Source organism: Streptomyces sp. NBC_01515, assembly GCF_045040345.1.
Classification (GTDB): Bacteria; Actinomycetota; Actinomycetes; order Streptomycetales; family Streptomycetaceae; genus Streptomyces.
The window spans coordinates 1,313,179-1,369,981 of the sequence record NZ_CP109416.1; the positions used below are offsets into that span (position 1 = coordinate 1,313,179).

Annotated in this window: 53 protein-coding genes and 1 pseudogene (2 of these 54 running past the window's edge); 29 read left to right on the plus strand and 25 right to left on the minus strand. The window is 69.9% G+C overall.

What is annotated here, in order from left to right; genetic code table 11:
- The 3 genes in view from OG407_RS05515 to OG407_RS05525 are tightly spaced (at most 58 nt apart) and all read left to right on the plus strand, a layout consistent with a single transcriptional unit that may run on beyond the window.
- Positions 1-306, plus strand: the final stretch of a protein-coding gene (locus OG407_RS05515; protein WP_405855530.1) for an MFS transporter. The gene continues 918 nt to the left of window position 1, outside the view; only the last 306 of its 1,224 coding nucleotides appear in the window; its start codon lies off the left edge, out of view; it ends in the stop codon at positions 304-306.
- A 32-nt stretch (positions 307-338) separates the two neighbouring features.
- Complete coding sequence (locus OG407_RS05520) at positions 339-983, plus strand: HAD family hydrolase (protein ID WP_405855532.1); 645 nt, start codon at positions 339-341, stop codon at positions 981-983.
- A gap of 58 nt (positions 984-1,041) precedes the next feature.
- Positions 1,042-1,698: a DUF6461 domain-containing protein gene (locus OG407_RS05525; protein ID WP_405855533.1), complete on the plus strand. Its 657-nt coding sequence runs from the start codon at positions 1,042-1,044 to the stop codon at positions 1,696-1,698.
- 445 nt (positions 1,699-2,143) lie between these two features.
- Here OG407_RS05525 and OG407_RS05530 read toward each other — a convergent pair whose 3' ends face one another.
- From OG407_RS05530 to OG407_RS05550, 5 genes are all read right to left on the minus strand, one after another.
- Positions 2,144-3,445, minus strand: a complete 1,302-nt coding sequence (locus tag OG407_RS05530) for an MFS transporter (RefSeq protein WP_405855535.1) — start codon at positions 3,443-3,445, stop codon at positions 2,144-2,146.
- Between the two features lie 11 nt (positions 3,446-3,456).
- On the minus strand, positions 3,457-4,350 hold the full coding sequence (locus OG407_RS05535; RefSeq protein ID WP_405868295.1) for a dihydrodipicolinate synthase family protein: 894 nt from the start codon (positions 4,348-4,350) through the stop codon (positions 3,457-3,459).
- An 80-nt stretch (positions 4,351-4,430) separates the two neighbouring features.
- The gene (locus OG407_RS05540) at positions 4,431-5,756 is read right to left on the minus strand and encodes an aminotransferase class I/II-fold pyridoxal phosphate-dependent enzyme (protein WP_405855537.1); all 1,326 of its coding nucleotides are present in this window, start codon (positions 5,754-5,756) and stop codon (positions 4,431-4,433) included.
- Positions 5,757-5,911: 155 nt separating this feature from the next.
- The gene (locus OG407_RS05545; RefSeq protein ID WP_405855539.1) at positions 5,912-6,511 is read right to left on the minus strand and encodes a YdcF family protein; all 600 of its coding nucleotides are present in this window, start codon (positions 6,509-6,511) and stop codon (positions 5,912-5,914) included.
- Between the two features lie 31 nt (positions 6,512-6,542).
- Positions 6,543-7,115, minus strand: a complete 573-nt coding sequence (locus OG407_RS05550) for a dienelactone hydrolase family protein (protein WP_405855541.1) — start codon at positions 7,113-7,115, stop codon at positions 6,543-6,545.
- 280 nt (positions 7,116-7,395) lie between these two features.
- On the opposite strand from OG407_RS05550, the gene OG407_RS05555 reads away from it, so the two are divergent.
- Positions 7,396-7,770: a YybH family protein gene (locus OG407_RS05555; protein ID WP_405855543.1), complete on the plus strand. Its 375-nt coding sequence runs from the start codon at positions 7,396-7,398 to the stop codon at positions 7,768-7,770.
- Positions 7,771-7,873: 103 nt separating this feature from the next.
- Here OG407_RS05555 and OG407_RS05560 read toward each other — a convergent pair whose 3' ends face one another.
- Positions 7,874-8,896, minus strand: coding sequence for an LLM class flavin-dependent oxidoreductase (locus tag OG407_RS05560; protein WP_405855544.1), 1,023 nt, complete (start codon positions 8,894-8,896; stop codon positions 7,874-7,876).
- A gap of 136 nt (positions 8,897-9,032) precedes the next feature.
- On the opposite strand from OG407_RS05560, the gene OG407_RS05565 reads away from it, so the two are divergent.
- Positions 9,033-10,178: a tyrosine-type recombinase/integrase gene (locus tag OG407_RS05565; protein ID WP_405855546.1), complete on the plus strand. Its 1,146-nt coding sequence runs from the start codon at positions 9,033-9,035 to the stop codon at positions 10,176-10,178.
- Positions 10,179-11,039: 861 nt separating this feature from the next.
- Here OG407_RS05565 and OG407_RS05570 read toward each other — a convergent pair.
- The 4 genes from OG407_RS05570 to OG407_RS05585 all read right to left on the minus strand — a co-directional run bounded on the left by OG407_RS05570 (position 11,040) and on the right by OG407_RS05585 (position 15,940).
- On the minus strand, positions 11,040-12,626 hold the full coding sequence (locus tag OG407_RS05570) for an oleate hydratase (RefSeq protein WP_405855548.1): 1,587 nt from the start codon (positions 12,624-12,626) through the stop codon (positions 11,040-11,042).
- A 297-nt stretch (positions 12,627-12,923) separates the two neighbouring features.
- The gene (locus OG407_RS05575) at positions 12,924-13,748 is read right to left on the minus strand and encodes a universal stress protein (protein ID WP_405855550.1); all 825 of its coding nucleotides are present in this window, start codon (positions 13,746-13,748) and stop codon (positions 12,924-12,926) included.
- 462 nt (positions 13,749-14,210) lie between these two features.
- Positions 14,211-14,981: a universal stress protein gene (locus OG407_RS05580; protein ID WP_405855552.1), complete on the minus strand. Its 771-nt coding sequence runs from the start codon at positions 14,979-14,981 to the stop codon at positions 14,211-14,213.
- 278 nt (positions 14,982-15,259) lie between these two features.
- Entirely contained in the window at positions 15,260-15,940 is a 681-nt protein-coding gene (locus OG407_RS05585) for a helix-turn-helix domain-containing protein (protein ID WP_405855554.1), read from the minus strand.
- Positions 15,941-16,198: 258 nt separating this feature from the next.
- Between OG407_RS05585 and OG407_RS05590 the strand changes: the two genes are divergently transcribed.
- On the plus strand, positions 16,199-16,630 hold the full coding sequence (locus OG407_RS05590; protein ID WP_405855556.1) for an STAS domain-containing protein: 432 nt from the start codon (positions 16,199-16,201) through the stop codon (positions 16,628-16,630).
- Positions 16,631-16,873: 243 nt separating this feature from the next.
- Here OG407_RS05590 and OG407_RS05595 read toward each other — a convergent pair whose 3' ends face one another.
- From OG407_RS05595 to OG407_RS05620, 6 genes and pseudogenes are all read right to left on the minus strand, one after another.
- Positions 16,874-17,605 (minus strand): CBS domain-containing protein, encoded by a 732-nt coding sequence (locus tag OG407_RS05595; RefSeq protein ID WP_405855557.1) that lies wholly within the window; start codon positions 17,603-17,605, stop codon positions 16,874-16,876.
- 12 nt (positions 17,606-17,617) lie between these two features.
- Positions 17,618-20,311, minus strand: coding sequence for a GNAT family N-acetyltransferase (locus tag OG407_RS05600; protein WP_405855559.1), 2,694 nt, complete (start codon positions 20,309-20,311; stop codon positions 17,618-17,620).
- Positions 20,312-20,485: 174 nt separating this feature from the next.
- A pseudogene (locus tag OG407_RS05605) lies at positions 20,486-20,809 on the minus strand (type I glyceraldehyde-3-phosphate dehydrogenase); the annotation flags it as partial.
- Between the two features lie 31 nt (positions 20,810-20,840).
- Positions 20,841-21,587, minus strand: a complete 747-nt coding sequence (gene pflA, locus OG407_RS05610; RefSeq protein ID WP_405855561.1) for a pyruvate formate-lyase-activating protein — start codon at positions 21,585-21,587, stop codon at positions 20,841-20,843.
- Positions 21,584-23,842: a formate C-acetyltransferase gene (gene pflB, locus OG407_RS05615; protein ID WP_405855563.1), complete on the minus strand. Its 2,259-nt coding sequence runs from the start codon at positions 23,840-23,842 to the stop codon at positions 21,584-21,586. Before pflB ends, pflA begins: the two co-directional genes overlap by 4 nt.
- A 150-nt stretch (positions 23,843-23,992) precedes the next feature.
- Positions 23,993-24,916 carry a carbamate kinase gene (locus tag OG407_RS05620; protein WP_405855565.1) on the minus strand — a complete coding sequence of 308 codons (924 nt, stop codon included), beginning with the start codon at positions 24,914-24,916 and terminating at the stop codon, positions 23,993-23,995.
- 449 nt (positions 24,917-25,365) lie between these two features.
- On the opposite strand from OG407_RS05620, the gene OG407_RS05625 reads away from it, so the two are divergent.
- Positions 25,366-25,830: a Crp/Fnr family transcriptional regulator gene (locus OG407_RS05625; RefSeq protein ID WP_405855567.1), complete on the plus strand. Its 465-nt coding sequence runs from the start codon at positions 25,366-25,368 to the stop codon at positions 25,828-25,830.
- Between the two features lie 426 nt (positions 25,831-26,256).
- Here OG407_RS05625 and OG407_RS05630 read toward each other — a convergent pair whose 3' ends face one another.
- The 3 genes from OG407_RS05630 to OG407_RS05640 all read right to left on the minus strand — a co-directional run bounded on the left by OG407_RS05630 (position 26,257) and on the right by OG407_RS05640 (position 28,732).
- Entirely contained in the window at positions 26,257-26,877 is a 621-nt protein-coding gene (locus tag OG407_RS05630; protein ID WP_405855569.1) for a flavodoxin, read from the minus strand.
- Between the two features lie 92 nt (positions 26,878-26,969).
- Positions 26,970-27,743 (minus strand): SDR family oxidoreductase, encoded by a 774-nt coding sequence (locus OG407_RS05635; RefSeq protein ID WP_405855571.1) that lies wholly within the window; start codon positions 27,741-27,743, stop codon positions 26,970-26,972.
- A 137-nt stretch (positions 27,744-27,880) separates the two neighbouring features.
- The gene (locus OG407_RS05640) at positions 27,881-28,732 is read right to left on the minus strand and encodes an aldo/keto reductase (RefSeq protein ID WP_405855573.1); all 852 of its coding nucleotides are present in this window, start codon (positions 28,730-28,732) and stop codon (positions 27,881-27,883) included.
- Positions 28,733-28,869: 137 nt separating this feature from the next.
- Here OG407_RS05640 and OG407_RS05645 point away from each other — a divergent pair, with 137 nt between their 5' ends.
- Positions 28,870-29,028 carry a hypothetical protein gene (locus OG407_RS05645; RefSeq protein WP_405855575.1) on the plus strand — a complete coding sequence of 53 codons (159 nt, stop codon included), beginning with the start codon at positions 28,870-28,872 and terminating at the stop codon, positions 29,026-29,028.
- 42 nt (positions 29,029-29,070) lie between these two features.
- Here the strand turns inward: OG407_RS05645 and OG407_RS05650 are convergent, their stop codons facing one another.
- The gene (locus OG407_RS05650; protein WP_405855577.1) at positions 29,071-29,997 is read right to left on the minus strand and encodes a helix-turn-helix transcriptional regulator; all 927 of its coding nucleotides are present in this window, start codon (positions 29,995-29,997) and stop codon (positions 29,071-29,073) included.
- A 154-nt stretch (positions 29,998-30,151) separates the two neighbouring features.
- A complete protein-coding gene (locus tag OG407_RS05655; protein ID WP_405855579.1) occupies positions 30,152-30,559 on the minus strand; it encodes a winged helix-turn-helix transcriptional regulator in 408 nt (135 codons plus the stop codon).
- A 96-nt stretch (positions 30,560-30,655) separates the two neighbouring features.
- On the opposite strand from OG407_RS05655, the gene OG407_RS05660 reads away from it, so the two are divergent.
- The 3 genes from OG407_RS05660 to OG407_RS05670 all read left to right on the plus strand — a co-directional run bounded on the left by OG407_RS05660 (position 30,656) and on the right by OG407_RS05670 (position 33,383).
- Positions 30,656-31,294 (plus strand): NAD(P)-dependent oxidoreductase, encoded by a 639-nt coding sequence (locus OG407_RS05660; RefSeq protein WP_405855581.1) that lies wholly within the window; start codon positions 30,656-30,658, stop codon positions 31,292-31,294.
- The gene (locus OG407_RS05665; protein ID WP_405868297.1) at positions 31,291-32,085 is read left to right on the plus strand and encodes an NADPH-dependent F420 reductase; all 795 of its coding nucleotides are present in this window, start codon (positions 31,291-31,293) and stop codon (positions 32,083-32,085) included. The genes OG407_RS05660 and OG407_RS05665 overlap by 4 nt, the downstream gene beginning before the upstream one ends.
- Before the next feature lie 449 nt (positions 32,086-32,534).
- A complete protein-coding gene (locus OG407_RS05670; protein ID WP_405855583.1) occupies positions 32,535-33,383 on the plus strand; it encodes an SDR family oxidoreductase in 849 nt (282 codons plus the stop codon).
- Positions 33,384-33,807: 424 nt separating this feature from the next.
- On the opposite strand, the gene OG407_RS05675 is transcribed toward OG407_RS05670, so the two are convergent.
- Entirely contained in the window at positions 33,808-34,737 is a 930-nt protein-coding gene (locus OG407_RS05675) for a helix-turn-helix transcriptional regulator (protein ID WP_405855585.1), read from the minus strand.
- A gap of 229 nt (positions 34,738-34,966) precedes the next feature.
- On the opposite strand from OG407_RS05675, the gene OG407_RS05680 reads away from it, so the two are divergent.
- The 3 genes from OG407_RS05680 to OG407_RS05690 are packed head-to-tail and all read left to right on the plus strand — an operon-like array spanning position 34,967 to position 37,444.
- Positions 34,967-35,380, plus strand: coding sequence for a cupin domain-containing protein (locus OG407_RS05680; protein WP_405855587.1), 414 nt, complete (start codon positions 34,967-34,969; stop codon positions 35,378-35,380).
- Positions 35,381-35,413: 33 nt separating this feature from the next.
- On the plus strand, positions 35,414-36,379 hold the full coding sequence (locus OG407_RS05685; protein WP_405855589.1) for an aldo/keto reductase: 966 nt from the start codon (positions 35,414-35,416) through the stop codon (positions 36,377-36,379).
- A 30-nt stretch (positions 36,380-36,409) separates the two neighbouring features.
- A complete protein-coding gene (locus OG407_RS05690) occupies positions 36,410-37,444 on the plus strand; it encodes a zinc-binding dehydrogenase (protein ID WP_405855591.1) in 1,035 nt (344 codons plus the stop codon).
- Between the two features lie 25 nt (positions 37,445-37,469).
- On the opposite strand, the gene OG407_RS05695 is transcribed toward OG407_RS05690, so the two are convergent.
- A complete protein-coding gene (locus tag OG407_RS05695; protein WP_405855593.1) occupies positions 37,470-38,387 on the minus strand; it encodes a helix-turn-helix transcriptional regulator in 918 nt (305 codons plus the stop codon).
- Positions 38,388-38,595: 208 nt separating this feature from the next.
- Between OG407_RS05695 and OG407_RS05700 the strand changes: the two genes are divergently transcribed.
- The 10 genes from OG407_RS05700 (at position 38,596) to OG407_RS05745 (ending at position 47,832) form a co-directional block, all read left to right on the plus strand.
- Positions 38,596-40,002 (plus strand): MFS transporter, encoded by a 1,407-nt coding sequence (locus tag OG407_RS05700; RefSeq protein WP_405855595.1) that lies wholly within the window; start codon positions 38,596-38,598, stop codon positions 40,000-40,002.
- Positions 39,999-40,391 carry a DUF2255 family protein gene (locus OG407_RS05705; RefSeq protein WP_405855597.1) on the plus strand — a complete coding sequence of 131 codons (393 nt, stop codon included), beginning with the start codon at positions 39,999-40,001 and terminating at the stop codon, positions 40,389-40,391. Before OG407_RS05700 ends, OG407_RS05705 begins: the two co-directional genes overlap by 4 nt.
- 56 nt (positions 40,392-40,447) lie before the next feature.
- Positions 40,448-41,491, plus strand: coding sequence for an NAD(P)-dependent alcohol dehydrogenase (locus tag OG407_RS05710; protein WP_405855599.1), 1,044 nt, complete (start codon positions 40,448-40,450; stop codon positions 41,489-41,491).
- A 275-nt stretch (positions 41,492-41,766) separates the two neighbouring features.
- On the plus strand, positions 41,767-42,150 hold the full coding sequence (locus OG407_RS05715) for a DUF2255 family protein (RefSeq protein WP_405855600.1): 384 nt from the start codon (positions 41,767-41,769) through the stop codon (positions 42,148-42,150).
- A 138-nt stretch (positions 42,151-42,288) separates the two neighbouring features.
- Positions 42,289-43,881, plus strand: a complete 1,593-nt coding sequence (locus OG407_RS05720) for a Na+/H+ antiporter (RefSeq protein ID WP_405855602.1) — start codon at positions 42,289-42,291, stop codon at positions 43,879-43,881.
- A gap of 23 nt (positions 43,882-43,904) precedes the next feature.
- Positions 43,905-44,288: a nuclear transport factor 2 family protein gene (locus OG407_RS05725; protein WP_405855604.1), complete on the plus strand. Its 384-nt coding sequence runs from the start codon at positions 43,905-43,907 to the stop codon at positions 44,286-44,288.
- Positions 44,289-44,470: 182 nt separating this feature from the next.
- The gene (locus OG407_RS05730) at positions 44,471-44,797 is read left to right on the plus strand and encodes a carboxymuconolactone decarboxylase family protein (RefSeq protein ID WP_405855606.1); all 327 of its coding nucleotides are present in this window, start codon (positions 44,471-44,473) and stop codon (positions 44,795-44,797) included.
- An 81-nt stretch (positions 44,798-44,878) separates the two neighbouring features.
- Positions 44,879-45,031 carry a hypothetical protein gene (locus OG407_RS05735; protein WP_405855608.1) on the plus strand — a complete coding sequence of 51 codons (153 nt, stop codon included), beginning with the start codon at positions 44,879-44,881 and terminating at the stop codon, positions 45,029-45,031.
- A gap of 985 nt (positions 45,032-46,016) precedes the next feature.
- Entirely contained in the window at positions 46,017-46,718 is a 702-nt protein-coding gene (locus OG407_RS05740; RefSeq protein ID WP_405855610.1) for a response regulator, read from the plus strand.
- Between the two features lie 133 nt (positions 46,719-46,851).
- Positions 46,852-47,832 (plus strand): Acg family FMN-binding oxidoreductase, encoded by a 981-nt coding sequence (locus OG407_RS05745; protein WP_405855611.1) that lies wholly within the window; start codon positions 46,852-46,854, stop codon positions 47,830-47,832.
- A gap of 238 nt (positions 47,833-48,070) precedes the next feature.
- Here the strand turns inward: OG407_RS05745 and OG407_RS05750 are convergent, their stop codons facing one another.
- Together OG407_RS05750 and OG407_RS05755 are read right to left on the minus strand one after the other, a co-directional pair.
- Positions 48,071-50,893 (minus strand): cation-translocating P-type ATPase, encoded by a 2,823-nt coding sequence (locus OG407_RS05750; RefSeq protein ID WP_405855613.1) that lies wholly within the window; start codon positions 50,891-50,893, stop codon positions 48,071-48,073.
- Between the two features lie 129 nt (positions 50,894-51,022).
- Complete coding sequence (locus tag OG407_RS05755; RefSeq protein WP_405855615.1) at positions 51,023-51,481, minus strand: universal stress protein; 459 nt, start codon at positions 51,479-51,481, stop codon at positions 51,023-51,025.
- Positions 51,482-51,930: 449 nt separating this feature from the next.
- On the opposite strand from OG407_RS05755, the gene OG407_RS05760 reads away from it, so the two are divergent.
- From OG407_RS05760 to argF, 5 genes are all read left to right on the plus strand, one after another.
- Entirely contained in the window at positions 51,931-52,785 is an 855-nt protein-coding gene (locus OG407_RS05760; RefSeq protein ID WP_405855617.1) for a slipin family protein, read from the plus strand.
- A 512-nt stretch (positions 52,786-53,297) separates the two neighbouring features.
- Positions 53,298-53,729, plus strand: a complete 432-nt coding sequence (locus OG407_RS05765; RefSeq protein ID WP_405855619.1) for a hypothetical protein — start codon at positions 53,298-53,300, stop codon at positions 53,727-53,729.
- 86 nt (positions 53,730-53,815) lie between these two features.
- A complete protein-coding gene (locus OG407_RS05770; RefSeq protein ID WP_405855621.1) occupies positions 53,816-55,273 on the plus strand; it encodes an amino acid permease in 1,458 nt (485 codons plus the stop codon).
- A 32-nt stretch (positions 55,274-55,305) separates the two neighbouring features.
- Positions 55,306-56,556 carry an arginine deiminase gene (locus OG407_RS05775; protein ID WP_405855623.1) on the plus strand — a complete coding sequence of 417 codons (1,251 nt, stop codon included), beginning with the start codon at positions 55,306-55,308 and terminating at the stop codon, positions 56,554-56,556.
- A gap of 42 nt (positions 56,557-56,598) precedes the next feature.
- Positions 56,599-56,803, plus strand: the 5' end (the start) of a protein-coding gene (argF, locus tag OG407_RS05780) for an ornithine carbamoyltransferase (RefSeq protein WP_405855625.1). It continues 824 nt past the right edge of the window; the window shows 205 of its 1,029 coding nt (coding positions 1-205); it begins with the start codon at positions 56,599-56,601; its stop codon lies off the right edge, out of view.

Sequence of the window (56,803 nt, forward strand, 5' to 3'; positions counted from 1 at the left end):
ATATGGGCCGCGTTCGCGGGGTGGGCGCTGTTCGGTCTGGGCCTGTCCGGCTGCGTTCCGCAGCTCTTCAGTGCGGCCGGGCACGCCGACCCCGCCGCCGCTGGAGCCAACGTCTCCCGTGTCGCCGGGCTCGGTTACGTCGGCATGCTCGCCGGTCCCGCCGCCATCGGCTGGCTGACCCACGTCGTCGCCCTGAACCACGCCTTCGTCCTGCTGATCCTGCTGTGTGCGATCACCGCCGTGGCCGCCGGGATCCTGCGCACCGGGTCCGACCGCACGCCCGAGTTGGCAGCGAGCAGCAGCTGACACGCCCTCGGAATCCGGAGGAACCAACGCCGATGTCCACCGACCGAAGCATCGTTCTGTTCGACCTCTTCGGAGTCATCGCCCGCCACCAACGCCCGGGCGCCCAGGGCAAGATGGCCGCCCGCTGTCACACACCCACCGACGCCTTCACCACGGCCTACTGGGACTTCCGCCCGCCCTACGACGCCGGTCGCCAGTCCGCGTCCGAGTACTGGACCGCCGTACTGCGACGGCTGTCCCTGTCCGCCGACGCCGACACGATCGAGGAGCTGCGCCTCACCGACATCGACAGTTGGTCGCGCGTCGACGACCGGATGGTCGCCTACGTCCAGTCGCTCCGCGATGTCGCCGAGGTCGCCCTGCTGTCCAACATCCCCTCGGACCACGCGGACGCCTTCCTCGCCGCGCAACCCTGGCTGCACCGTCTGGACCACATCGCCTTCTCCGGGAGGATCAGGGCGGCGAAGCCGGACCCGGCGGCCTTTCAGCACTGCGTCGACGCCATGCGGGCCGCCCCGAACGACTTCCTCTTCGTCGACGACCGCGCGGAGAACGTACGCGCCGCGCGGGCCATGGGCATGAACGGACACGTCTTCACCGGCCGCGACGAACTGACGGCCGTCATCGACAGCTGGTTGCCGACGCGACGATCCACGCGGAATGCGCGAGGGCTGTGACGGCTCCCAGCCCCCCGTGCCCCGGCCGTTGTCAGTGGCAGCGGTCAGACTGTGCCGTATGACTTCGGTGACCGCTCGTGACTATGCCTGGATACGTTCCTCTCCGTTGTTCGACTGCGCGTTGGAGATCGGGTACACCCTGTCCCTGGTGCGGGGCGTCGCCCCGAGGGAGGTGCTGCGGGTGATGGAGGCGGAGCCGCAGGGCAGTTGCACGGGAGCGGACGCGTTGATCGAGCGGCAGGACGAACTGCGCGACCCGGAGGACTACTCGGACGAGTCCTTCATGGCGGGGGCATGCACCGTCCCGGGCGAGGGCGGTGACTGGACGCTCGTCCTGCACGTCGGAGAGGGGGGAATGGGGATGCAGTCGCGGTTCCTGGAAGCCTTGACGGACGGCGGGTGCGCCGTGGCGCACTCCAGCAACGGCGGCAAGCCCATGCACTTTTTCCATTGGTACGAGGACGGGGAACTCCGGACCACCTTCGAGTGGCCCACGGTCAGGCAGGGCAGCACTCCCGATGTCCTCAACTCGGCTATGCGTGAGGTCGGTTACGTACTCTCGGACGATGAGGGCGGGGCGAGCGAGACGAGCGAGCGTGTCGACACCAAGGCGGCAGCCTTCGCCCTCGCCGAGCGGCTGACCGGGGTCCGGGTGACGGAGGAACTGCTCCAGGGTGCCGAATACCAACTCGGATATGTGCCCGACGAACAGTGAGGGTGCCGCTGATGGCGCCGTCGGGGTCGCCGTCGGGGTCGCCGTCGGGCCACCAGGCGGTGAAGCGGCCGTTCTCGATCGTGGCCTCGATCGTGCGCTCGGTACACCTTGCTGAATTGGGCTTCGGTGGCAATGGGCATGTGCTTCCTTCCCTGGCGCCTGCCCCTACGTGTCCGACGGCGGGTACGGGTGCAACAGGCCTTCAGGAAGACTGTGTTGAGACTCGGACACAGCTGAGCGGGCTCAACACCCGGGCCAGCGGCCGCAGTTCCTCGGACACGGCCTCGATGTCGGGGTAACGCACCGAGGACAGCCCCGGGTTGCCCGTGGCGCTGCTGACCACTCCGTGCCCGGTGGCGCGTCAGGCTGGATCACGTACGGACATGGACGAGTTGCCGTTCCGGAAACAGGCCGTGTCGGTTCGATTCGCTCGCCACCGGGACCGTCACGGGCGGCGTTTCTCACCGACTCCCCCGAAGCGTGTCTCGACGGTCGCGGCGACGACAGCCGCGGAGACCGCCAAGAGGCCTACGACCAGGGGCAGTTGGACGGTCACGCCCGTCAGGGAACCGGCCAACGCCGTTCCGGCCGAACCGGATGTGATCTTCAGGGCCGCGACCCAGATGAAGACCTGGCCGCGCGCTCCGCTCGGCGCGTACTCCGTGCGGGCCGCGAGGGTGGAGGCGAAGAAGAAGGCGTTGAGGATCCCGGTGAGGGCGTAGGCCGAGACGGTCACGGTGAAGGAGGGGCTCGCGGTGACGGTGAGGAGGCCGGCGACGACGCCCAGGGCGAGGCGGCGCATCAGCCGGTCCGGGTCGCCGGTGAGCGGGAAGACCATGACGGCTATGGGACCGGTGAGATTGCCGAGGCCGTACGCGGCGGTCAGTACGGCCGCGGTGGCCGGTTCGACGCCGAGGATCCTCGTCATGTGGACCGCGGTGATCGGCAGGGCGGCGACACTCAGGGCGACGATCATCGTCAGGTAGACGGTGCGCCGCAGCGGGCCGGTGCGGGCTATCAGCGCGAGGGTGGCTCCCGGCTTGAGGATCGCCGACCTGTCGCCCTCGTGCGTCGGCGCGGTGAACGGCAGCAGCAGAACGCCACCCGCCGCCGCGCCCGCGCCCACCGCGAGGGCGAGAGCCGCCGCCGTGGGCGAGACCCACCCCGACAGCGCGGCCACCAGCGACGGGCCGACGGTGCCGCCGATGCCGTAGGTGGCCACGTCCCAGCCCTGGGCCCGCCGCTGCGTGCGCAGACGCGGTAGCGGTCCGACGATGGCGGGCAGCCGACTGCTGATACCGCCGGTCAGCAGCGGTCCGCAGGTGCCGGCCGCGGCCAGCGACAGCCCGGTCACTACGGCTGGGGCGTGGCCGTACGTCAGTACTCCGGCGGTCAGCGCGGTGGCGTACAGCAGGCAGGCCGCCGCGATGATCTTCCGGCCGTCCCGGGCGAGGTCCAGCGGCCGGGCGACGAAGGGGCCGAGCAGGTGCGGGGCGGTGATGCAGGCGCCGAGCACCCCGGCGAGCGTCCCGGAACCACCGGACGAGGTGACAAGCAGAACGACGGCGACCACCGCTCCCCCGTCGGCCGTACGGGCGAGGGCCGCGGCGACGACGTAGCGCGCCAGGCCGTTGCCACGCCTGCTATCCCTGGCATCCCCGCCATCCCTGCCGCTCTTGCCACCCTTTCCGAGCGAAGGCGGAACTTCCCACACCCTCCGCGTGCTTGATATGTGCTGCTCACCCATGTGGTTCGTGCTCAGGAGGTGAGCCCGAGGGCGTCCAGCACGGCGACGACCTCCCGGCGGGCGGCCTCGTCCAGCCCTCGCAGGGGACGCGGCAGGTTCGGTTCTTCCGTCAGGCCGAGGTGGGAGGCGGCTGCGGAGATGACGCGCAGGCTGCCGTGGCGGCGGAAGAGGGCCCACAACGGTTCGAGTCCTGCGGACAGTTGGTCCGCCTGTTCCGCGTGACCGGCCTGGGCGGCTCGGGTGAGGGCAAGGGCGGTCTGCGGGAAGGTGCCACCGGTGACCGAATACCAGGCGTCGCAACGGGAGTTGAGGCCGCGAGCGGCCGTCCAGTCGCCGCTCACACCGATGGTGACGGTGTCGGGGATCAACGCGCGCAACGCGGCGACACGGAGTTCGGCCTCGCGCGGGTCCTCGGGCACACCGGGGATCTTGATCGAGCCGACATTCGGCAACTGCGCGATACGGCCGTGCAGTTCGTCGGTGAAGTGGACGTGCGTGGTGCCCGGGTTGTCGTAGACGCACAGCGGCACGGAGAGTTCGCGCGTGACGTCCTCGTACAGGCCGAACACCTCGTCCTCGGTGAGCAGTTGATACGTCATCGGGGCGAGCAGCACTCCGGAGGCGCCCGCCTTCTGCGCGTCCTCGGCCAGTTCCAGCACGTGCGAGGTCCGCAGCGCGCCGATACCGACGATGACGGGCACCCCGTCGGCGGCGCCCACCGCGATCTTCGCGGCGCCGGCGCGCTGCTCCCGGGTGAGATAGGCGTAGCCGCCGGTGGAGCCGAGCGCGCCGATGGAGTCCACACCGGCGGCGGCGAGGCGGGCGACGAGCGCCGCGTACGCCGCTTCGTCGATGCCCTGCTCGCTGGTGGGTGTGAGGGGGAAAGCGCTCAATCCGCTGAACATCATGGCTCCTTGAGGGAGGGGAGAGAGAAGGGAGGGGACAGAGAAATGGGCGGCCGAAGTGGGCAGGCGGATCGCGTTGGTCAGGTGACCGTGGAGCGCAACTCCGCTGCTGCTGCCGCGAGTTCGGTGGCGAAAGCCTGGGCCTGCGCCTGCGTCGCCGTGGAGGTGGTGATCCGGATCGCACCCTGGTGGGCGGCCGGATCCGGCGCGAAGAGGTGACCCGACCGCACCGCCCAGCCCCGTTGCGCGAGGGCTGCGACCACGGCTCGTGCGTCGACGTCGAGTTCGACCCATACGTTCAACCCGTCGGGCCGGTACGGGACTTCGACGCCCTGGGCGCGCAGCCGCTCGACGAACAGGCCGCTCCGCCGGGCGTAGAACTCGCGTGCCCGTTCGTGGAGTTCGTGGACCCGGGAATCCAACAGGAGTTCACGGGCGGTGTGTTGCAGCAGGCGGCTGACCCAGGTAGTGCCCGCGCTCAACCGTGCCTCCAGGCGCGCGGTCGTCTCGGCGTCGGCGGCGACGAGGGCGAGGCGCAGATCCGGTCCGAGGAACTTGGACACGGAGCGGACCAACGCCCAGCGTGTACTGCCGGGTGGCGTGACCCGGTGGTACGGCCGCGCGGAGACCGCCGAGAAGTGGTCGTCCTCGATGACGAGAACCTGGGGGTGCTCGGCGAGGATCGCCCGGAGGTCGGCCGCCCGTTCCTCGGTGAGGCTCGCGCCGGTCGGGTTGTGGGCGCGGGGCGTGCAGACGACCGCGCGGGCACCGGACTCCAGGGCGGCCCGCAGCGCGTCGGGGCGCATACCGGCGCCGTCGACCGCGACGGGCGCGGAGCGGTAACCGCTCAGCCGCAGCGTCCCGATGCTCGCCAGGAAGCAGGGGTCCTCGATCGCCACCAGATCTCCGCGGGTGAGGTGAGCGTTGAGCAACCGCTCGGTGGCGTCGACCGCTCCGTGCGTCACCAGCGTGCGGAACGGCTGGTCGACGTCCTCGGCGAAGTCGGCGCGGGCCCAGGCATCCAGCCCCGGGTCGATCGCGGGCTCTCCGTACAACGGCGGGCTGTAGTCCCCGCGCCGGGCGGCGCCCAGGAGGTCGGGCAACAGCAGCGGGTCGGGATTACCGCTGGCCAGGTCGACGCAGTCGCCCCCGACACCGGCAGCGACACCCTCCCGCGCGAGCTGCGGCACCGCCGCGACCACCGTGCCGCCGCGCCCCCGCGTCTCGGCCACCCCCGCCTCGACAAGCCGCCGGTACGCGAGGGCGACCGTGTTCCGGTTGACCCCCAGCTCGGCCGCGAGCACCCGCACCGGGGGCAGACTCGCCCGCGGCGCCAACTCACCCGAAGCGACCTGGTCCCGCACGCTGCCCGCGATCTCGGCCGCGGTGCTGCCCTTGATGCCCACGTGATCAGCTCCGCTCGAACAGAGGGGTTCGTCCTATGCCAACGTTTGTCCTATGCCAAAGATACGTCATGGGTGGGCTCGGGGGTACATGGGTCGCGGGTTTGGAGTGAGGGGGTGAACGGGTGAGCAGTGGAACGGTGGAGCACAGCGGTTGTCTACAGCGAGACCTTCCGCTCATCAGCCCTGAGGCCGCGCAGTGTCCACAGTCCGTACAGAGCCAGCAACGGCTTCACGACCACCCACTCGCCGGGGCGGTAGTCGTCCGCCCGCACCAGCCTCGCCGCGAGATCGGGGCGCTGCCGCCGCAGGTACGCACGGGCCTTGAGCGCATGAGCCGGCTGGGAGACGATCTTGATGCGGTCCACGTCTTCAAGGCGTGGGATCACGTTCGTGATGTTCTCCCACGTCGTCGTGCTCTGGTCTTCCAGGAGCACCGTGCCGTCGAATCCGAGCACCGACTTCGCGTAGTCGGCCATCAGTTGGGCCTCCGCAACCCCCCTGCCGGGTGCGCCGCCGCTGAAGATCACACACATCCCCTGCGCACGGTCAGCGTCGATGGAGCGGATGCCGGCGCGGACTCGCCATCGGTTGATCGAGTTCGCCGTCGCTTGGGGATTCCGGTATCCCAACACCACCACGGCCTCCGAAGCGCCCTCGCTGTTGCCCACCAGAACCCGAGACCAGCGCCAGTTCAGCCACTCACCCCAGGCCAGCGCCGCTGCCCCGGCCATCGCCAGTCCCGTCCTTCGCCGCATGCGGCGACTCTAGGACACCTCGGCAATCGGCTTACGCGATATGGCGGTTGATGAATCCGTGCCACATGGCGGAGGCGTGTTCCGGGGTGTCCCGGTGACCTCCCGCGAAGCCCAGCAGTTCCTTGCCGGGGCTCACGAAGGCGTCGAACAGCTGGAGTTGACCCGGGCGCGGGAAGATCTCGTCGTCCCATTGCAGGTGGAAGAGGACCGGTGCGGTGATGGCGGAGGCGTCGTTCAGGACGCGGTGCGCGGCGTGAAGTCCGGTATGGATACCGGGAGTTGATCGCGTGCCGAACTTTCCGAACACCGCGCACTTCAGCCCCGGCCCGAGGGCGCGTGCGGCAGCGAGGCCGAAGCGCGTGCCCATGGACAACCCGAAGTACGCCTGACGTGCCGGGTCGGCTGTCCCGACGCCCACCAGAAGGTCACGCGCCGCGACCCAGTCGTCAGCCATGCGATCCAGCACCCGACCGATCCCCTCGGCGGCCATCCGCCTCTGGTACTCCACCGGCGTGAGAGGTGATGCCACCCGCTCACCGTGGAACGGACCATCGATCGCTACGGCCGCACAGCCGGACGAGGTGATCCGGTCGGCCATCGACATGACTCGGTCGCTGTGCCGATGCCCGCTGCCACCGTGCCCCAGCAACACCAAAGGGACTGCCCCGGACCGACCGTTCGGCGTCCACACGGTGCCGGGAACCGTTGAGAGGTGCCGGTTGATCACGAACGAACGCCGTGTGGAGTGCTCAGAACCCGCGCGGCAGTCGGACCAGACCACATGCTGACTCACATCGCCATCACAACACGAGAAATTCCAAGCACGCCACGGTTGTTGGTGGCTTCGGCTGTTCATGGCGTAGGCACTGGAAGGGGCCACCCCCATGTCAGATCTCGCTGCCGAGCTCACGGCGTTCATGACGCGGTACGAGCAGGCCACCAACACTCACGACATCGATCGCGTGGCGCCGTTGATCGATGCGGATGCCGTCTATTGGTTCTCCGACGGCTCCCATCGGGGCCTGAGCGAGATCACGGAAGCGATCAAGCGGACCTTCGCGGTCATCCAGGACGAGGTGTACGAAGTCCAGGATCTGGAGTGGGTCGTCCTGGCCGCCGACCACGCCGTGTGCCGGTATCGCTTCCTCTGGACGGGGGTGGTCGACGGCCGGCCCCGGTCCGGACAGGGACGGGGCACGAACGTGCTCGTGAAACGGGAGAGTGCGTGGAAGATGCGGCACGAGCACCTGAGCTCCTGATCGGCGGGCCCGCTGACCCGTCGGGCATTCCGGTGCGGCCCGACCACCCCCGTGCCGAGCCACCCCCGTGCCGAGCCGCCCCGCACGCAGGGCGGCAGAACGCTCAGCGCCAGCCCAGCTCCGGTGCCACCTGGGTCAGGATGCTCTCCAGCACATGGGCGTTGTAGTCGACCCCGAGCTGGTTCGGGACGGTCAGCAGGAGGGTGTCCGCGGCCTGGACGGCCTCGTCCTCCTGAAGCTGCTTCACCAGGACGTCCGGCTCGGCGGCGTACGAGCGTCCGAAGATCGCCCTGGTCGTGTCGTCGATCATGCCGACCTGGTCCCGCGAGTTGCGGTCGTTGCCGAAGTAGGCCCGGTCCATGTCGTTGGTCAGGGCGAAGATGCTGCGGCTGACGGACACCCGGGGCTCGCGCGCGTGGCCCGCCTCCTTGTACGCCTCGCGGTACGCCTCGATCTGCTTGCGCTGCTGGACGTGCAGCGGCTCGCCCGTCTCGTCGTCCTTCAGTGTCGAGCTCTGCAGGTTCATGCCCAGCTTCGCGGCCCAGACGGCGGTCGCGTTCGAGCTGGAGCCCCACCAGATCCGCTCCCGCAGCCCCTCGGCGTACGGCTCGACGCGCAGCAGCCCCGGCGGGTTGGCGAACATCGGCCGCGGGTTCGGCTGCGCGAAGCCCTCGCCCTCGATCACCTTCAGGAACGTCTCGGCATGCCGGCGCGCCATCTCCGCCCCGGTCTCACCTTCCGCGGGCTCGTAACCGAAGTAGCGCCAGCCGTCGATCACCTGCTCCGGTGAGCCACGGCTGATGCCGAGCTGCAGTCGGCCCCCGGAGATGAGGTCGGCGGCACCCGCGTTCTCGGCCATGTACAGCGGGTTCTCATAGCGCATGTCGATCACGCCGGTGCCGATCTCGATCTTCGAGGTCCGTGCGCCGATGGCCGACAGCAGCGGGAACGGGCTGCCCGCCTGCTGCGCGAAGTGGTGTACGCGGAAGTACGCGCCGTCCACGCCGAGTTCCTCGGCGGCGACCGCCAGATCGATGGACTGGTGCAGGAAGTCGGCGCCGGACCGGGTCTTGGAATGCGGACTCGGCGACCAGTGACCAAAGGAGAGAAAACCTATCTTCTTCACACAGCCTGAAGCGTCCGACTGCCACGTTTGATTCCCCTGGCCCCTGGACCCCCTGGTCCCCGCGCCCGCACGGTGTGCCCAGGCCGGCCGCAGGTCAGAGCCATGCCGGGGCGCCGTTGGTCAGCAAACTCCCAGCATGAGTCAGGAGATCAGTACGTTGGCGACCCAACTCGTCCGCGGGAAGGGCAGTCTCTTCAAGAACTGCGAGTGCACCCGTCAGCACCGGTGCCTCCACCCCTACGCCATTCGCTATCGCGACGCAACAGGCCGCCGGCGAGAGGAGACGGGGTACGCAAACCAGACAGCCGCCATCGACCGACTGAACCAGGTCTACGACGGAAAACGCAACACCCCGCGCCAGAAGGCAAATCTCAAGCGCGAGATCGGGAAGCAGCGCTTCGGCGAGTACGCCTCAACGTGGCTCACCCGGCAGCGCCACTACGCCCCAGGCAGCGTCCGCTCGATCAGCCAAGTTCTCAATTCCCAGGTACTCCCGTTCCTGGAATCCCGCCGGATGAACACGTTCGCATCGACCGTGACCGAAGACTTCATCATCGCGATGGAGGAACATTCCGTCGGGCTGGCCGCACAGCAGAACGCCTTCAACGCCCTCAAGATGATCCTTCTCGATGCCCATCGCCGTGACGGAATCATCGAGAACCCCTTGGACGGGGTCATCTCGCCCGAATACATCCCTCGAAAAATCAGCATCCCGACCCTGGACGAGATACATGCCCTGAAGGACGAGGGAAGCGATGAGCTGATCCTCGTGATCGACCAGATGTCCGGCTGCGGACTCCGGAATGGTGAGGCTTACGCCACCCGTCCCGATCGGATGGTCGCGGATGACGTCTATCGGATCACCGAGCACATCGACGGGCGGACACGACAGCCAGCGCGTCTGAAGCATCGCAAGCCCGGCGGATTCCGCGAGCTTCCGATGCCCTGGACCGTCCGCGAGTCGATCCTCCGAGTCGAGAGGGACCACCGCGTCGGTCCGAACGGATACCTTCTTCGAACGCAGCGTGCGGATCAATGGGCGCACACGACGCTCAACTATCACTGGGACGTGGCGAAGAAGCGGGCGGGCATCACCAGGCGGCTCACTCCTTACTCCTTGCGTCACCTCTTCGCGTCCAACTGCCTGTCCAAGGGGATACCCATCACGGATGTGGCGGAGTGGATGGGACACAAGAACATCAACATGACCTTCAAGATCTACCGCCACCTCATGCCGGCGTCGGTCGGTCGAGCCGCGCGCCTCCTCAACGAGGGCCTGTAATGCGTGACGGGCCGGGCGATATGCCCGGCCCGTCAGGCCACCCTCTGCTGTCGCGCCCACCGATCAAGGTCAGCGATCTTGAACTTCAACTTGCCGCCGAAGTAGTACCGCGGAATGCCGTGCCGTTGGGACTCTTCGATACATCCACCGCTCGGTCATGTCGAGATAGGTTGCCGCTTCGGCGACCCCTGCGTACTGGCACTCCAACCCAACACCTCCAAGCAAGCTTGGCAGGAGGTATAGATGATCCGTCCGGCCGCACCCAACGCGGCTGACAGCGGCATCGCGCAGCCTCCGTGCCTGCCTTGTGCTCCGGTCTTCGGTTACATCACCGGGCAGGACATCGGGCCTTGATGTCAGGCCGCGCCGCCCAGTCCGCATCGAATCGCCAGCGGAGGAAGGTCATGAACGTGAAGTACAAGGAGACCGCGCGGGGGGCTCGCGGTGAACATCATCGAATGCTGAGGAAGTAGGACCTGACCAGCGTGTTCGTGTCTTTCAGCGCTGTCAGGGCCTTCCCCGCTTACGCGGCGGAAAGTCCCTGGAAACTCTCTGGGACAGGCGTGAAAGTCCCTGAAAAGTCCGTGGAAAATCCCGCGGGACGGGATGCTTGGACACCACCCCCGGCCACGCCTACAACGACCTGCGCAGCCTGACGCGCCACATCAGCAGGTCCACGGACGAGATCATGGTCGAACGTCCTCGACGGGCGGCAGAGACCATGTACACCAACTCGCATACCACCCCTCTCAGTTCAGGGCAGAAGTCTCCGGGCCGCCCCACCGACGACCTGACTGCCTGCTCCCCGTCAAACTGCCCATCCCGGCTGTCACGATCGACACGGCCGCGCTCTTCGGCAGGTCAGTGGCGGTGCATCGTCTGCAGGGCCTGGACCAGGACCTTCCGGTCGTGCCCGCCCTTGTAGACCGGGGGCGGTTGCCGGTCCAGGTGCAGGAGTTGGGCTACGGCGGTCCAGGCGGTGCGTACCGAGTACTCGACGGTGAAGACGACGTCGTCGGGGACCTCGGCGTACTGGCCGATGAAGGCCAGGTTGGTGGAGCCCTCCGGGACAACCTGCGGCCGGTCTCCCGAACTGCGCACCAGGAACTGGCTGGTGATGTACGGCATCAGCACCGGGATGACGATCGAGCGGTCGAGGATCCGCGGACCCTCCTCGAAACGCAGATGCCGCAGAACCTCGTCCAGGACCTCCCGGCCCGTGCACGCACGCATCGGCTTGCGCACGAAGTCACCCTCCCTGTCCGGGAAGAGGCCATAACCCCACCACACGAAGGTGTCCTCGGGCTGCCCGCGGAAGTGCGGCTGGTGGTTGAGGACGATGGTCAGCAGCCAGTTGGAATCCTTGAACGTGATCAGCCCGCCCCTGCCGGCCTCACTGCCGCTGAACTTCTCCATCAACTCGAAGAACGCCGGATCCTTCGTCGTGACCGTGAAGGACGCCCAAGTCGAGTCCGGGATCGAGGAGTTGAACACCGACGGGTCCCCCAGCAGACCCGGCCGATCCGACGGACCCGGCCGCTTCGCCGCGAGCGTCTCCCACAGCCGCCAGGATCCCGCGTCACCGGAGGTGTCCAGCACGGGCGCGGTGTCGCTGGAACCGAGCGTGGAGCCGGCGGTCATCGAGCCGTTGGTGACCAACACCAGGTCACCGGGGCCGAGTTCCGTCTCCCCGCTACGGCCCTCCCGCGTCCAGGTGAGGGCCTCGACGGTGAGCGCGTCCCCGTCGGCCAGCCGCAAGTCGGTTACCCGGGTGCCGAGTTGCACGGTCACCCCCTGCCCGGTCAGCCACTTCGACAGGGGCCGCACGATGGAGTCGTACTGGTTGAAACGGGTCCGGTAGATCCCCGACATGGAGTCGAAGGTCTTGAAGAGGTGCACGAAGCGGTTGAGGTAGCGGCGGAACTCGATCGCGCTGTGCCACGGCTCGAAGGCGAACGTCGTGCACCACATCCACCAGAAGTCCGTACGGAAGAACCCCTCGCTGAAGCAGTCCGTGATGCGCCTGCCGTCCAGCAGCCGCTCCGGCGTGCCCACGCACTTCACCAGCTCCAGCCGGTCGCGCTCGGAGAAGCCCATGGAGTGCGTGTCGACCACCTTGCCCGCCGCGTCGACGAGCCGCGCGTGGTCGTCCCAGGCGAAGTCCTCGTGGAAGGCGAAGGTGTCCTCGGTCACCGACTTCGACGGGTCGTCCAGCGACGGGATCGACCCCAGCAGGTCGTACGTGCAGTCGAAGTGGATCTCGAACATCCGGCCACCACGCATCGTGTACCCGGCCTCGGGCGACCCGGCCGCATCCAGGCTGCCGCCCTCCCGGTCCTGCTCCTCAAGCAGCACGATGTCCGACCCCACGAACCCGCCCTCACGGATCAGGAACGCCGCCGCAGACAAGGCCGCGACACCACTTCCCACCAGGTAAGCCTTCGCCATGAACGCCGTCCCTCCTTCATGTCACGCCCCCGGGCAGCCCAGACGGGCGCGCGGGCACTTCACCGGCGTACTGTCGGCCTCCCCAGCCTCGGCCGCGGGCCCCTCCCCCGCAGTGGGGCGGGCCCGTACGAGTGACCTGTCGGTCCGACTCGCGGATCCGCTACGCCGACGCTGGTCCACGTGCGCCTGCCCCGGCTACGAGGGCAGCGCGCGGTTGGGGCCGAGTCTCAGATGCGCCCGGCCCGTGCAACCCCCGTCTGCTCATCCGGCGACGCCCCGAGCGACATCGCCGCCCGATCACCCCTTCTCCGAGCGGATCACGGCAACGGGGCAGTCCGCGTGGTGCAGTGCCGCCCGGCTGACCGGGCCCAGCAGCGCACCCGCGAGGCGGTCCCGGTCTCGCGACCCGACCACGACGAGCTGTGCTCGGGTGCTCGCCTCGACGAGTGCCCGGCAGAGCCCGCCCCGGAGGGGGACTCGGGCACGGTGCGTGGTGACGTCCGGGTACTTCTCGCTCAGCACGGACAGAGCGGCGGCGAAGCCGTTGTGCGATCGGCTGTTCCACACGGTCGTCCTGGCCAGCACGACCAGGTCGGCGCCACGGGACGACGCCTCGGCGTAGGCGAACTCCGTCGCCGCCCGGGTCCCCTGGGTGTGGCCGCCGGCCAGCACGACGGCGCCGGACGGGTCAGGCCTGCCTCGCACAACCAGCACCGGAGAACGTCCATGGGCTGCCAACTGCCCGGCCACCGAGCCGGCTCGCAGTGAGCCGGACCTGCCCGGCAGACTGCTGCCCACCACGATGAGAGACGCCTCACGGGATCCGGACTCCAGCACCGCCACGGGGGAACCCATGAGGACTTCGTGCGTCACACGGACATGGGGCGCGGCACGAAGGGCCCATCGTTCAGCCTCGGTCAACGCGCCCCTCACCTCACGGCACGCCCCGGCCCCACGCTGGTCCCAGGGTGGAACACCGGACGGCACATGAGCCGACGACCACTCGAAGGCGTGCGCCAAGCGGAGCTCCACCCCGATCCGCTCGGCCTCGTGCGCCGCGGCCTCCACCGCGGCCATGCCCGACTGCGAGCCATCGACTCCTACTACGACCGGGCCGCTCATGTCGGTTCTCCCTTTCCCTTGCGCAGTCTCAGAACCTGGGTGCCTCGCTCGGCGGTTCACCGACGGGCAGCCTCGTGCCGCCGAATCCACGCCCATGCGGCAGCGGGCTCGGCTTCCTCGGTCTTGCTTCCCAGGCCTTGAGCCTCGCCCTCGGCACCGCAGCCCCGACAGGGCCGGATGGGTCCCTGAAGCACGCCGTCCGGCCCCGTCACCCCGTTCCGTCCGGTCGCCGCAGGTGCTCGCCGCAGTGCAGAGCGCGAAAGCGCCGAGGCGCAGCGGCTGTTGGGCAGCGTGCGCCTGGTCAACCATGTTCTGCACTACGGGACATCGTCATCCGTATCCACGAAGGGTCCGTCCAGCTCGTGGCTCATCCCGGTGAACTGGCCCGCTGCCGGGCGATGTTGCGACCTGCGTGGCAACGACTGTGGAACGAAAAGACGATCCGTATCCGCCCTGACGTGGTCACCGGCATCCGGTGGGGACGACGACCACGGGACAGTGCGCGTGGTGCAGGAGGGTGCGGGCGACCGGCCCCAGGTGGCCGCCGTGCCCGCTGCCCGGCCGGTGCGATCCGATGACCACGACGACGGCGTCCCGGGTGGCCTCCACCAAGGCCTGCGCCGGGGCGGTGTGGACCGTCCGACTCTCCACCGCCACCCTCGGGCGGCCCTCCCGTCCCTGGCGCGTCGCCGGTATCAGCGAGGGCAGTTCGGGAATCGTGTGACGGTGCGTCCAGCAGTGCAGAACACGCAGGCTCGCGCCGCGCAACTCCGCCTCCTCAAGGGCGTAGAGGGCTGCCTCCGTATCCGTGTCGGCCTCCAGACCGAGCAGTACATCGCGGCGGTCGTCGTGCGGGCGTTCCCCGCGTACGACCAGCAACGGACCGTGCGCCTGCGCGGCCAGCCGTGAACTCACCGCTCCGCACACAAGACCGGCCAGTCCACCGAGTCCCCGTGTGCCGACGACCGTGAGCACCGCGTCCGCGCTCTCGCGGGCCAGCGTTCGCACGACGCCGTCCGCTACGGCCCTGGTGTCCACGGGCACGGCGGGGTGCCGTTCCCGCACGCGCGAGGCGGCGGACGCGAGAACAGGGCCGGCTTCGTCGCGGTCGGGCACGGCGTACACCACGCGCAGCGCGATGCCGCGCCGTGCCGCTTCCTCCGCGGCCTGGTCCAACGCCCGTACGGAGACCAGTGAGCCGTCCACTCCGACGACCACGTGTGGGAGAGTCATGGACCTGCTTCCCTTCTGCGTGCTCAGGGTGTGCCCAGGACGTGTGCCTGGGCACGGGAGGCGCCGAAAGCGGGTCCGCGGCGGACCAGGGGCGCCGCCCGACGATCCGGGCCGGAGTGCCTCCACCGACGATGCTCGTCGTCCGCCGACCCGCGGGGCAGGAGCCATGAGTACTCGTCAGAAAGCCGAACGGCCCCTTGGAACAGGGCCGTTCGGCTTTCGACGCGCGGGAGGGAAGGTGGCGCCCGCCCGGACCGTGCCGGACGGCGACATCTCCGTCACACGGTGATCCGGCGTCCCGTGACCGCCTGCAGGTCGACCCGTACCCACAGTTCGCGCTCGCCTCCCGCCCACGGTCCGCTGTGGGCACCGTCCGCGAGCCGGCGCGCCTCGCCGGGGTCGGCCACCGCTCGCCCACGCCCCCGCACGAGCACACTCCAGCCCCGGCTGAACGCGTCGTCGATACGGTCCACCTCGAAGGCCACCCGACGGCCGACGGCCAGCGAAGGCGTCGCACCGGAGGCTGTCCGGAACACGATCGCGTCGTCGACCACGCTGTAGTTGACCGGCACGACGACCGGCCCCGAGCCGGTCGACACCGCGATTCTCCCCACCCCGTGCGTGCCGAGCAGGGACCTGCACTCGCCCGCGCCCAGTTCCGTGAACTCGGGGCTGCGAGCGGCCTGTTCGAGACCGGGCGGCAGATCGACGGCTGCGCCGGCGAGTTCCGACACCGTGGTCTCCAGGACATCGGCCAGGCCGAGGAGCGTGCCCCTGCCCGGTGCGGCACCGGGATGCTCCTCCAGGTACTTCAGGTAGCTGGGCGCCATGCCCGCCCGGGTGGCTGCCTCCGGGAGGGTCAGGCCCAGTTGCACGCGCCTGGTGGCGAGGCGGCGGCCCAGGTCGCCCAAGGGGCTTTCCGCCGGCGTATCGGTGTTGGTCCGTGTCCGTTCGGGCATGGTCATCACGTCCCTCGGCTTGCTGATGGTCAGGGCGGGATCCCGGCTGCCAGTACGAGTCCGGCGTCCCATCGCGCCGGGTTCGCCCCGCACGTCCAGCGTGACCTGCGTGCGAGGCGGACCGCTTGGGCCGGTCGGGCCATCGTCCCGACCGGACGGACCCTGCTGGGCGCGGCACGTACCGGGGCCTGCCTGGCCCCGCCTCCAGGGACCGACCGGCCCTTCCGCACGGGCTTCCACTGCGGCTTTGATCTCACCATGACCGAAAACCTCACGAGGTCCGCACCGCCTCGCACCGTACGCAGCATCGACGGGGCGACCGTCGTGACGTGGCACGGCGAGATCGACCTCGTGACGGCGATCCCGCTGGCGTCCCGCCTCGACGCCCTGACCTCGGGCACGCACCCGGATCTGGTGCTCGACCTGCGCTCCGTGTCCTTCATCGACTGCTCCGGGCTCAGTGTCCTGTGCCGGACCCGGAACCGGGTCCTGGCGCGGCACGGCCGGCTGCGACTGGTCACCGACAGCGGCGCCTTCCTGCGGATCCTCCGGGTCACCGGCCTGGGCGGAGTGTTCGAGGTACACCCTCATCTGCCGTCTGCTGGGGGCGAACCGCCCCGCCCCCTGCAGGGAACCGGTCCCGAGCGGTCCTTCGGCAACGCCTCGTCGGCCCGAGCGACGGCTGGCTGAAGTCACGTGCTGTCGCCGGGTATCCGTCACGCTCCGGGATTTCGAACAGACGACCCGGTTCCGTTACCGGAAACCCGTCGGCCCGCTGACGCGGGCCCGCCGTCTGACCCCCTGCCCCCGGGCCCGGAAGACTCGGCGGCCGCCGCACGCACTGTTCCCAGGCGCCTGCTTCAACTGACAGTCCCCGCAAGCGATGCGGGGCACCTGCACCCGGTGCCCCGTCGTATGACGGTCCGCCTCCTCTCACAGCCCGCGCAGCCAGTCGTCGCTCACGCCGTGCAGTGCGTGCTCGTCGGCCCGCACCCGTGCGTCGTCCAGCCGGTGGGTGAGCTGGTCGACCATGGCGACCACGCCGTCGATCTGTCGGGTCATCGAGACGGCGATATCCGTTTCGCTCCTGCGCTCCAGTTGGCCGGTGAGGGTGACGACCCCTTCCGCCACGGAGACGTCGATGCCGTGGGGCGGCACCCACAGGGTGCGCCCGAGCACGTCCTGGACGACCTCTTCATGGATCTCCGCGTCGGGCCGAAGGAAGACCTGGAGCAGGTCGCGGCGGGTGACGATGCCGACGAGCCGGTCCGCCTCGTCGAGAATCGGCAGCCGCTCGACGCGATGCTGGGCCATGGTCCGGGCGGCCTCGACGATGGTGTCGTCGGCGTACACGGTGACCGGCGGCCCGGTCATCAGTTGACCGGCCGTACGGGCCTCGGTCTTCGCGGTCTGCTGCCGGCCGCCGCGTGTCAGCGCGGCGAACCGCCGACGGCGCGGGGGTTCGTAGGGGTCGGGGGTCGTCGCCTGGCGGACCATGAGGTCCGTTTCGGAGATGACGCCGATCACCTTGTCGTCCTCGTCTACGACGGGCAGTCCGCTGATCCGGTGAGCGGCGAGCAGTCGCGCCACCTCCTTGAACGGGGTGCCGTATTCGGCTCGGACGACGTCACTGGTCATCACGGAGCCGACCTTGTTGTGCTTCATGGCTGATCCTCCTCAGCGGAGTCGACGCAGGTAGGGGTCGCGGGGCGGGCGCGGCAGCAGGCGGACGCGTGCGTCGAGCACGGTGACCTGGTCCGGTGCCGCGAGGACCGGGTTGAAGTCGGCCTCGGCGAGCTGCGGCAGGTCGCTCGCCATCCGGGACAGTCGCAGCAGCAGTTGTTCCAGGGCATGTAGGTCTACGGGGCCGCTGCCGTCCGCGCCGAACAGCAGTGGGGCGCAGCGCGGGGACGTGATCAGGTCGTGCACGTCATGGTCGGTGAGCGGGGCGAGCCGGGCCGCGTGGTCGGCGAGTACCTCGGTGGCCGTTCCGCCGAGTCCGAACAGGACGAGCGGTCCGAAGACCTCGTCCTGGACGACGCCGGCGAACAGTTCGGTGCCGCGGGCGGCGAGCGGCTGTATGACCACCCCGGTCATCAGTCCCGCGAATCGCGTCTCCAAGTCCCGGAACGCGGCCCGGACTTGGGAGTCGCCCCGCAGGTCGAGGTGGACCGCGTGCTGCTGCGTCTTGTGTACAAGGCCGGGCCAGTGGGCCTTCATGACCACTCGTCCGTCGAAGCCGCGCAGCCGGTCCGCGGCCAGGGCGGCGTCGTCCTCGGTCTCGGCCCAGGCCCACGGGATCTGCGGGATGCCGTAACAGGCCAGCAGGTCGGCGCAGGTGCGCGGGTCGAGCAGGCCGCCGTCCGGATGCGCCCGCAGATGGTCCTCGACGATCGTCCGTGCCCGTTGGGTGCCGACGTCAGGGAGTTCCGGAACGGTGCCCGCGGGACGGGCGAGCCAGGCCGCACGGTGGGCCGCGTGGGCGAGTGCGCGGGCCGCCGTGTGCGGTTCGGCATACGAGGGGATCGTGCCGCCGTCGGCGGGCAGCAGCTCGACCGGCAGGGCTTGTTCCAGGCGTACGACGGCGACCGGCCGGGCCCGGCGTGCGGGTGCCCGGGTGAGCGCCCGGACCAGGTCGTCGCCGGTCGCCTCGGCGACCGCGGTGGGGACGAGGGCCACCAGCACGGCGTCGACGCCCGGGCACTTCACGAGCCGGTCCAGGCACGCGCCGAGTTCTTCCTCGCTCACCGCGGCGGTGGCGTCGACCGGGTTTCCGACCGTGGCCCCGTCGGGCAGTACGGCGACCAGGTCGGCGACCGTCTCGGGGCTGAGCGGCGGCAGGGTGAGCCCTGCCTCGGCACAGGCGTCCGCGGCCAGGACGCCCACGGCGCCCGCGTTGGTGACGATCGCGACCCGGGAACCCTCGGGCAACGGCTGGGAGTGCAACAGGGCCGCGGTTTCCAGGAGTTCACCGATCGAGCGGGTCGCGGTGATGCCGGCCTGGGTGAACAGGGCCTGGCGGGTCATGGTGCGGGTGGCGGCGGCCGCGGTGTGCGAGGCGGCGGCTCGGCGGCCGGCGTCGGTGCGGCCGGCGTCGACGGTGAGCACCGGAATGCGGCGGGTCACGCGACGGGCGGTCCTGGAGAAGGCCTGCGGGTTGCCGAAGGACTCCAGGTGCAGCAGGGCGAGGTCGGTGGTGCCGTCGCTCTCCCACCACTGGAGCATGTCGTTGCCGCTGACGTCGTACTTGTCGCCGAGGGAGGCGAACGACGAGACGCCGATGCCCAGTCGGGACAAGCCTTCGAGCAGGGCGATCCCGACCCCGCCGGACTGCACGGCGACGCCCGCCGTGCCGGGGCTCGGGTGGTTGGCGGCGAACGTGGCGTCGAGTCGCAGTTCCGGCTCGGTGTTGGAGATGCCCAGGCAGTTGGGGCCCACCAGGCGCATGCCGTAGGTGCGGCAGGCGGTCAGCAGCGCCTGCGACTGGTGGCTGTCGAGACCGGCGGTCACCACGAGCAGTGCCCGCACACCGGCCTTGCCGCACTCCTCGGCGGTGGCCGGGACGGCGGCGGCGGGTACGGCGACGACCACCAGGTCCGGTGTCCTGGGCAGGGCACTGACGGAAGGGTGGGACGGGATGCCCAGGATGGAGGTGGCGCTGGGGTTCACCGCGAAGAGGCGCCGGGTGAATCCGCCGGAGTGCAGGTGGTGGAGGATCGCGCGGCCGATCGAACCGGGCCGGCGTCCGGCACCGACGACCGCGACGACGCCCGGCCGGAACAGGGGCGTAAGGCTGGCCACGTCGGCTGCCCGGCCTCGGGTCTCCACGGCGGAGAGGTAGGTGTCGTCCTCGGTGAGCCGGATGGTGCAGCGCGTCTCCGGGCCGTCGAAGCGGCGCTCCGTGCGCAGCCCGAGGTCGGCGAAGAGGCGGAGCACCTCGTGGTTCTCGCTGAGCGCGTCGGCGACGAAGGTGACGATGCCCTCGGCGCGGGCCGCGGAGACCAGGTGCTCGACGAGCAGGGTGCCGACACCGCGGTGGTGCAGGCCGTCGGCGACGGCGATGGATATCTCCGCGGAGTCCTTGGCGTCGCCCCCCGTGTCGTACTCGGCGAGGCCGATGACGCCGCCATGGGTCTCGGCCAACAGGGCGCGGTAGCCCGGGTGGGGCTGGGCGCCGGCCCGGTCGGCGGCCAGGGCTCCCGACCGCCGGCTCGCCGCGAAGAACCTGAGCCGCAGGTTCTCCGGGGACAACTCCTCGTAGAACCCTTCCAGTTGATCGTGATCTCCTGGCGACACGGGGCGGACGCACACGGTGGTGCCGTCCGCGAGCAGCGCGTGGACCGGGGATCGGTTGAGCACGTCGTCCGTCATCAGGGGTCTCCTCCAGGGCTTTGTCCGGCACTTCGAGCATCCAGCGGATCGGCGAGGGGTCCCATGGGCTGTCCGGGGTGTATCGGGGGCCGGTCGGCCCAACCTCTTCCGCCGGTCGTCCGTGACATGCGGAGGGGACCGGCGTCCCACGGCGCCGGTCCCCTCCGTGGCATGTCAGTCGTCGGCGACGAGGGCCGTGAGGTCCAGGAGCCGGTTGGTGTAGCCCCACTCGTTGTCGTAGCAGCCGAAGACCTTGACGAGCGTGCCGTCGGCCTGGGTGAGGGCCGGGTCGAAGATGCAGGAAGCCGGATCCCCGATGACGTCACGGGACACGATGGGCGCCTTCGACACCCGGAGGATGCCGTTGAGCGGTCCCTCGGCGGCCACGGTGAACGCCTCGTTGACCTCGTCCGCGGTCGCCTCGCGGTTCAGGACCACGGCGAGGTCGGTGAGCGAGCCGTCCTCGACGGGGACACGAACGGCGATGCCGTCCAGCGCCGATGGCCGCCTGTGGCGGTCGGTGCCGCGATCAGTAGGCCGACAGGCCGTGCGCCCGGAACTGTTCACGGACGCGTCCGACCAGTTCGGGAGTGGGGACGGGACTGTCGCGCAGCGGGAACGGAACGTCGAGGGCCTCGTACTTCGCGGCTCCCAGCTTGTGGAACGGCAGGACGTCCACGCGGTCGACCGAGCCGAGTCCCGCGACGAAGTCGGCCAGACCGTCCACGGATTCCGCGTCGTCCGTCCAGCCCGGCACCAGGACGTACCTGATCCACATCGGGACGCCGAGCCGGTCGAGGCGGGTGGCGAAGTTCAGGGTGGGCGCGAGTTCACCGCCCGTCAGGTGGCGGTAGGCGTTGATGTCGAAGGACTTGATGTCCAGGAGTACCAGGTCGGTGTCGGCGAGGAGTTCGTCGGTGGCGCGGGCGGCGAGGAAGCCGGAGGTGTCGAGCGCGGTGTGCAGACCTGCCTCCTTGCAGCGGCGCAGGATCTCGCCGGTGAAGGCGGACTGGAGCAGCGGCTCGCCGCCCGTGAGGGTCACTCCGCCGCCGGCGACGGTGATGAAGGCGCGGTACTTGTCGATCTCCGCCATCACCTCGTCGACCGTCGCCTCCCGCCCGTCCCGCATGTGCCAGGTGTCGGGGTTGGCGCAGTACAGGCAGCGCAGCGGGCAGCCGGAGACGAAGAGCACGAACCGGGTCCCGGGGCCGTCCACGCCGGTGGACAGGTCCCAGGAGTGGATCCGGCCGGTCGTCGCGGTCCGCACGGTCCTCACAGCGATCCGTGGAAGGTGCGGCTGATCACGTCGAGCTGCTGCTCGCGGGTCAGCCGGACGAAGTTGACGGCGTAACCGGAGACGCGGATGGTCAAGTCCGGGTACTTGTCCGGGTGTTCCATGGCGTCTTGCAGCGTGGAGCGGTCAAGTACGTTCACGTTCATGTGGAAGCCGCCCGCAGCCATATAGGCGTCGAGGATGCCGACCAGGTGCCCGGCACGTTCCTCGGGGCGGTGACCGAGTCCCTCCGGGGTGATGTTCGTCGTCAGCGAGATGCCGTCACGGGCCTGTTCGTACGGCAGCTTTGCCACCGAGAGCATGGAGGCGGCGACCCCGTGCCGGTCGCGGCCGTTCATCGGGTTGGCGCCCGGGGCGAAGGGCGCTCCGGTGAGGCGGCCGTCGGGGGTGTTGCCGGTGTGCTTGCCGTAGACGACGTTCGAGGTGATCGTCAGCACCGACTGGGTGTGTTCGGCGCCCCGGTGGGTGGGGTATTGGCGCACCTTCGTCATGAAGGTCTCGACGAGTCCTACGGCGATGCTGTCGGCGCGGTCGTCGTTGTTGCCGTAGGCCGGGAAGTCGCCCTCGGTGCGGAAGTCGACGGCGAGGCCGGTGGCGTCCCGGAACACCTTCACCCGGGCGTACTTGACGGCGGACAGGCTGTCGGCGGCGACGGACAGCCCGGCGATGCCGCAGGCCATGAAGCGGTGCACGGGGTAGTCGTGCAGCGCCATCTCGAGGCGCTCGTAGGCGTACTTGTCGTGCATGTAGTGGATGACGTTGAGGGCGTTGACGTACGTCCGGGCAAGCCAGTCCAGGACGCGGTCGTAGGCCGCCGACAGCTCCGCGTAGTCCAGGTAATCCCCTGTCAGCGGAGGTGCTTCGGGTGAGATCTGTTCGCCGGTCATCTCGTCGCGGCCGCCGTTGACCGCGTACAGCAGCGCCTTGGCCAGGTTGACCCGCGCTCCGAAGAACTGCATCTGCTTGCCCACCGCCATCGCCGACACACAGCAGGCGATCGCGGTGTCGTCGCCGGTGCACGGGCGCATCAGGTCGTCGGACTCGTACTGGACGGCGCTGGTGTCGATGGAGACCTGAGTGCAGAACTCCTTGAAGGCGAAGGGGAGTTGGGGCGACCACAGGACTGTCAGGTTGGGTTCGGGGGCGGGGCCGAGGTTGTAGAGGGTCTGGAGGAAGCGGTAGGAGGTGCGGGTGACGAGGGTGCGGCCGTCGACCCCCATGCCGCCGATGGACTCCGTCACCCAGGTCGGGTCGCCGGAGAAGAGGGCGTCGTACTCGGGCGTGCGCAGGAAGCGTACGATCCGCAGCTTGATCACGAAGTCGTCGATCAGTTCCTGGGCCCGGGACTCGTCCAACACGCCTTCGTCCAGGTCCCGTTGGAGAAAGACGTCCAGGAAGGTGGAGGTGCGGCCGAGCGACATCGCGGCGCCGTTCTGCTCCTTCACGGCGGCCAGGTAGCCGAGGTAGAGCCACTGGACGGCCTCGTGGGCGGTGGTGGCGGGGCGGGAGACGTCACAGCCGTAGGTGGCCGCCATCCGTGTCAACTCGCCCAACGCCCGTGTCTGCTCGGCGAGTTCCTCCCGGTCCCGGATGACCTCGGTACTGGAGGCGCAGGCGTCGAGCAGGGCCCGCTCGGCCTTCTTGGCCTCGATCAGGCGGTCCGTGCCGTACAGCGCCACGCGCCGGTAGTCGCCGATGATCCGGCCGCGGCCGTAGGCGTCGGGCAGGCCGGTGATGATCCCGGCCCGGCGGGCGGCCCGCATGTCGGGGGTGTAGGCGTCGAAGACACCGTCGTTGTGGGTCTTGCGGTAGGTGCCGAAGACGCGCGAGATGAAGGGGTCGGGCTCGTAGCCGTACGCCTTCAGGCTGTTCTCGACCATACGCAGGCCGCCGTTGGGCATGATCGCGCGCTTCAGCGGGGCGTCGGTCTGCAGGCCGACGATCAACTCCCGTTCCCGGTCGATGTATCCGGGCGCGTGCGAGGTGATCGTGGAAGGGGTGGCGGCGTCCACGTCGAGGACGCCCCGGCTGCGCTCCTCCGGGAACAGGGCGCTGACCTTCTCCCAGACGGCGCGCGTGCGGTCGGTGGGGCCGGTCAGGAAGGTCGCGTCGCCTTCGTACGGCGTGTAGTTGGCCTGGATGAAGTCGCGCACGTCGACGCGCTCGCGCCAAGAGGTGCCGGCGAAGCCGCGCCATGCCTCGGTTGCGCGCGTTCCCGCTGTCACTGTCGCTGTCATCGCCGGTTCTCTCCCTTGCTTCGCACGGGGATGTCTCCCTGACTCCATGCTCGTGCGACGCACTGGTCGTCGGGAGAGCCGGACAGGGACGTGGACCCGGCCGTCCGGCCCCCTCCTGCCAGGGCCGGACGGCCCTCCGCTCGGCGACCGTCACCCGGCGGGCAGGTCCGGGCGGACGAGGGTGCCGGACCTGCCGTGGACGATCTCGTACGCCGCGTCCAGGGCCCCTATCGCGGCCAGTCCCCCGGTGCGTTCGACGAACCGGGCGGCGGCCTCGGCCTTAGGTCCCATCGAGTCCTCGGGGAAGCCGCTCCGGCGCAGATCGGCGGGGGTGGCGCCGAGGACGGGCTGCTGGTCGGGGGTGCCGTAGCCGGAGTAGACGCAGGGCACGTCGGTGAGGATGAGCAGGAAGTCGGCCTTCAGGTGCTCGGCGAGCAGGGCTGCCGTGAGGTCCTTGTCGACGACGGCTTCCGCCCCGGTGAGCGCGCCGGTGTCGTGGTCCGCGGTGACGGGGACGCCTCCGCCGCCGGCGCAGATGACGAGCGTGCCGCTGCCCAGCAGGTCGTGGATGGTGTCGGTCTCCAGGACGCGTACGGGTGCCGGGGAGGGGACCACGCGGCGCCGGCCGGTGGTGTCGGCGCCGATGTGCCAGCCGCGTTCGCGGGCGAGCGCGGACGCTACGTCGTGGGGGTACACCTGGCCGACGAACTTCGTGGGGTGCCCGAAGGCCGGATCGTCGGCCCGCACGAGGGTGTGGGTGACCAGCGCGGCGATACGACGGCCGGGCAGGGCGTCGTACAGGGTGCGGACCAGCAGGGAACCGATCATGCCCTGGGTCTGGGCGCCGAGCAGGTCCAGCGGGTAAGGGGCGCTCAGGGCCGGGTCGGCGTCGCTCTCGACAGCGAGCAGATCGATCTGGGGGCCGTTGCCGTGGGTGATGACGATCTCGTGATCGTGGGCGAGGGCGGCGATCGCGGTGGTCACCCGGTCGATGTTCGCCTCCTGGACGGCCGCGTCGGGGTGTTCGCCGCGGTGCAGCAGGGCGTTGCCGCCGAGGGCGATGACGATGCGCATGGCTCATTCCTCCAGAGGGGCGACGCGTACGGCTTCGATGGCGTGCAGGCGGTTCTCCGACTGAGCGACACGATTGGTGCGGGTGAGGAGAACACGCCGTCGACGACTTCCGGTTCGGGGCAGGGCCGACAGACATTGCATGAACTCGATGTCGGAGTTTCCGGTAGCGGCCGGCATCTCCTCACCGACCCGGTACGAGACGAACAGCCCGATCCGCCGACAACCTTCAGAGGTCTGGAGGGAATGAGGTACCCCCAGCTCGCCCCTCCACCCGGCGGGTGGTCTCACGCACTCATGGAACAACCCGGTCGGTGGCGCCACAGCGTGCCGGAAGTCCCCTGGTCAGAGCCGAGTGGCCCGGCCGGTGGACCGGATGGCCCATGGTCGGCCGCCGGGCGTCGGGCACACGCTGGTCAGGACAGTTCCCCCGTCCCGTCGGGAGGCACGCCATGATCATCACTCCCACGCCCAGCATGCCGCGCGCGCTGCCGGCCGAGCACCAGCAGCGGCTCATGGGCTTCGCCCACGAGGTCTCCTTCCCGCAAGGGACGCGCTTGTTCGAGGAGGGCGGCCGGGCCGACCGGTTCTGGATCATCCGCACGGGCACGGTCCAGCTCGACATGCATGTGCCGGGCCGCCGCGCGGCCGTCATCGAGACCCTCCGGCACAACGAACTCGTCGGCTGGTCCTGGCTGTTCACCCCGCACTCCTGGCACCTGGGCGCCGAGGCGACGACCCCGGTGCGGGCGTACGAGTTCGATGCCACGGCCGTCCGCCTGCTGTGCCGGGAAGACCCGGCCATCGGCAGCACCATCGCCCAATGGGCCGGCGACGTGCTCGCCCACCGCCTCCGCTCCGCCCGGACCCGGCTGCTGGACCTGTACGCCCCGTACGGCGCCGGCAGCCGGGGCTGAGCGCGCCCGCGGCCCGAAGCGCCAGCAGAAGCGAGGTCGTGTCGTCGGCGTCGGATCGGAGGCCGATTCCCTGCCCAGGGAAGAGTTCCGCGACAGTGACCCCGGGCTCCCTCCTCTCGACTTCGCTCGACCTGGGGCACCCCCGTCACGTAGCTGTGGCGCCTGCCCGAGCCCACAAGGGCCGAAGCGGGTTCACCCTTTGGACTGGTGGGATCGCATGGGGTGGCGGTGTCGCGTATCCGTGGCTGACGCCCACAGCTCCACGACGCCGAGTGATCGGTCAGAGGTGCTCGATCACGGACTGGGGTGATCAATGGTGAGTGCTGAACGGTCGGACGCCGACGCTCCGGTGACAGGTGGCCGAGCAGGGCAAGCCGCCTACCGGCCCCGCCCCGATGTCGTCCGCGAAGTCACTCACGGACAGGATCAATCCCGGAGAGCGCCGATGCGCCGCAGCCACGACCGGACCTCGGCATCGGCCTTCCCGACGTCCTCGCCACGCACCGCGAGCCCTTCCCCGATGGTCGCGCCCGGGCAGACCGCCGCGTAGTCGCGCTCGGTCGTGCCCAGTCCGCTCATCGCATACGTCGTGACCGGATGGACCGTCCTGCCGCGGAAGTCGTACCCCTCGGCGAAGGTCGACATGATCATGGGCGCTCGGACGTTCCAGATGGGGCTGCCCAGCAGCACCACGTCGTAACGGTCGATCGAGGACAGGGGGTTGGCGATGGCCGGCCGTGTATCGGCGTCCTGTTCGCGGACGTTGCGAGCGACCGTCGCGTCGTAGTCGTCGGAGTAGGCATCGGCGGCTTCGATGCGGTGCACGTCGCACTCGATGTGCTGGCTGATGATGCGGGCGAGGACCTCGGTGTTTCCGGTCTTGAGGTCGGTACGTCCGCCGTTGTAGTAGTTCTCGCCCGCCCGGGAGAAGTAGGCCAGCAGGACCCGTTTCCCGGACGGGGACGTCGCCCCGGTTCTCTCACTGCCCTCCGGCGTCGCCTCGCTCGGCTGCGACGGGGAACAGCCCGTGATCTGGACACCGGTCATGACGGTGGCTCCTACCAGAAGTGCTCCACGAAGGAGCGTGCGTCGTCCCGGCGCGGCGGGTCTGTTCTTCGCGGTGCCGAATCCGCGCGCTGTCATCCACTGCTTCCGTTCAGGGAACGGACCGCGTCGAGATCCGCGCGCACTGCCCGCGGTTCGGCTTCGACGGGGAGGTCGGCCGGGTCCAGCACGCCGTCCACAGAGCCGGGTTCGTCGGTCTTCAGGGCGCCGAAGAGTGCTTCCCAGTCGGACGGCTCCTTCCCCTCTTCGGCGATGAGCTCGAACGTCTTGCCCAACGCGGTGTCCGTCAGCAGGCTTCGGACGAGCGTCTCGGCGATCTGGTCGCGGGCGATCCCGCCGTCGGCCGTGCCGCCCTGCTCCAGGACGAGGCGCCGCTGGGTGGGGCCGGCCTGGTCGAACCAGCCGGGTCGGACGATGGTGTAGGGCAGGCCGCCGGCCCGCAGAAGGCGCTCGGAGCGCCGCTTCCAGGGGGAGTTGCCCGGGATGTCGCTGCGGGTGGCATAGATGGAGGTCATCAGTGCCACACGCGGCCGGGCGCCGTCGAGAGCCTGCAAGAGGTTGCGTACGCCGCCGTAGTCGACACGGCGACGAGTCTCGGGGTCGCCGCCGGAGCCGTGGGTGAGGACGATGGCATCGGCTCCGCCGACCGCGTTCCGCAGGGAGGCGGGATCCTCAAGGTCGCCCCGCACCAGTTCGACGCCGGGGAGCAGTCGCTCGGCGCGGCGCACGTCGCGTACCAGTGCCCGCGGGCGCAGGCCGTGCCGCTGTGCGGCCTCCACCGCGAGCCGCCCGATGCTGCCGGTCGCGCCGACCATGAGTACGTCGGTGATGTGCTGCTTCTGGGACATGGTGAGGTCCTGGTCCGTGAGGTGGGTGCCGTCTGAGGGCGTCGAGGAGTACCCCTCGCGGGCAGGCGCTTGGGGCCGTACCGGAGGAGTGCTCGCGCGAGAGCTTGCCTGGTGCGGTGGCGCTGCCGCCTGTCGGCTCAAGCCTCCAGGCGCCGTGCGCTGAGCCAGCTGACCATCGCCGGGTCGTGGTGGTCGAAGAACAGCGTCGCCCCGGTGTCCAGGGCGGCGACGGCCGCCATCTGGTCGTCGGTGAGCTCGAAGTCGAAGATGTCGAAGTTCTCCGCCATGCGCTCGGCGCGGACCGACTTGGGGATCGCGACGACGCCGCGCTGGGTCAGCCAGCGGAGCACGACCTGCGCCACGGACTTGCCGTGCTTCGCGCCGATCTCGCTCAGAACGGGGTGGGTGAAGATCTCGTTCTTGCCCTCGGCGAACCCGCCCCACGACTGGATCTGGACCCCGTGCTCGCGCATCAGCTCCTGGTCGGCGGTGCGCTGGAAGAACGGGTGGGTCTCGATCTGGTTGACCGCGGGGGTGACCTCGTTGTTGAGGACGAGGTCGAGGAGCCGGTCGGGGTAGAAGTTGGCGACGCCGATCGCCTTGGCGCGGCCCTCGCGGTTGAGTGCCTCCATGGCGCGCCACTGGCCGTACACGTCACCGAAGGGCTGGTGCATCAGGTACAGGTCGATATGGTCCAGGCCGAGCTTGGTCAGCGACGTCTCGAAGGCGCGCTTGGTGTTCTCCTCGGCGGGTGCGTCCTGGACCCACAGCTTGGTGGTGACGAACAGGTCCTCGCGCGGGATGCCGCTGTTCTTGATCGCGCGGCCTACGGCCTCCTCGTTGCCGTAGGCGGCAGCGGCGTCGAGCAGTCGGTAGCCCGCGGCGAGGGCATCGCTGACGGCCTGCTCGGTCTGCTCCGGCGGGATCTGGTAGACGCCGAAACCGAGGATGGGCATCTCGACGCCGTTGTTGAGGGTGACGGTCTGCATGGGGCGTTCCTTACCTTTCGCGGGTTCTTCGAGCATCCCGCCTTCGCGCCCCCGGTGGCAGGTCGAGCTGTGCCGGGGAGCGGCGTTCGGGGTAATGACAGGGCCCCCCACGCGCCAGCAACGCAGGTCAGCGCGGTGTGACACTGGCGATATGGCATCCGAGCAGAGCACCGACACGGGTGGCGGCGGAGAGCTGGGCCGAGGGCGTGAAGGCCAAGGCCCAGGAACTGCTGGCGCAGGCCGAGGCGTCGCGCGAGCACGGGGGCGACCTGGCATACGAAGACTCGAACGCCTGAACACCTGAACACCTGAACACCTGAGCGTCCGTGCCGTCGGCGCTACCGCTTAGCCATGGGGGTGCCGGTGGCCAACCCGGTCCCGTTCTGGGGCTGGTCCATGTCGAGGAGCACCATCACGTCGTAGGCGGGGGTGCTTGGTTCGGCGTAGTAGAAAATCACTCGGTGACCGTCGGTGCCGTCCAGTTCGAGGGCTTGAAAGCCGAGCGTGAAGACGCCGAACTCCGGGTGGTGGAAGGTCTTTGTGCCTGTGGTGTGGCCCTGGACGTCGTAGTGCTCCCACAACTCGGCGAAGTCCACGCTCTTGTCACGCAGTTCAGCGATGAGGTGGCTGAGCCCCGGGGTGTCGGGCTCGGTGCCGGCGAGTGAGCGCAGCCGGGCCACGCAGCCGCGGATCTGGTTCTCCCAGTCGTCCGGATACAGGTCGCGGGCCCCTGGATGCAGGGCGAGCCACCGTACGACGTTGCGTTCCTCGGGCGGGGTGTCCTTCATACCGGGCAGCAGGCGCAGGCCGCCGGGGGTGGCGGCGAGCAGTTCGTAGGTGCGGCTGACGACGTGGACGGGGTGTGGCCGCAGTGTCCGGAGGAGCAGTCCGACGCCCCGGTTCACGGCCGGACGCTGCCCGGTGCGATCCGGCTGCCCGCCTCTGTTGGCGCCACGGGCCGTCCTGGCTGCCAGGTCGCGCAGGTAGGCGCGCTCCGTCTCGCCCAGCCGCAGAGCGGAGGCGAGGGCCTCGACGACGGACGGGCTGGGCCGGGTCTCCTTGCCGCGTTCGAGCCGGGTGTAGTAGTCGATGCTCACCCCGGCGAGCGTGGCGAGCTCCTCGCGGCGAAGGCCTGGTGTCCGGCGCGGCCTCGGACCAATGGACAGGCCGACGTCCGCAGGCTTGACCTGGGTTCGGCGGGCCCGTAGGAAACAGCCCAGCTCACTGTCGGCGCTCCGGCCGAGGGTCTGTCGCTCGGGATCCATTCGTTCAGTCTGGCACTTCTGTGAGTCCTGCGTTCGGTGGCAACGGTCGGACGCACATCCGTGCTGCGCCCCGGGAAGGACACTTCCGCCCTCCGACTCCCTGCCGCGATCGTGCTGCCACCGCCGATCCCGCCGGCGGACTCCAAGAACTGCCTCAGCCCGCCGTGTCTTCCGCGGGCGGAGCCGAGCCGGTGCCGTTCGCGCGCTGGTGGGCGACGATGCCGGGCAGTTGCTCGTAGATGGCATCGATCAGGTCGCAGACACGCTCGGCGATCGGGCGGCCGAGACCGGTGAGTTCGTAGTCGACGCGCCTGGCGACCGTGGGGTGCGGTGTGCGTGCGACGAGGCCGTCGTCCTCCAGACGCTGGAGGGTCTGCCACAGCATCCGGTCGGATACCCCGGACACGTTACGACGTACCTCGGCGAACCGAAGAGGGCCTTCGACCAGGGCGGCGAGGGTCAGGGCGCCCCACCGGCCCGTCGCGTGCTCCAGGACCTCCCGAGACGTGCACTGCGGATCGAACACGCTCATCCCGGCCATGCGGTCCGTCCCTCGGCTCATGCGTTCATGCTAAACGGGCGCTGTACTTATTCTGAGTAAGTACTATATTTTCGTAAGCATGAGCCGCTGCGGGCTCCTGAAGGGAGACGTCGTCCGATGAAATTCCTCCTCCTCGGCGCCACCGGCGCTACCGGCACCCTGTTCGTGGAGCGTGCCAGCGCGGCCGGACACGAGGTCGTCGCCTTCGTCCGCGACGCCTCCAAGATCACGCCGGCCGGCCGGTTGACCGTGATCGAGGGGGACGTCCGCGACGCCCACGCGCTCACCGAAGCGATGCGCGGCACCGACGCGGTGATCAGCACGCTCGGCCTCGGCAAGGTCAAGGACCCGGGCAACCTGATCGCCGACACCACGCGCGCGCTGGTCCGGGCCGCCGAGAACAGCGGAACCAAACGCGTACTGATCATGTCCGCGTTCGGGGTCGGCGACTCCCTGGCCAAGGCCTCCGCCTTCGCCCGTTTCCTCTACAACTCGGGCGGCAAGGCCACCTTCGCCGACAAGGCCGCAGGCGAGCGGATCCTCACCGCCTCCGGCCTGGACTGGACGCTGGCCTACCCGGTGCTGCTGACCAACAAGCCCGCCACCAGCGACGTCCACGCCGTCGACCTGACCGCGCTCGACCGCCTGCCCGGCCTGCCCAGGATCTCCCGGGCCGATGTCGCCGCCTTCCTGCTGGAGGCCGCCGTCGAAGGCTCGTGGTCCCGGCGCACCGCAGTCCTCACCGCAGGCCGCTGACCTCTCGTCACGCCACCTCACGCACCCCACAAGGAGATCGACCCATGACCAAGACCCTCGGCCTCATCGGCGCCGACAACATCGGCAGCGCGCTGGCCCGTCTGGCGGTCGCCGCCGGCCTGAATGTCGTAGTCAGCAACTCCCGCGGCCCCGAGACCCTCGCCGCCCTTGTCGCCGAACTCGGCGAACAGGCACGCGCGGCCACACCCGCCGAGGCCGCGCAGGCCGGCGACCTGGTGGTGGCGACCGTCCCGCTGAACACCTACGAGCAGCTGCCCGCCGCCGCCCTGGCCGGCAAGACCGTCATCGACACCATGAACTACTACCCCGAGCGCGACGGCAGGATCGCCGAGCTGGACTCCGGCGAGCAGACCTCCAGCGCCCTGGTCCAGCGACATCTGGCCGACTCCCAGGTGGTGAAGGCGTTCAACAGCATCGACTTCGTGCGCCTGTTCAGCTCCGCCCGGCCCGCCGGCGCCGACGACCGCAGCGCCCTGCCCATCGCCGGTGACGACCCGGCCGCCAAGGCACAGGTGACCGAACTGCTGGACATCCTGGGCTACGACGCCGTCGACATCGGCACGCTGGCCGCCAGCTGGCGCAGCGAGCCGGGCACCCCCGTCTACGTCCAGCCGTACTTGCCGACACGGCCTGAGGGGCTGACCGACGAGGAGATGGGGCGCTGGTTCTTCGAGGTCCCGGGCGTCCCGGTGCCCGCCGACAAGGTGCGGGAACTGATCGACACCGCCGTGCGGCGTCCCGCGGGCGACGCCCGCGCGACTCTCGGCTAGGGCCGCAGCGCCTGTTCGGTGAGTGGGGGGCCGTGCCACAGCCTGGAACACCGCTCCCCCGTACAGCCCGGCCTGTCACCCACCAGGCCAGGCGCCTAACTTGGCACTGGGCCAAGTAGCCACGCGCGACACCGCGGATCGAGGGCACCGGACACATCGCGTGTGCTCGCACAACGCCGGCGCGGGGACACCGAATCGAACGCCGCCGACTTGGCGGCCCCGACGAGCTGCCCACTCTCGTGGACAGCCGCCAACGGTTCCGCTTGGTGGGTCCGCCGAGTCCCGCGACGCGAAACTGCAGTAGGGGGAAGATCGACTTCTCCGCTCTGTTCACCGCTTCCGCGTCCTGACCGGATCCACTGCGCCTGCGACGAGCAGTCGGCCGGTCCGTGCGCCCTGTCCCGGGCACCCGGCCCCACCCCGAGAACATGGACTGAAGGAGCCGAAACATGAGCACGGACAACAGGCCCGCCCAGGAGATCGTCGTCGTCATCGGCCCTGGCAGCATCGGCCTGGCCATCGCGCGCCGCGTCGGCACCGGACGCACCCTGCTGCTGGCAGCCCACGAAGAGAAGGCCTCGCAGGTCGCCGCCGAGCAACTGCGCGGCGAAGGCTACGACGTGGCCGTCCAGACCACCGACATCTCCGACCTGGCCCAGGTCGAGGCGCTGGCCGCCACGGCCGCCGGGATGGGCGCGGTCACCCAGGTGATCCAGGCCGCCGGCGTCTCGCCCACCCAGGCGACCATCGAGCGGCTGCTGCACGTCGACCTGCTCGGCACGGCGTATGTCCTGGACGCCTTCGCCCAGGTGATCGCGCCCGGCGGGGCCGGCATCGTGGTCGCCAGCATGGCCGGCCACCGGGAGAGCCCCTACGCACCCGAGATCGAGCACGCGCTCGCGACCACCGAGACCTCACAGTTGCTCGCGCTGCCGTTCCTGCAGCCCGAGCAGCTCGGCTCGTCCGTCCACGCCTACGCCATGTCCAAGCGGGCCAACTCGCTGCGTGTGCAGACCGCCGCCGCGGCGTGGGGCAAGCGCGGCGCCCGCGTCAACGCCGTCAGCCCCGGCGTGATCATCACCCCGCTGGCCCTCGACGAGCTCTCCGGCCCGCGCCGCGAGTGGTTCGACAAGGTGCGCGAGACCTCGGCGGCCAAGCGGTTCGGCACCTCCGAGGAGGTCGCCGCTGCCGCCGCCTTCCTGCTCGGCCGTGACGCCGGCTTCATCACCGGGGCCGACCTCCTGATGGACGGCGGCGTGACCGCGGCCCTGCGCGCCGGTGAGCTGACGACGCCATAACGAGCCGAGAGCCGCGGCCGCCGATCCGCCCTGATCCGGGCCCGCAGTCCGGGTGGGGCGGTTCGGCCTGTACGGTCCCGGCGCATGAGCCGTCGATCGAGAGTGCCGCGCAGGGAGAACTGAGGCGGCGGCGTGGCGGTCCTGGCGACGGCTGTGCCGCGCCCGGTTGAGGCCGTGGTTGTTGAGGTGCCGAGGACGTTGCGGCTCTCGATGAAGCCTCCGCCGTCGACGACGCTCACATCGTCGTCCTCGTCCGGCCGGAGTCGGACACAGCGCGGTGCGGCGGTTTCCGGCGCGCGAAGGATGGCCAATCCGCTGGGGCGCGGGGCGGGGGTCATGGCCGTAGAACTCGTCGTCGGGCCTGTGATGGCCGTGAGCGTCCGAAGCGGAGCGGGTGGCAACAGGAACCACCAGCGTTCGACTGTCAGGGCGAGGCGGGGTGCCCCGCCTCAGTCGTCGACCGGTCGTCGCCTGCCGACGTCCCCTTGGCGAGCTGCTCCTGCCCCAGCAGGTCGAGCAGGGTCATCGCGTCGTGATCGGCGGTGCCCGGCTCGGCGTAGTACGTCACCAGGCGGTGGCCGGGGGTGCCTTCCAGTTCCATGGACTGGTAGCCGAGGGTGAGGTCGCCGACCTCGGGGTGGTGGAAGGTCTTGCGGCCATGGGAGTGGCCCTTGACGTCGTAGCGCTCCCACAGGCGGGCGAACTCCGGGCTCTTGAGGAGGAGTTCACCCGCGAGCCGGGTCAGGTCCGGGGCGTCGGGATCGGTGCCGGCCAGGGCGCGCAGCCGCGCCACGCAGCCGCGGACCTGGGTGTTCCAGTCGTGGAACAGGTCACGCGAGGCGGGGTGGAGGAAGAGATAGCGGGCGACGTTGCGCTCTCTGGCCGGCCAGTCCTGGATACCGGGAAGGAGTCGCATTCCGCCGGGGTTGGCGGCGAGCAGGTCGTTGGTACGGCTGACGACGTGCGCGGGGTGGGGGCGCAGGCTCTCCAGGAGCAGTTTCACGCCGGGCCGGACGGTGCGGCTGGGGGCGGCGGGCGGCTCGGGGGCACTGCGCGCGGCGCGGGCGGCCAGGCTGCGCAGGTGCTCGTGCTCGTCGTCCTCCAGCAGGAGGGCGCGGCCGAGGGAATCGACCACGGACGCGCTGGGCCGGGTCTCCTTGCCGCGCTCCAGGCGGACGTAGTAGTCGATGCTGATCCCGGCCAGGGTGGCCAGTTCCTCGCGGCGCAGCCCGGGCGTACGGCGCAGGCCGGAACCGGCCGTCAGGCCGACCTCCTCCGGGGTCACGCGGGCCCGGCGGGCGCGTAGAAAGCTCCCCAGCTCGTTGCCCCCGCCGTTCCGCTGCTCGCTGTTCATGTCTTCCAGTCTGCGGGCCCCGACCGCCTCCTCGGCATATGCGTGGGGGGCCCTGTCACACCCCTGAATACCGCTCCCCTGCACAGCCCGCCCTGCCACGCAGCGGGTGATGGGGGAAGGGTCGATGTCATCGGAGATTTCCGTTCGGCGTCCTACGCCGGGCGGCTCGACGCCATGAGCGCGATCGTGCGACTCAAGGACATCGTCGAGGACAGCAAGGAGCAGAGCGTTGGAAATCCTGAAGAAGCAGCCCACCGTCAAGGCACCCGCCGACTGGTTCACCGGGGACGTCTGGTTCGACGTGATCCACGCCGGCGAGGAGCCCTCACGGATGCGCGCCAACATGGTGCGTTTCTCGCCCTGCGCGCGCACCGACTGGCACTCGCACGTGATGGGCCAGACCCTGCACATCGTCTCCGGCACCGCCCTGATCGGTACGCGCGACGGCACCGTCATCGAGGCTCACCCCGGCGACACGATCCACACGCCCCCGGGCGAGGAGCACTGGCACGGCGCGACCTCCGACCACTTCATGACCCACCTCGCGATGTGGGAGGGCGCGGGCGACGGCGGCCCGGAGACGACCTGGCTGGAGAAGGTCGACGACGCCGAGTACAACGCGCCGCGCAGCAGCACCCGCTGAACGACGAACCCGAGGGACCCGGAGGAAGGGCTAATGCGCACCACCACTCTCGGCCCTGACGGACCCGAGGTCGGCGTCATCGGCCTGGGTTGCATGGGCATGAGTTTCAGCTACGACCAGGCCACCCCGCGCGACGAGGCCACCCTGATTTCGGTGATCCATCAGGCCCTGGACCTGGGCATGACCTTGCTTGACACGGCCGACGTCTACGGCCCGTTCACCAACGAGGAACTCCTCGGCCGGGCGCTGAGGAACCATCGTGACCAGGCGGTGCTGGCGACCAAGGTCGGCGCTCTCACCCGTGATGCCCAGGGCGACCCCGTGATGGGCCTCGACAACCGACCGGAGCACATCCGCCGCTCGATCGACGAGAGCCTCGGCCGGCTCGGCACCGACCACGTCGACCTCTATTACCTGCACCGCACCGACCCGCAGGTGCCGATCGAGGAGAGCGTGGGCGCCCTGGCCGAGACCGTCGCGGCGGGCAAGGCCCGCGCCATCGGCCTGTCCGAGGTGAGCGTCGAGCAGATCAAGCGGGCGCAGTCCGTCCACCCGATCACGGCGGTGCAGTCCGAACTGTCGCTGTGGACTCGGGACTGGATGACGGAGGTGCTGCCCCACTGCCAGGAACAGGGCATCGCGTTCGTGCCGTACTCGCCCCTCGGCAAGGGGTTCCTCACCGGCCGGTTCTCGTCCCACGACGACCTGCCCGAGGACGACTTCCGGCGGGGCCTGGCCCGTTTCCAGCAGGAGGCGCTGCACACCAACCTGGCTATCGCCGAACGGGTGGGGGAGATCGCCGAGCGCATGAGGGCGACTCCGGCGCAGGTGGCGCTGGCGTGGGTGCTGGCACAGGGGGAGTACGTCATCCCCATCCCCGGAACCAAGACGCCGAAGTACCTGGCGGACAACGCCGGGGCGGCGGATGTCGAGCTGGGCGCCGCGGACCTCGCCGAACTCGATGCGCTTCCCGTGCCTACCGGAGGCCGCTATTTCTGATCAGCACCATCACACCCTGGGAGAAGGCTCATGCGAGCAACAGTGATGTACGGCGCCGGCGATGTCCGCGTCGAGAACGTACCCGACCCCAAGATCCAGAACTCAACGGACGCCGTCGTACGCGTCGTTCGCTCCTGCGTCTGCGGCAGCGACCTGTGGCCGTACGGCTCGATGCCCGCCTCCGAGGAGGGCCGGCGCATGGGCCACGAGTTCCTCGGTGTGGTCGAGGACGTCGGCTCCGACGTGTCCGGGCTGACGAGCGGTGACCTGGTGGTCGCACCCTTCGTCTGGGCGGACAACACCTGCGACTTCTGCCGCGAAGGCCTGCAGACCTCCTGCCGTCACGGCGGCCAGTGGGGCCCGAACGGTGTGGACGGCGGCCAGGGCGAGGCCGTCCGCGTGCCGCAGGCGCAGGGCACGCTGGTGAAGCTGCCGGTGGCCGAGGACTCGGCGCTGCTGTCGTCCCTGCTGACCCTGTCCGACGTGTACTGCACCGGCCACCACGGAGTCGTGACGTCCCGGGTGGCCCCCGGCAAGTCCGTCACTGTCATCGGTGACGGTGCGGTCGGACTGTGCGCGGTGCTGGCCGCCAAGCGGCTCGGTGCCGAGCGAATCATTCTCATGGGGCGGCACACGGACCGTACCGACCTGGGCCGCGACTTCGGCGCCACCGACATCGTGCCCGAGCGCGGCGAGGAAGGCGTCGAGCGGGTGCGGGAGTTGACCGGCGGCGACGGCACGCACGCGGTGATCGAGGCCGTCGGTGCCACGGAGGCGATGGACACGGCGCTGAGCATCGTCCGTCATGGTGGTGTGATCAGTCGGCTCGGTGTCGCGCAGTACACCGGGATCCCGCTCGGGTTCGAATCGATGATGGGCAACATCACGGTCACCGGCGGCGCCGCACCGGCCCGTGCCTACATCGAGGAACTGCTGCCCGACATCCTCGACGGCACGGTCGATCCCGGCCGGGTCTTCGATCACACCGTCGGCTTCGACGGCGTACCGGACAGCTACCGGGCCATGGCCGACCGGACCGCTCTGAAGGTCCTGATCCAACCCTGACCCGGTCGAGAGCCCCCGTCGGTCGTCAGTTCCGCTTCTCTTCGGCGGGTTCGGCATCCGACCCGTCCGGCCCGTCCGACCCGGTGGCGACCATGTCCAGCAGGACCATCTTGTCGTGGTCGGGGGTGCCGGGCTCGGCGTAGTGGGCGACCAGCCGGTGGCCCGGGAAGCCTTCCAACTGCATGGACTGGTAGTCGAGGGTGAGGGTGCCGACGTCCGGGATGTGGAAGGTCTTGGTGCCGTGGGTGTGCGCCCGTACGTCGTAGCGGTCCCAGAGCTGTACGAACTCCGGGCTCTCGGCCAGGAGTTCGTCGACGAGCCCGACGAGGTCGGGGGCGTCCGGGTCGGTGCCGGCCAGGGCGCGCAGGCGCCCCACGCAGGCGCGGATCTGCTCGTCCCAATGGTCGAACACCGTGCGAGCGCCGGGATTGAGGAAGATCCAGCGCGCGACGTTGCGCTTCTCCACCGGCCACTGCTCCATGCCCACGAACAGCCGTAGCCCGCCCGGGTTCCACGCGAGCAGGTCCATCGTGCGGCTGACCACGACCGCGGGGTGGGGCCGCAGGCTTTCCAGAAGCAGCCCGACCCCGGGCCCCACCGAAGAAGTGGGCGCCGTCGGTGGCTCGGCCGTGGTGGGGCGGGCGGCGCACACCGCGAGGTCCCGCAGGTGCTCGTGGGCGTGTTCGTCCAACAAGAGGACACGGGCGAGCGCGTCGACGACGGAGGGGCTGGGGTGGGACTCCCTGCCCCGTTCCAGGCGCGTGTAGTAGTCGATGCTCACCCCGGCGAGGGTGGCCAGCTCCTCACGGCGCAGCCCCGGCGTGCGCCGCAGGCCGGGGCCGGCCTTGAGACCGGCCTGCTCGGGTGTCACGCGGGTGCGGTGGGCGCGCAGGAAGCGCCCCAGTTCGGTGCCGTCGCTGCCGTTGCGCTGCTCACGTGCCATGCGGCCAGTGTGTCAGGGCGGGCAGGACGGATCCATGTGCGGGCTTGGAGGTTCCTGTGTGTGGCCCTGGGGGGTCCTGTCACACCCCCGAACAGCGCTCCCCGGCACAGCTCGGCCTGCCACGCGAGATGTCCGGCAAGCAGGCTGGATGACGGTCGAAGAACCCAATCCGTACCAACCACTCGTTTCCTCATCAGGAGATCCACCCGTGTCCAGTTCTGTCGCATCGGACAAGCCGTCGACGCCGGCCGATACCGCCGCCGGGCAGCCCCGCACCGCGAACGGTGCCCGGTGGGCTCTGGCGGCCGCGCTGCTCGGCTTCTTCGTGATGACGCTCGACGCCCTGATCGTCAACGTCGCGCTGCCCGAGATCGGGCGCGGTTTCGGCGGCGGGATGACGGGACTGCAGTGGGTGGTGGACGGCTACACGCTGATGTTCGCCGCACTGCTGCTGTCCGCGGGGTCGGTGACCGACCGGATCGGTGCGCGACAGGCGTTCGGGGCCGGGCTCGTGGTGTTCACCGTCGCCTCGGCGGCCTGCGGTTTCGCACCCAACCTGGGTGTGCTGATCGTGGCGCGGCTGGTGCAGGGCGCGGGCGCCGCGGTGATCGTGCCGGCCTCGCTCGCGCTGATCCGCGAGGCGTTCCCCGACCCGGCCGCGCGTGCCCGGGCGATCTCCGTGTGGGCGATGGGCGGCTCGGTGGGCGCCGCGGCCGGACCGGTGCTGGGCGGTGTGCTGAGCGAACTCAACTGGCGGATGATCTTCTTCGTCAATCTGCCGGTCGGCGTGCTGGCGCTGTTCCTGCTCACCCGGACCGCCCGCTCGCCCCGCCGTGCGGACGCTCCGTTCGACTGGACGGGGCAGATCGCCGCGGTGGCGGCGATGGGCGGCCTGACCTACGCGGCGATCGAGGCCGGCGCGGTTGGTGTGCGCGCGCCGCGCGTGCTGCTCGCACTGGCCGTCGCCGTGACGGCGGCGGCGGTCTTCCTGGTGGCCCAGGCGCGCGGCCGCAACCCGATGGTGCCGCTGGAGCTCCTGCGCGCCCGGACGATGGCACTCTCGGCGACCATCGGCTTCGCGCTCAACGTCGGCTTCTACGGGATGATCTTCCTGCTCGGCCTGTACCTCCAACAGGAACAGGACCTCTCGCCGATGGCCACCGGGCTGGCGTTCCTGCCGATGACTCTGCTGACCGCAGTCGTCAGCCCGACCGCTGCCCGGCTCGCCGCGCGATTCGGACCGCGCATGCCGATCATCACCGGGCAGCTCCTGATGGCCGCGGGCCTGGTGGCGCTGTGCGTTCCGCCGGCGTCGGCGCCCGCCTGGCTGCTGGTTCTGCTGATGATCCCGGTGGGAACCGGCGGCGGCCTCGCCGTACCGGCGGTGACCTCGCTGCTCCTCGACCGGATTCCCGCCCAGCGCGCCGGCACCGCGAGCGGCGTACTGAACGCCTCCCGCCAACTCGGCGGCGCCCTGTCCGTGGCGGTCTTCGGCGCCCTGGTCTCCAACCACACCCACTTCCTGCACGGGCTGCGCACCAGCCTCCTGATCGCCGCGCTCCTGGTGGTCCTGACCGCGGCGGCCTCCGTACTCCTCAAGGAGAAGACCTCATGACCTCGACATCGGCGCCATCGGCCTGGACGAGCCAGGAGCTCGACAGCATCGAACGCGCGGAGGAACTGGAGATCGCGTCCCTGCGGCGCGGCGGCGAGCTGGGCAGTCGGCGGACGATCTGGGTGGTCCGGGTCGGCGACGACATCTACGTCCGTTCCGTCAACGGCCCCGGCTCCGACTGGTACCGCGGCACCCGGGCCCGCCAGGAAGGCCGTATCCAGGCCGGCGGGGTCGCCAAAGACGTCACGATCATCGACGCCGGCGACGAGGTCAACGACGTCGTGGACACCGCCTACCGGACCAAGTACGGGCACTACGCCGCGTACATCGTCAAGGCCATCACCAGCCCCGAGGCGAGCTCCACCACGATGCGCCTCGAACCCCGCTGACCGAATTCCCTTACGGACAACCGCAGTTGAACCATAACCACCAGACCGGAGAAGTCATGCTCACCGTCCCTGCCTACGCCGCCACAGCCGCCACCGAACCCCTGGTCCCGACCACCGTCGAGCGCCGTGACGTAGGCGCGCACGACGTCCTCATCGAGATCAAGTTCGCCGGCATCTGCCACTCCGACATCAGCAACGCCCGCAGCGAGTGGGGTCCGTCGACCTACCCCCTGGTTCCCGGCCACGAGATCGCCGGCGTGGTCACCGAGGTCGGTGCCGAGGTCACCCGGCACTCGGTCGGCGACCGGGTCGGCGTGGGCTGCATGGTCAACTCCTGCCGTGAGTGCGCGTCCTGTCTGAAGGGCGAGGAGCAGTACTGCCTCAAGGGCAACACCCTCACCTACGGCTCCGTCGACAAGGACGGCACGATCACGCAGGGCGGATACTCCACCCACGTCGTGGTGACCGAGGACTTCGTCGTAGGGATTCCCGAGGGCATCAACCTCGACGAGGCCGCCCCGCTGCTGTGCGCGGGCATCACCACCTACTCCCCGTTGCGGCGCTGGGGCGCGGGCCCGGGCAAGAAGGTCGCCGTCATCGGTCTCGGCGGACTCGGCCACATGGCCGTGAAGCTCGCACACGCGATGGGCGCCGAGGTCACCGTGCTGTCCCAGTCGCTGAAGAAGATGGACGACGGCCTGCGCCTGGGCGCCGACCACTACTACGCCACCAGCGATCCGGCGACCTTCGAGCAGCTGGCCGGCACCTTCGACCTCATCGTCAACACGGTCAGCGCGAAGCTCGACCTCGACGCCTACCTCGGCCTGCTGGCCGTGAACGGCGCTCTCGTCAACGTCGGCGCCGCCGCCGAACCGCTGTCGCTCAACGTGTTCTCGCTGATCATGCGCGGCCGCTCCTACGCCGGTTCCCTGATCGGCGGCATCCGCGAGACCCAGGAGATGCTCGACTTCTGCGCCGAGCACGGCATCGGCTCCGAGATAGAGGTCATCCCGGCCGAGAAGATCAACGAGGCGTACGAGCGTGTCCTCGCCTCCGACGTGCGCTACCGCTTCGTGATCGACACCTCGACGCTGGCCTGACCCACGGCCACAGCCACAGCCAGGGTCACGTCGACCTGAGACCACCCCGTACGAGGAGCCCCCGCCCCCGAGAGCCCTCGTACGGGGTGCCGCCCGAGGGGCCCTGACACACCCTGGAACGCCAGCTCCCGGCATGGCACGGTCTGCCGTGGTGCGAGAACGGTGACCAGGCTCGATGCTCGTCGAAGACCCTCCCGCACCCGCGGAAGTCCACCTCCCCGTGTCCCATGCCCGCCCCGCAGACACAGCCGTACGAGAACCGAGGAGACGACCGGATGACCACCACCGCTCCCTGGACCGACGACGAACTCGACCGGGTCGGATCGGCCGAGGAACTGAACATCGCCTCCCGGCGGCCGGACGGTGAGCTGAGCAGCCGGCGCACCATCTGGGTTGTGCGCGTGGGCAACGACATTTACGTCCGTTCCGTGAACGGCCCCACCTCGGCTTGGTTCCGTGGCACCCGAGCCCGTCACGAGGGCCGTGTCGAAGCCGGCGGGGTCGAGAAGGACGTGGCGTTCGAGGACGTCGACGGCGAGATCAACGACGCGGTCGACGCCGCCTACCGCAGCAAGTACGGGCGCTACTCCGCCAACACCATCCAGCGCATCACAAGCCCCACCGCGGGCTCGACGACCATACGGCTCCTGCCTCACTGACCGACGCGGGAGAGGAACGATGTTCACCGTCAGCGCCCCTGAGGCCGCTGCGCACTGTGCCCCGACCAAGGGCGAGCACGGTCCCCACGATGTCGTGCGGTCGGCCGTACGACCCCCGAACCGGCCGGGAGACATGCCGTGATCGGTCTCGAACTCGTAGTTGTCCTCGGTCTGGCGGTGCTCCTGGGCAACGCCGCCGGTGACCGCTACAGGATCGCCCCACCTGTCGTGCTGCTGTTCTTCGGCGCACTGCTCGGCTTCGTGCCCGCGCTGCGCGAGGTAGAACTGCCGCCGGAGGCGGTGTTGCTCATCTTCCTGCCGGTGCTGCTGTACTGGGAGAGCCTGACCACCTCCCTGCGGGAGATCCGGCGCGATCTGCGGGGCATCATCCTGATGAGCACCGTGCTGGTCATCGGCACCGCCGGCGCGGTGGCGACCGTGGCACACCAACTGGGCCTGGCCTGGGGACCGGCATGGGTGCTGGGCGCGGCCGTGGCCCCCACCGACGCGACCGCCGTCGGCGTCCTCGCCAAAGCACTGCCCCGCCGCAACGTCACCCTGCTGCGCGCCGAGAGCCTCATCAACGACGGCACCGCGCTGGTGGTCTTCGGGCTGGCCGTCGGCATCACGGTCGGCGATGACCACTTCACCCTCCCGCACGTCACCTGGCTGTTCGCCGTCTCCTACCTCGGCGGAGCCGCGGCCGGAGCCTTGATCGCGTGGCTGGTGATCCGGGCTCGGCGGGTCTTCGACGACCCGCTGCTGGGCAATGTCGCCATGATCCTCACCCCGTTCACCGCCTATCTCCTCGCCGAACTCATCCACGCCTCCGGTGTCCTCGCGGCCGTCTCCGCCGGGCTGATCATGAGCCAGGCCGGACCGCGCATGGCCGCCGCCGCGATGCGCCGCCAGGCGGAGGAGTTCTGGTCGCTGGCCACCTTCCTGCTCAACGGCTCCCTGTTCGTCCTCGTCGGCCTGCAGGCACAGGCGGCCGTACGCGAACTGCACGGCAGTGACCTCACCCGCGCCCTCATCGCCGTCGCGGCCGTCTCCGCCGTCCTCATCGCCGCGCGCTTCGCCTTCAACTTCACCGTCCCCTACCTGATCCGCCTCCTCGACCGCCGTCCCCAGCAGCGGCTGCGCCGCATGAACTACCGCGCGAGGGTGGTCACTTCGATCGCCGGCTTCCGAGGCGCGGTCTCACTGGCCGTGGCCCTTTCGGTGCCGACGGCGCTCGACTCCGGCGCGCCCTTCCCGGACCGGGACACGATCGTCTTCGTCACCTCAGGAGTCATCGTCACCACCCTGGTCCTGCAGGGACTGCTGCTTCCGGCCGTGGTGCGCTGGGCCCGGCTGCCACGCGACACGTCGGTGGAGGAGGAGCGCTTTCTCGCCGAAACGACCGCCACGGAGGAGGCCCTCAAAGCCCTCCCCGCGCTCGCCGAGGAGCTGAACACGGACCCGGCGGTCACCGAACGCATGCGCGAGGAGTACGAGACCCACCTGCTCGTCGTCCGTGCCGGGGACGGCGAGACCGACGACGAGGACGAGGACGTCCTGCGCCACGACCGGCACTACACCGCACTGCGTCTGGCCCTGCTGGCCCACAAACGCGCCACGGTGCTCCGCCTCCGCGACGACCACGAGATCGACGACACCGTGCTGCGCCAGGTCCAGCGCCGTCTCGACCTGGAGGAAGTACGGCTGTCCCGGCGGCCGGCCGCCGAATGACCCCCACCAGGACAGGAGAAACCATGCCCGCATCCCCGGACGCGAACGCCCGCGACGAGATCCTGGCCGCCTACCGCGCCCACCTGCGGGCCATGACGGACGGCGACACCGACGCCCTGGACGACCTGCTCGACGACGGCTTCACCCTCACGCACATCACCGGCTACCAACAGCCCAAGGCCGAGTGGCTGTCCCAGATGCGGGCGGGCCAGTTCGTCTACCACCGCGTGACCGAGAAGAACGTCACCGTCGACGTGGAGGGCGACACGGCCGGCCTCGTCGGCCGCATCGTCACCGAGGCGACGGTCTACGGCACACACGCCGACTGGCCGCTGCAATTCAGCATGGACTGGGCCCGGGGCGGCGAAGAGTGGATCGCCCTGCGCTCCGTGGCCACGACCTGGTAGCAGCTGAGGGGCCCTGTCATACCCCTGAACGCCGCTCCCCGGCACAGCGCGGTCTGCCACACGCCACCACCGGCAACAAAGCTGAACGCGAAACGAAGATCACCTCTCCACACACAACAGGCCTCCCCGCACGGAGGCATTCCGCCGGACTTACGGCGGAAACAAAGAAGGGCGACACACGCATGGCACAGGAACCCTCGCGGGCCCAGCAACTGCTCGGTGACCTCGCGCCGAAGATGGTCCAACTGACGGACGACGTGCTGTTCGGCGACGTGTGGAAGCGCGAGGGCCTGTCCCCGCGGGACCGCAGCCTGATCACCGTCTCCGTGCTGGCCGCCACGTACCGCCCCGAGCAGTTGGGCAGCCATCTGCGGCTGGCGCTGGAGAACGGCCTGAGCAAGGACGAACTCGTCGAAGCCCTCACCCATCTGGCCTTCTACGCCGGATGGCCCAGCGGAATGGGTGCGCTCACCCAGCTCAAGGCCATCGTCGAGGACGAGACGAAGTAGAGGGAGCGCGGCACCCTGAAGCTCCTTGAGAAGAGGCGCTCGGCCAAGGCCCCACCGGAACGGTTCACCGGTGACGTGTGGGTGGACACGATCGCGGAGGCCGAGGAGCCCTCGCGACTGCGTGCGGCCATGGTGCGGTTCTCACCCTGCGCCCGCACCGCCTGGCACCGGCACGCCCTCGGGCAGACGCTGCATGTCACCGAGGGCATCGGCCGCAGGTCCTCGCGAAGCTGACGGACTTCTACGCCAAGCACCTCTGATCCGAAGGATCCGGACGGATCGCGAAGACTGGTGCGCCACAAGGCGGACGCGGCCCCCGCGCTGGTGGCCGGCCCCTGGTCGATCACACCACCTCTCCCGTCCCGGCCGCTGAACAAGGCCAAAGTGTCACGCAGGCTCTGGGCCGACGCGCACACCGCCAGGTCGCCCAGCCGCTCGCCCAGCTCCGCAGCCTCATCCAGCCACCCGAACGCCGTGGTGTGATCGTGCCGCAACGCCGCTGTCCAGGCGGCAGTGCCCTGGCCCGGGCCGTGGTGGGTTCGGGTGCGGCTGTGAGCGCGTGGTCGTGTCGGCGGCGTTCCTCACCGAGGAATCCGCCCTCGCATCAACGGAAGCGCGGCGGCCGGCGCCGGGATGGTCCGCGGGCCGCTGCCTTGGTCCCGCACCGCACCGCACCGCACCTAGATTGGCATGCTCGGCACGCAGCCGGGCAGGACGCTCCAGCCGGCCGGGGCCGTCCGAGTCGTCGGCGACCCTCCCTGCGAGCGCCAGGTGGAAGAGGTGATGCCGTCGCGGTATCCCATGCTCCCGGCCGGACTCGGCGAGCCGATCGTGCCCGTACTGGCGGATGGTCCGCAGCCGACGCCACTGTCCGGACCGGCACACGGCCGGGCGAATCACCGCCCGAGGCCCGGCATCCGGTTTCAGCCAGTCACCGCAGCCCGGACAACGCTGTCCGCGTGCGGGCTCATCGGCCACCCGACCAGACCTGCCCAAGGCCCATACCCGAAGTCGAGAAGCGGGCGCTCAGCACTGCATGAGGGTCTCACCGGCCGATCGTCCGGCTGCAGGGGCCGCCGGGCCATGTCCATTGGGCCGGCCAGGGTGTATCGCGAAGCCGACTGGGGCCGGTCGGCCCTAGTGCATCCGGGCCCAACGAGCGATGATCGTCCTCACGGCAGCTCACAGACCGTCCACCACCGGGGAACAGGGTGTTGTCATGGCCGAGACAGGTGCCTTCACGGAGCAGAACCCGATCCGTGTCTTCCTGCTGGACGACCACGAGGTCGTACGACGCGGCATCACCGACCTTCTGGACTCCGAACCGGACATCTCGGTCGTCGGTGACGCGGACACCGCCGAGCGCGCCGTTGTCCGCTGCACGGCGCTGCGCCCGCACGTCGCCGTGCTCGACATACGCCTCCCGGACGGCGACGGCATCACGGTCTGCCGGGAACTGCGCAGCCAGATGCCGGAGTTGGCCTGTCTGATGCTGACGTCGTTCGACGACGAGGACGCCCTGCTCGACGCCATCATGGCCGGGGCCTCCGGCTACGTCCTCAAGCAGATCAGAGGCTCCGACCTGGTCTCGGCCGTGCGGACGGTCGCCTCGGGCCAGTCGATGCTGGACCCCGCGACCACGGCCCGCCTGATGCGCTCGCTGCGCGCCGAGCCCGCCGAGACACCCGCCCTCGCCCCCGAACTGGCGAGCCTGTCGCCCCGCGAGCGGGACATCCTCGCGCTGATCGGGGAGGGGCTGACCAACCGCGAGATCGGCAAGAGGCTCTACCTGTCGGAGAAGACGGTCAAGAACCACATCTCCCGGCTGCTGGCCAAACTCGGTGTCCATCGCCGGGTCCAGGCCGCGGTTCTGGCTTCCCAGCTGGAGCAGCCGCACGCCGGCGACCGTCCCACGAAGTGAACTCCGACTGAGCCGACCAGGACCCATCCGGGCCGGTCGGCCCCTGCCCCTCCCCCGATGCCCGGCGCCACTCTGGTCCGGTCACCGAAAAGCCCGACTGCCTCCCTTGGCACAGGGCGGGCAGGAGACCCCGATGCGTACCGCAGCCCTCGACGGGACGACGCTGGAGAGGCTGCTCTCCGCGGCCGTAGCCGCCCCGTCGATCCACAACACCCAGCCCTGGCGCTTCCGCCTGGACCCGGAGACCCTCACCGTCGAGATCCGCGCGGCCACGCAGCGCGGCCTGCGCCACATCGACCCGACCGGCCGCGCCCTGCACCTGTCCGTCGGCTGCGCCGTACTCAACCTCCGAGTCGCGGTCGGGCACTTCGGCTGGGAACCGGTGCCCCGGCTGCTCCCACGGCCCGACGAGCCGGACCTGCTCGCCACCGTACGTCTCGGCGGCACCGCCAGGACGTCCTCCCGCACTTCCTTGTACGACGCCGTGTGGCGCCGGCACAGCAGCCGCTTCCCCTTCTCGGAACGGCCGTTGCCCGCCGCCCTGCTCACCGAACTGGCCGAAGCGGCACACGAGGAAGGGGCCCGACTGCTCCGTGTCTCACCAGCACAGGGCGACCGCGTGCTGCGGCTCACCGGGGAGGCGGAGCACCGCAACGCCGACGATCCGGACCGAGCTGCGGAGAGCCGCCACTGGGTGGTCAAGACGGACGACTCCGGCCTGGGCATCCCACCCGAGGTACTCGGCCCCCAGGACTTCCGGGACCGTATTCCGATGCGGGACTTCGGCGCCCACCGCCACGTGGAGACGCTCACCGCCCGCCCTTTCGAACGGCGACCCTCGATCGCCATCCTGTCCACCACTCACGACCTCCGGGCCGACTGGCTCCGCGCGGGCCAAGCCCTCGAACGAGTCCTGCTGATCGCGACCACCCACGGCGTCCAGGCATCACTCCTGCACCAGGCGCTGGAATGGCCCGACCTGCGCGAAGAACTCATGGCACCGGCGGACGCCCGCCCTTCACACGCGCAGATGGTGATCCGCCTCGGGTACGGCCCCGAGGGGCCCGCCTCGCCGCGCAGCACCAAGGCCCTGTTGTCGCCGGGAGACTCTTGACGAGCCTTCGGTTGCCTACGGCTGCGGGGCCTCGTCGGCCGCTGTGCCGGATCACTGCGGCCATCGCCTGCTGCGCTCCAGACAGCACCGTGCCCTGGACTGCATCCACTGAGTATCGGTCAGCGCAACGGCCGCCGTCAGCGGCGCACGGGGGCTGAAGTCCCGCCACCACGCCCAACTCCTTCTTGAGGACTCCGGGGATGGCGGGTGGGATCACCGGATGCGGTACTGATGCTGCTCACCCTGCCTGGTCTGCCGCGCGCCCCTCTACGAAGCGCGAGGCTACGGGCGCACTGAGCGATGCGGCCGTGGTTGCGTCGTGGTGGCGCCGGACCCAACGCAGGGCTTCATCGGCTCCCCAGACAATGAGCGGGAACGGTGCGATGACCGCGAGCTGAGCCGGGCTGAGGGCTGCCGTGCCGAAGATGTGCTGGAGGGGCGGTGCGTAGACGACCGCCGCGGTGAAGGCCAGCTCGAAGGCGATGCCCCACAGGAGCAGGCGGTTGGTCCAGATGCCGACGGTGAACAGGGAGGCGCGGTCGGTGCGGGCGGCGAAGGCTGTGCCGATCTGGCAGGCGACGATGCCGACGAACGTGATGGTCGTCGCTTCCAGATATGCCTGGTGCAGCGGGGTGCCGCCGCCCGTGGGGTCTCCTGGGTGCCAGCCGGCGTGCCAGAGGGTGAAGAGGAAGCCGCCCATGACCAGGACCGCGGAGATCGTTCCCAGGAACGCCCATGCGCGGAAGAGGAGGGCCCGGTCGATGACTCCCGTCGTGCGGGGTCGGGGCGGGCGGGACATGAGTCCGGGCTCGGCGGGCTCGCGTCCCAGTGCGAGCGCGGGGAGTGTCTCGGTGCCGAGGTCGATCGCCAGGATCTGCAGGACCGTCAGCGGCAGCGGGATCTGGCCGCCGGAGAGTGCGAAGACGAGGAAGGGGACGACCTCGGGTACCGCGTGGGCGAAGATGTAGAGCACGAACTTGCGGACGTTGTCGAAGACGCGTCGTCCCGCGTCGACCGCGGAGACGATGGTGGCGAAGTTGTCGTCGGTGAGCACCATCGTGGCTGCCTCGCGGGCCACGTCCGTTCCCGACTTGCCCATGGCGACGCCGATGTCGGCGTGGCGCAGCGCGGGGGCGTCGTTGACGCCGTCTCCGGTCATCGCCACGACCTCGCCCTGCGCGCGCAGGGCTTCGCAGATACGGAGTTTGGCTTCGGGTGAGGTGCGGGCGAAGACGATCTCCTGTCGTTGCGCGAGCAGTTCGTCGAGGTCCTTGTCGCTCATCCGGTCCAGTACGTCACCTGCGAGGACCGGGCTGCCGACGTGTCCGATGCCGACCTGGCGGGCTATCTCCGCGGCGGTGAGTCCGTAGTCGCCGGTGATGACGTGGATGCGGATTCCGGCCTGGTGCGCGTCCTTGACGGCGTCGGCGACGCCGGCACGCGCGGGGTCCGCCATGGCGACCAGGCCGATCAGGGTCAGTCCGGATTCCGCTGCCGGCCGGTCCACCGGCACCGTCTCCCCGTGGTCCAGGACGTGGTGGGCGATGGCGAGCACTCGCAGTCCGGACGCCGCGTAGCCATCGATGGTGGCACTCAGCTCTGCGCGCAGGGCCTCGTCCAGTTCGACGCTCTCTCCCTTCGCGTCGAGGAGGTGGGTGCACCAGGGCAGGACGGCTTCGGGGGCGCCGTTGGTGTGCACCGTGGCGGCGCCCGCTTCGTCGTTCACGGTGGACATGCGCTTCAGGTGGGCGTCGAAGGGAAAGATCGTGCGGCGGTCGGCCTTGCGCTGTGCGGGCCCGACGGCGACGCCGAGGTCCTCGGCCAGGCGCAGGATGGCGAGTTCGGTGGGATCGCCGCTGCCCTGAGGCTGTGCCTGTGTGGGTGCCTCGGCCGTGGTGCAGGCGGCGCCGCTCGCGGCGAGGACTGCCGCCTGCGGCTCGTGAGCGGCCCCGTCCGCGTCCATCTCGCCGCCCGCCAGCCACAGCCGGGTGACCCGCATCCTGTTCTCGGTGAGGGTGCCGGTCTTGTCCGTGCAGATCACGGTCGTCGATCCCAGGGTCTCGACTCCCGAGAGGCGTTTGACGACGGCTCCTCCACGGGCGAGTTCCCGCACTCCCGCGGCAAGGGCGAGGGTGATGGTCGGCAGCAGCCCTTCGGGGACGTTGGCGACGATCAGTCCGATGGAGAAGCTGATGGCCGCGCTCCAGCCCAGCCCGGCGGCGACGCCGATGGGCAGGAAGGCCGCGCCGATCGCGACCGCGACGACGGCGATGATCCAGGTGGCCCGCCGCACCTGCTTCTCCAGAGGGCTGCGTTCCGTGTGCACGCGCTGTGACAATGCGGCGATGCGGCCCAGTTCGGTGTACATGCCCGTCCGGGTCACGACCGCTTCCGCCTCGCCGCCGCTGCAGGTGGTGCCGCTGAAGACGAGTTCGTGTGCCTCCAGCAGGGAGCCGGTCTCGTCGGACGGCTCGGGCGAGCGCGTCACCGGAAGGGATTCGCCGGTCAGTGAGGACAGGTCGAGTGTGAGGGTGCCCTCGATGATCCGCGCGTCGGCGCAGACCCGGTCGCCCTCGGAGACGATGAGGATGTCGCCGGGCACGAGGTCCTTGGCCGCGATCTCGCACCGCACCTTGTCGCGTACGACCCGGGCGGTGGGCGGCAGGAACGCGGCCAGTGCCTCCACGGCCCGCTCGGCCTGCATCTCCTGGATGAAGGCGAACCCGGCGTTCAGGAGGATCACGGCCACAACGGCGATGGCGAGCGCCGGTGTTCCTCCGGCCCATGCCAGAACGGCCGCGAGGGCGAGCAGAATCGCCAGGGGCTGGGTGAACTGGGAGAGTAGCTCGCCCGGCCAGCGCCTGCCGCCGGAGCGGGTCAGTACGTTCGGGCCGTAGACCAGTTGTCTGCGGGTCGCCTCCCGGCTGGTGAGGCCCGAGGGGGAGGTGCGCAGGTCGCGGAAGAGTTCCGCCGGCTGCCGCCGTTCGTCGGCCTGCTCGGCGTTGTCGGGCTCACCGGGCAGCGCGGCTTCTCGCTCGGCGGTGTGTGATGACCGGGTCATGAGGGGCTCTCCCGGGAAGGAACGTGCCTGAGATGGTGCGGAGGTGCCTCGAAGCCCTTGTCCGTCAGGGCCAACACGCCACGAGCGGGCGGTCGTTGGACTCGGCCGGAGGGCTCTCCGGCGGGCGGGTCACGGTTGGGGGATGACGACGACCGGGCAAGGCGCGTGCTGCACGCAGTGCTGGCTGACCGAGCCGAGCAGGATGCCGGTGAAGGTGCCGTGGCCACGGCTGCCCAGGACCAGGAGTTGTGCGGTGCGGGCCGCGTCCATCAGTACCTGTACGGGATGGCCCTCGTCCACGCGGATCCTCACCTCGGCCGGGTGGTCCAGCTGGTCGCGTACCGCGGCGACGGTTTCCCGCAGGGCTTGTTCGGCGATCTTGGCGAACTCGGTTCCTTCGGGCACCAACGGGCTCCAGCCAAGGGTGTACGCGTACACCTCGGGGGACTGCCATGCGGCGACCGCTTCGACGGTGCTGCCGGTCAACTCGGCCTGCGCCAGGCCCCACCGCAGTGCTGCCTGCGAGCAGGCCGAGCCGTCGACACCCACGACGACGGGTGAGGGCCTCTCGTCGGTGCGCTGAGCCATGCCGTTCTCCTGCCGGTCGGTTGCCAACAGAGCCGGCTTGCCCGAAGGCAGCGCGGGCTCGCGCCGCCGGGACTTCGACGGAGGCGCCTCGGCAGATGTGCCGGCCACTACGGGGAGAGCCGGACAGACACCTTCACGCTACGCACCCTCGCCGAACGCGTGGCGGGCCAACCGGCCCCACCTCCAGGGCCGCATGGCCCTCTCTGTATGGCCCACCTGTATCCGGGCCGAGACGAACGCGATGGGGGACCTGTTGGCCCCTGCCTGCGCCGGAGGTGGCGAGCCATGCTGGGAACACGGCACGAACTGCGGAGCCCGACCTGGCCCGCCACCAAGGGGCTTTCCCCCTTCCTGGCGCATGAGCCCGGTCCAGCTTCCGGTCTGCCTTCGGGCTCCGGCTGGAGCACGAAGGAGCCAGAGGTGTCGTGCCCTATCCGAGGAGCAGCACCGTGGAAACACTCGTTTTCCTGATCGTCATCGTGGCCGTGCTGGTCGTCGTGGCGATCGCCATGGCCGTCAAGGTCGTCAAGCAGTTCGAGCAGGGCGTGCTGTTCCGGTTCGGCCGGCTGGTCGGGCCTCGATCTCCCGGTCTGCGGTTCATCATTCCGTTCGTCGACGTCCTGCACCGGGTCTCGCTGCGGATCGTCACGATGCCCATTCAGTCGCAGGGGATCATCACGCGCGACAACGTCAGCGTCGATGTGTCGGCGGTGGCGTACTTCCGTGTCGTGGATGCCGTGAAGTCGGTCATCGCGATCGAGAACGTGTACGCCGCGATCAACCAGATCGCCCAGACCACGCTGCGCAAGGTCGTCGGACAGCACACGCTGGACGAGACGCTGTCGGAGACCGACCGCATCAACCTGGACATCCGCGAGATCCTCGACGTCGCCACCGTCGAGTGGGGCGTGGAGGTCACCCTGGTCGAGCTCAAGGACATCCAGCTGCCCGACAGCATGAAGCGCGCCATGGCCCGCCAGGCCGAGGCCGAGCGGGAGAAGAGGGCGAAGATCATCAACGCCCAGGGCGAGTCCCTGGCCGCAGCGGCCCTCGGGGAGGCGTCGGACATCATGATGGACCACCCCCTGGCCCTCCAACTCCGCAACCTGCAGAGCCTGGTGGAGATCGGCGTCGACAAGAACACCACCGTCGTCTTCCCCGCCCCGCTGATGAGCACCATCGGCGAGCTCGGCTCCTTCCTCGCCCGTGAGACCGCGGCCGCGGGCTCCGCGACACCGCCGCCCGCCAAGCGCGTCACGACCAGCCCGGATCCCGTACTGAACGGGGCGCCCATGGCCGTCTGATCAACCGCCCCAGTGACGCGGGTGGTGGTCCACTTGTGCCTGACCCGAATGGGGCTACGGTGGGCGCAGACGTCCTGGACCCCGGCGGCTTACTGCCAGTTGACACGGATGTACCGGGGCGGCCCTGCATACGGCCGCCCGGTGCTTCCCCCTGCGGCCACCGGCTCGGTCCCGACTCCCTTGTCCATAGGCCGCGTTCACGGACGCACGGTGCTGGACCCGGAGCTCGTGACCGTGTCCTGGGGCATCGGCGAGGACCGTTGCTCCGGGTTTCCCCTCCCAAAGACACACGCCCTGTCCCGCACCACGGCGCCGTGCCGACCGCTTCCGGATAGAGGCACCATGCCCACCCCTCAGGTATGCACCAGAACAGGCGAACCCGGAACCCGGAGCCGGTCCTGGTGACCACACCGGACAGGGCCAAAGCCGCCCACACGTCACCCCATGAGCTCCGGACCGAACAACTCCTCGCCCGCCGGCGCTCGGTCGTCGCCTGGTGCGACCGTCACCTGATGGCCATCCATACCCTGTCCAGCCTCATGACGGGCGACCAGGGCGTAGTCGACGCGGCCCTGTCCGAAGTGCTCAGCGACCCTGCCGAGCCTGCCGCCGCCCAGGACCGAGGAGAGGGCCCCGCCCCTGCTGCGCCCGCTCCTCACCGAGCACGCTCGCTCCCCGCCCCCGCGCATCTGCCCACTACCAGGGACCGCTGTCCCGATATAGCCGCCTCCCCGTTCGACCGCGTCGAACTCGCCCTCCACCTCATCGGAGACCGCTCCAGCGCCGTCGTCTCCCACCTGCTCGGTCTCCCCGAGCGTTCCGTCGTCGCCTCCTTGCGTTCGGGACTGTGGGTGCTGTTCACCCCCTGCGACGGCGATTCCGGCCACTCGCTGCGGGAGCAGCACTCCGCCACCGCGGCGGACCACCGCCACGGCCCGGGCTGAGCCGCAGCGGACCCGGACCACAGCCTGCGGTGCCCGTCGTGGTGCCGCCGGCCCTGCACGTGAACAGACAGCGAGGAAGACCCCCTATGAGCACCCGCATGAGCAACGAGGCGCCCGACGCCGCCCAACCGGCTCCGCAGGCCCCGCCCCCGGACAAGGCGGCGCCGGCGGGGCGGTTCGGCCTGCCCACCGCCACCGCGCTGGTCATCGGATCGGTGATCGGTACCGGGGTGTTCGCGCTGCCGTCCGCACTGGCGCCGTACGGCCCGATCAGCCTGGTCGCGTTCGTGCTGGTCACCGTCGGTGCGCTTGCTCTGGCGTTCACGTTCGGCGCGCTGTCCAAGCGGGTGCCGGGATCGGGCGGACCGTACGTGTACGCCAGGGACGCCTTCGGTGACTTCGGCGGGTTCCTCAACGCGTGGTCGTACTGGATCACGGCCTGGGCGGGCAACGCCGCCATCGTCGTGGCCTGGGTCGGGTACGTGGAGGTGTTCTGGAACACCGGCCATGCCAAGACGTGGTCCATCGTGATCGCGATGGCCGGCCTGTGGATCCCGGCGGCCGTCAACCTGTCCGGCGTACGCAACATGGCGGTCACCCAGATCGTGACGAGCGTGCTGAAGTTCGTGCCCCTGCTGTTCATGGCCACCATCGGCCTGCTCTTCATCCGGGTGCACAACTTCGGCCCCTTCAACGCCGGTGGCACGTCGGCAGGTTCGGCGATCTCCGCCGCCGCCGCGATCGCGCTCTTCAGCTACATCGGCATCGAGACGGCGTCGGTCGCCGCAGGCCGGGTCCGCGATCCTCAGCGCAACGTCGGCCGCGCCACGGTCCTGGGCACCATCGGCTGCGCGGTGGTCTACATCCTGGGCACGCTCACCGTCTTCGGCACCGTGTCCAACGCCGCCCTGCGCACGTCGTCCGCTCCGTTCACCGACTCGGCCGACGCCATCTTCGGCGGCCGGTGGGCCGGCCAGACCGTGGCGGTCGCCGCGATCGTCTCCGGCCTCGGCGCCCTGATCGGCTGGACCCTGGTCGTCGGCGAGATGCCGATGGCCGCGGCCAAGGACCGGCTCTTCCCCGCCGTGTTCGCCCGTACCCGGCGCGGGGTGCCCGTGTTCGGCATCGTCAGCTCGACCCTGCTCGCCTCCGTCCTGACCGCCGTCAGTTACACCCGCTTCGAGAAGGTCTTCACCACGCTGGTGCTGCTGTCCGTGGTCACCGCGGTCATCCCGTACCTGTTCAGCGCCGGGGCCCAGCTGTACTGGCTGCTCACCCGCGGACGGCACATCCGGTGGCAGCACCTGGTCCGCGACTGCGGTGTGTCCGGCGTGGCGCTGGTCTTCTCGTTCTGGTCACTGGCCGGCAGCGGCTACCAGGCCGTCTACTACGGCACGTTCTGCCTGCTCCTGGGCCTGCCCGTCTACATCTGGCTGAAGGTGGGGCGCGGCGAGTACGGCGAGAGCCTGGTCGTGCCCTTCGACAGCACAGCCGCCCTCACCTCCCCTGCCGGCCCGCCCGGCACCGGACAACTCCCCCAATGAGCCACCCCCACCAATGTGCCGAGGAGACCACTGTGACCCGCACGCTCGGAGTGCATTCCGAAGTCGGCCACCTACGCGAAGCCGTCGTCCACCGCCCCGGCCTGGAACTCAGCCGCCTGACCCCCGCCAACTGCCACGAACTGCTCTTCGACGACGTGATGTGGGCCGCGAAGGCCCGCGAGGAGCACGACGCCTTCACCCAGGTCCTCCGCGAACGCGGTGCCACCGTCCACCACTTCGACACCCTGCTCGCCGAAACACTGGCACTCCCCGAGGCGCGGGCCTTCGTACTGGACCGCGTCTGCACCCCGGAACAGGTCGGCCCCACCCTGGCCGGACCACTGCGCGCACTCGCCGACGAGGCCGACCCGGCGACCCTGGCGAAACTCCTCATCGGCGGAGTGACCCGCATGGACCTCTCACCGCTACGGGTGCGCAGCCTGCGCTGGCAGACCCTGGGCCCGGACGACTTCGTCCTGACGCCACTGCCCAACACCCTTTTCCAGCGCGACAATTCGGCCTGGATCTACGGCGGCGTCACCATCAACCCGATGGCCAAGCCCGCCCGGCAACGCGAATCCCTGCACAGCAGGGCCGTGTACGGGTACCACCCGCTGTTCGCCGACGCGGGGTTCCCCGTCTACTACGGCGACGACGACACCGGCCACCAGCCCGCCACCCTGGAGGGCGGGGACATCCACGTCCTGGGCCGGGGCGTCGTACTGATCGGGATGGGAGAGCGGACCACCCCGATGGGCGTGGAGATCCTGGCCCGTGAGCTGTTCCGCAGCCGCCAGGCCACCACCGTGATCGCCGTGCAACTGCCGAAGTCGCACGCCTTCATGCACCTGGACACCGTCCTGACCATGATCGACACCGACACCTTCGTCCGCTACCCCTACCTCGACCCGAAGGCCATGCACACCTGGGTGATCGTCCCCGCCGACCCGGAGGAGGTCGTCGAGCACGACACCGCCGACCTGCACGTCGAGCATCGCGACGACCTGTTCGCCACCATCGCGGATGCCCTGGGCGTCGACAAACTCCGCGTCCTGTCCGCCGACGAGGACGCCAGGGCGGCCGAGCGCGAACAGTGGGACGACGCCAACAACTTCCTCACCCTCGCCCCCGGTGTCGTCGTCGGCTACGAGCGCAACACCGTCACCAACACCATGCTGCGTGAGAACGGCATCGAGGTCCTCAGCATCCCCGGCAACGAGCTGGGCCGCGGCCGGGGCGGCGCACGCTGCATGACCTGCCCCACCCGACGCGACGGCATCTGACGCTTCATCACCTCGGCCCGACCACCTCTGAGGACTGATTCCATGACCGCTCCCATGACCGCTCCGCCGACCACCACCGCCCACCACCCGGGCTCGCTGCTCAAGGAACTCGACCTGGACAAGGCGCAGTTCCTCGGACTCATCACCCGGGCCGCACAACTCAAGCAGGACAAGGCCGACGGCACCGAACGCCCCCGGCTGACGGGCCGGAACATCGCGCTGGTCTTCGAGAAGAGCTCCACCCGCA

Bases quoted from the DNA above. Each gene is read 5' to 3' on its own strand.
- OG407_RS05520 (WP_405855532.1), top strand. From the start codon at position 339: ATGTCCACCGACCGAAGCATCGTTCTGTTCGACCTCTTCGGAGTCATC.
- OG407_RS05525 (WP_405855533.1), top strand. From the start codon at position 1,042: ATGACTTCGGTGACCGCTCGTGACTATGCCTGGATACGTTCCTCTCCG.
- OG407_RS05530 (WP_405855535.1), bottom strand. From the start codon at position 3,445: ATGGGTGAGCAGCACATATCAAGCACGCGGAGGGTGTGGGAAGTTCCG.
- OG407_RS05535 (WP_405868295.1), bottom strand. From the start codon at position 4,350: ATGTTCAGCGGATTGAGCGCTTTCCCCCTCACACCCACCAGCGAGCAG.
- OG407_RS05545 (WP_405855539.1), bottom strand. From the start codon at position 6,511: ATGCGGCGAAGGACGGGACTGGCGATGGCCGGGGCAGCGGCGCTGGCC.
- OG407_RS05550 (WP_405855541.1), bottom strand. From the start codon at position 7,115: ATGTCGATGGCCGACCGGATCACCTCGTCCGGCTGTGCGGCCGTAGCG.
- OG407_RS05555 (WP_405855543.1), top strand. From the start codon at position 7,396: ATGTCAGATCTCGCTGCCGAGCTCACGGCGTTCATGACGCGGTACGAG.
- OG407_RS05565 (WP_405855546.1), top strand. From the start codon at position 9,033: ATGAGTCAGGAGATCAGTACGTTGGCGACCCAACTCGTCCGCGGGAAG.
- OG407_RS05570 (WP_405855548.1), bottom strand. From the start codon at position 12,626: ATGGCGAAGGCTTACCTGGTGGGAAGTGGTGTCGCGGCCTTGTCTGCG.
- OG407_RS05575 (WP_405855550.1), bottom strand. From the start codon at position 13,748: ATGAGCGGCCCGGTCGTAGTAGGAGTCGATGGCTCGCAGTCGGGCATG.
- OG407_RS05580 (WP_405855552.1), bottom strand. From the start codon at position 14,981: ATGACTCTCCCACACGTGGTCGTCGGAGTGGACGGCTCACTGGTCTCC.
- OG407_RS05585 (WP_405855554.1), bottom strand. From the start codon at position 15,940: ATGCCCGAACGGACACGGACCAACACCGATACGCCGGCGGAAAGCCCC.
- OG407_RS05590 (WP_405855556.1), top strand. From the start codon at position 16,199: ATGACCGAAAACCTCACGAGGTCCGCACCGCCTCGCACCGTACGCAGC.
- OG407_RS05595 (WP_405855557.1), bottom strand. From the start codon at position 17,605: ATGAAGCACAACAAGGTCGGCTCCGTGATGACCAGTGACGTCGTCCGA.
- OG407_RS05600 (WP_405855559.1), bottom strand. From the start codon at position 20,311: ATGACGGACGACGTGCTCAACCGATCCCCGGTCCACGCGCTGCTCGCG.
- pflB (WP_405855563.1), bottom strand. From the start codon at position 23,842: ATGACAGCGACAGTGACAGCGGGAACGCGCGCAACCGAGGCATGGCGC.
- OG407_RS05620 (WP_405855565.1), bottom strand. From the start codon at position 24,916: ATGCGCATCGTCATCGCCCTCGGCGGCAACGCCCTGCTGCACCGCGGC.
- OG407_RS05625 (WP_405855567.1), top strand. From the start codon at position 25,366: ATGATCATCACTCCCACGCCCAGCATGCCGCGCGCGCTGCCGGCCGAG.
- OG407_RS05630 (WP_405855569.1), bottom strand. From the start codon at position 26,877: ATGACCGGTGTCCAGATCACGGGCTGTTCCCCGTCGCAGCCGAGCGAG.
- OG407_RS05635 (WP_405855571.1), bottom strand. From the start codon at position 27,743: ATGTCCCAGAAGCAGCACATCACCGACGTACTCATGGTCGGCGCGACC.
- OG407_RS05640 (WP_405855573.1), bottom strand. From the start codon at position 28,732: ATGCAGACCGTCACCCTCAACAACGGCGTCGAGATGCCCATCCTCGGT.
- OG407_RS05650 (WP_405855577.1), bottom strand. From the start codon at position 29,997: ATGGATCCCGAGCGACAGACCCTCGGCCGGAGCGCCGACAGTGAGCTG.
- OG407_RS05655 (WP_405855579.1), bottom strand. From the start codon at position 30,559: ATGAGCCGAGGGACGGACCGCATGGCCGGGATGAGCGTGTTCGATCCG.
- OG407_RS05660 (WP_405855581.1), top strand. From the start codon at position 30,656: ATGAAATTCCTCCTCCTCGGCGCCACCGGCGCTACCGGCACCCTGTTC.
- OG407_RS05670 (WP_405855583.1), top strand. From the start codon at position 32,535: ATGAGCACGGACAACAGGCCCGCCCAGGAGATCGTCGTCGTCATCGGC.
- OG407_RS05675 (WP_405855585.1), bottom strand. From the start codon at position 34,737: ATGAACAGCGAGCAGCGGAACGGCGGGGGCAACGAGCTGGGGAGCTTT.
- OG407_RS05685 (WP_405855589.1), top strand. From the start codon at position 35,414: ATGCGCACCACCACTCTCGGCCCTGACGGACCCGAGGTCGGCGTCATC.
- OG407_RS05690 (WP_405855591.1), top strand. From the start codon at position 36,410: ATGCGAGCAACAGTGATGTACGGCGCCGGCGATGTCCGCGTCGAGAAC.
- OG407_RS05695 (WP_405855593.1), bottom strand. From the start codon at position 38,387: ATGGCACGTGAGCAGCGCAACGGCAGCGACGGCACCGAACTGGGGCGC.
- OG407_RS05705 (WP_405855597.1), top strand. From the start codon at position 39,999: ATGACCTCGACATCGGCGCCATCGGCCTGGACGAGCCAGGAGCTCGAC.
- OG407_RS05710 (WP_405855599.1), top strand. From the start codon at position 40,448: ATGCTCACCGTCCCTGCCTACGCCGCCACAGCCGCCACCGAACCCCTG.
- OG407_RS05715 (WP_405855600.1), top strand. From the start codon at position 41,767: ATGACCACCACCGCTCCCTGGACCGACGACGAACTCGACCGGGTCGGA.
- OG407_RS05725 (WP_405855604.1), top strand. From the start codon at position 43,905: ATGCCCGCATCCCCGGACGCGAACGCCCGCGACGAGATCCTGGCCGCC.
- OG407_RS05730 (WP_405855606.1), top strand. From the start codon at position 44,471: ATGGCACAGGAACCCTCGCGGGCCCAGCAACTGCTCGGTGACCTCGCG.
- OG407_RS05740 (WP_405855610.1), top strand. From the start codon at position 46,017: ATGGCCGAGACAGGTGCCTTCACGGAGCAGAACCCGATCCGTGTCTTC.
- OG407_RS05745 (WP_405855611.1), top strand. From the start codon at position 46,852: ATGCGTACCGCAGCCCTCGACGGGACGACGCTGGAGAGGCTGCTCTCC.
- OG407_RS05750 (WP_405855613.1), bottom strand. From the start codon at position 50,893: ATGACCCGGTCATCACACACCGCCGAGCGAGAAGCCGCGCTGCCCGGT.
- OG407_RS05755 (WP_405855615.1), bottom strand. From the start codon at position 51,481: ATGGCTCAGCGCACCGACGAGAGGCCCTCACCCGTCGTCGTGGGTGTC.
- OG407_RS05765 (WP_405855619.1), top strand. From the start codon at position 53,298: ATGGCCATCCATACCCTGTCCAGCCTCATGACGGGCGACCAGGGCGTA.
- OG407_RS05770 (WP_405855621.1), top strand. From the start codon at position 53,816: ATGAGCACCCGCATGAGCAACGAGGCGCCCGACGCCGCCCAACCGGCT.